Genomic DNA, 46,159 nt, shown 5'->3' with positions numbered 1-46,159 from the left:
GGTACACTTAAATGAATATAATTGTTTGTTTAAAACAAGTTCCAGATACAAATGAAGTTAAAATAGATCCAGTTACAGGAACTCTTATAAGAGAAGGTGTTCCATCAATCATAAACCCAGATGACAAGAATGCTTTAGAAGAAGCGTTAGCACTAAAAGATAAATATGGTGCAAATGTTGCTGTATTAAGCATGGGACCTCCACAGGCAGAAGTTGCTTTAAGAGAAGCTTTTGCTATGGGAGCAGACAGAGCAGTATTAATCTCTGACAGAGCTTTTGCTGGTGCAGATACTCTTGCAACTTCAAGAGCACTTGCAGGAGCAATAGAAAAAATGGGAGACTATGACATAATATTTGCTGGAAGACAGGCTATAGATGGAGATACAGCTCAGGTTGGACCAGAAATAGCTGAACACTTAAACTTACCACAAATAACTTATGTAGAAGCAGTAGAAAAAGCAGAAGGCGGCTTAAGAGTTAAGAGAGCTTGGGAAGATGGATATGAAAACATAAAAGTTCAGACACCAGTTCTTCTAACAGCTATAAAAGAATTAAACGTACCAAGATACATGAGCGTAGGACATATCTTCGGAGCTTTTGATAAAGAAGTAGAAGTATGGAATGCAGAGTATATAGGAGTAGATAAATCCTTCCTTGGACTTCCAGGATCACCAACAAAGGTTAAGAAGTCAGCTACTAAAGAAGCTAAGGGCAAGGGAGCAATAGTTAACTTACCACCTAAAGAAGCAGCAGCACAGGCAGTTGCAAAATTAAAGGAAAAACACTATATCTAATTTAGGAGGGATTTTTAAATGAATATAGCAGATTACAAAGGCGTATGGGTATTTGCTGAACAAAGAGATGGACAGTTACAAAAAGTTGCTCTAGAACTTTTAGGAAAAGGTAGAGCAATTGCTGATAAATTAGGAGTAAAATTAACTGCATTATTAGTTGGCGGAGAAGGAATGGAAGACGCAACTCGCGAATTAATAGCTTTTGGTGCGGATGAAGTTATATATGCTCACAATCCATTATTAAAGCACTTCACAACTGATGGATACACAAAGGTTATATGTGAACTTGCAAATGAAAAGAAACCAGAAATAATTCTTGTAGGTGCTTCTTTCATAGGAAGAGACTTAGGACCAAGAGTTGCTGCAAGATTATCAACTGGACTTACAGCTGACTGTACAGGACTTGAAACAGAAGATGGAACAAACCACTTACTAATGACAAGACCTGCTTTCGGAGGAAACTTAATGGCTACTATCATCTGTGCTGATCACAGACCACAGATGGCAACAGTTAGACCAGGAGTGTTTGCAAAACTTGCAAAAGATGAAAACAGAACTGGTGAAGTTGAAACAATAGCTGTAGATGTAAAAGAATCTGACATCAGAACTAAGACTGAAGAAGTTGTTAAATTAGCTAAGACTGTAGCTGATATAACTGAAGCTGAATTCATCGTATCTGGTGGTAGAGGAGTAGGTGCAAAAGAAAACTTTGCATTACTTGAAGAATTAGCTGATGTATTAGAAGGAAGCATAGGAGGATCCCGTGCTGCTATAGATAATGCTTGGATAGATAAAGCTTACCAAGTAGGCCAGACTGGTAAAACAGTTAGACCTAAGATATACATTGCAGTAGGTATTTCTGGAGCTATACAGCATTTAGCTGGTATGCAGGATTCTGACTTTATAATAGCTATAAACAAAGATGAAAGCGCTCCAATCATGCAGATAGCTGATGTAGCATTAGTAGGAGACTTCAAGAAAGTTGTTCCTGAACTAATAGCTCAAATAAAAGAAGCTAAAAACTAGCATTTAAATACATGTTTGCACTTTTACTAGTGCAAACATGTATATTTTCATATGTTTTGTTAAACTATAAAATATATTTGTTTAGGGAGGATATATACTATGAAAAAGATTTGTGTTCTTGGTGCAGGAACTATGGGAGCAGGAATTGCTCAGGCCTTCGCAGTAAAGGGTTATGAAGTAGTATTAAGAGATATAAAGGATGAGTTCGTAGAAAGAGGACTTAACGGAATAAACAAAGGTCTTTCTAAGTTAGTTGCTAAGGGAAAAATGGCTCAGGAAGATATGGATGCTATACTTGCAAGATTAACTGGAACAGTTGACCTAAACATGGCAGCTGATTGTGATTTAATTATAGAAGCAGCAGTAGAAAACATGAAAATAAAAAGAGAAATATTTGCTGAATTAGATAAGATTTGTAAGCCAGAAACTATTCTTGCTTCAAATACTTCATCTTTATCTATAACTGAAGTAGCTACAGCTACAACAAGACCAGACAAGGTTATAGGAATGCATTTCTTTAACCCAGCTCCAGTTATGAAGCTTGTAGAAATAATCAGAGGAATGGCTACATCACAGGAAACTTTTGATGCTGTTAAAGAAGTATCTGTAGCAATTGGTAAGGATCCAGTAGAAGTTGCTGAAGCTCCAGGATTTGTTGTAAATAGAATATTAATTCCAATGATCAATGAAGCAGTTGGAATTTACGCTGAAGGAATAGCATCAGCTGAAGATATAGATAAGGCTATGATGCTTGGAGCAAATCATCCAATGGGACCTCTTGCATTAGGAGACTTAGTAGGACTTGATATATGTCTTGCTATAATGGATGTATTATATACAGAAACAGGAGATACAAAATACAGAGCTCACTCCTTACTTAGAAAATATGTAAGAGCTGGATGGCTTGGAAGAAAATCAGGAAGAGGATTCCACAACTACGCAAAATAATTTTAAATATATAAGGCTAGAGTCTTTAATAAGGCTCTAGTTTTTTTATTGACTAAATTTAGTGGTATAAATCTTTATATTAGTTTTAATATTGTCAATTTTGATGTTATTAATTTCGTTTTTTAAATTTAAGAATATCTTAAATTATCTTGCTTTTTTAGTTGATTATTAGACTATTATTTATATATAATAGTCTATAAGAAAAGAAACACTTTATTTAGCTAAAATGTGCTAATTTGTGAGGAGTACATAGTTTTATAATTGTGTAAATGGAGATTAATTGAGGGAGGGAAAACAATGTATAAAATTTTAAATAAAAGACTTTTAGCACCAAATATTTATCTTATGGATATAGAAGCACCAAGAGTTGCAAAATCAGCAAAGCCAGGACAATTTGTAATAGTAAGAATGGATGAGAGAGGGGAAAGAATCCCTTTAACCATTTGTGACTATGATAAAGATAAAAGATCTGTAACAATAGTATTCCAGGTAGTTGGAAGTTCAACAAAAAGGATGGCAGCATTAGAAGTGGGAGAACATTTTATGGATTTTGTAGGACCACTGGGACAGCCTTCTGAATTAGTCAACGAAGACTTAGAAGAGCTAAGGAAAAAGAAAATAATATTTATAGCAGGTGGTGTTGGAGCTGCTCCGGTATATCCACAGGTTAAGTGGTTAAATTCTGTAGGTGTGAAGGCAGATGTAATAGTTGGAACTAAATCAAGAGAAACTTTAATACTTGAAGAAGAGATGAAAGAAGTAGCTGGAAACATGTATGTGGCCACTGATGATGGTTCGTATGGGTTTAAAGGATTAGTTACAGATTTTCTTAAAAAGTTAATTGACGAAGAAAAGAAGGAATACGACTTAGTTGTGGCTATAGGACCTATGATAATGATGAAATTTGTTACAAAACTTACTAAAGAGTATGGTTTAAAAACTATAGTAAGTTTAAATACTTTAATGGTAGATGGTACAGGTATGTGTGGAGCTTGTAGAGTTACAGTAGCTGGGAAAACACGATTTGCCTGCGTAGAAGGTCCAGAATTTGATGGACATGAAGTGGACTTTGAGGAAGCTATGAGAAGACAAGGTATGTATAAGACAGAGGAAGGTAAAAAAATACTTGAAGACCAGGAAAAAGCAGAAGGTCATAAATGCTTTGTAGGATTGGACGGTGAGGAATAATGGATAAATTTAAAAGAACTTTATCTAAAGAACAGAACCCGGAGGAAAGAGTTAAAAATTTTAAGGAAGTATCTTTAGGTTATACTGAAGAAGAAGCCATAAAGGAAGCAGAAAGATGTTTGAATTGTAAAAATCCAATGTGCGTTCCTAAATGTCCTGTAGCTATAAATATACCTGAATTTATACAACACTTGAAAGAAGGTAACTTCGAGGAAGCGGCAAGGGTGATAAATAGAGATAGTTCGCTTCCAGCAGTATGTGGAAGAGTATGCCCACAGGAAAGCCAATGTGAAGGCAAATGTATACTTGGAATTAAGGGTGAACCAGTAGCAATTGGTAAGCTTGAAAGATTTATCGGAGACTGGTCAAGAGAAAATAACCTAGATTTAACTGTAAAGAGTGATAAAAAGAATAAAAAGGTTGCAGTTATAGGAAGCGGACCAGCTGGTCTTACTTGTGCAGGAGACCTAGCTAAAATGGGTTATGATGTTACTATATTTGAAGCTTTACATGAAGCAGGTGGGGTTTTGGTATATGGAATACCTGAGTTTAGGCTTCCGAAAGAAACTGTTGTAAAGCATGAAATAGAAAATGTAAAGAAATTAGGCGTAAAAATTGAAACAGATGTTATAGTAGGTAGAACTGTCACCATAGAGGAACTTATGGAAGAAGAAGGTTTTGGTGCTGTATTTGTAGGGTCAGGGGCAGGACTTCCTAAGTTTATGGGAATACCTGGAGAAAACCTTAATGGAGTATTTTCTGCTAATGAGTTTTTAACTAGAAATAATCTTATGAAGGCATTTAGAAATGATTATGATACTCCTGTAAAGGTAGGAACAAAGCTTGCTGTAGTTGGTGGTGGTAACGTAGCTATGGATGCTGCTAGAACTGCAAGAAGACTTGGAGCAGAAGTTCATATAGTTTATAGAAGATCAGAAGAAGAACTTCCAGCAAGAAGAGAAGAAATTCACCATGCTAAGGAAGAAGGAATAATATTTGATTTGCTTACAAACCCAATAGAAATACTTAGTGATGAAAATGGGTGGGTAAAGGGTATGAAGTGCATTAAGATGGAACTTGGTGCCCCTGATGAGTCTGGAAGAAGAAGACCTGTAGAAATAAAGGATTCAGAGTATGAAATAGAATTAGATACAGTCATAATGGCTCTTGGAACTTCTCCAAATCCTCTTATAACCTCAACAACTAAGGGGTTAGATACAAACAAATGGGGATGTATCATTGCAGAAGATGAAACGGGTGAAACTACTAAAAAGGGAATATTTGCTGGTGGAGATGCTGTAACAGGTGCAGCTACAGTAATACTTGCAATGGGAGCAGGTAAAAAAGCAGCAAAAGCTATTGATGAATTCTTAAGCAAGTAATTAGATGTTAGGTGCTAGTAGTTAGGAAATGTAGAAATTTTGGCATACAAGGTTTCTTGTAACCCTAGCATCTAGCACCTTTGTTTTAGGTATGAATGAAAACTGTGTTATAGAGGAATAATAAAATGCCGTAATATTTCTAAAAGGAGAGATAAAAGATGGATTTTAATTATATAGAAAATTATATAGAGGATGATATAAATGTGGTAGTTGTAAAGGATGTCTTAAACTTTGAACTACCACATATTTTTGAATGTGGGCAGTGTTTTAGGTGGAATAAACAAGAGGATGGCAGGTATATTGGGGTAGCATTTGGACGTGTGATAGAAGTAGAAAAAAGAAATAATGATGTCTTAATTTACAATGCCACAGAAGAAGAATTTAAAAATATTTGGATGGAATATTTTGATTTAACTAGAGATTATGCAGAGGTGAAAAGTATATTAAGTGAAGATGAGCTTTTAAAAAAAGCAGTGGAGTTTGGTCATGGAATAAGACTTTTAAAACAGGAGCCTTTTGAACTTATTATTTCCTTTATTATATCTGCAAATAATAGAATACCAATGATAAAAAGAGCTATAGAAAAGATAAGTAAAAGTTTTGGGGAACCTCTTTATTATAAGAAAAAGGTCTATTATACCTTCCCAACTGTAGAGAAATTACATGCAGCTACAGAAGAGGAGTTAGAAAGTCTAGGAACGGGTTTTAGAGCTAAATATATAAGAGATACAGTTGAAAAAATATATAGCAATTTAAATTCATCAAGTGAAACTTATAATGAAAGCTTTGATATAAATTTAATAATAAGCAAAAATGATGATGAGTGTCACAAGGAACTTCAAAATTTTATGGGAATAGGCCCTAAGGTGGCGGACTGTATAATGTTGTTTTCTATGGGAAAATATTCTGCATTTCCAGTAGACGTATGGGTGAAAAGAGCTATGCAGCATTTCTATGTAGCTCCAGATGTATCCTTAAAGAAAATAAGAGAATTCGGACGTGAGAAGTTTGGAAAACTTTCTGGTTTTGCTCAACAATATTTGTTTTATTATGCTAGAGAAAATAACATAATTGGATAAATTAAGTGTACATATCAAAGGGTGACAATAAAGGTAAAAAAAATTGTTAAAAAAATCGCAAATATGTATTAATTTTTTTTGAGTTTCTGTTATAATATAATTATCAAGAAAAATCAACAGTTATAAAACTGTAGTAACGATTTTAGTAATTTATTTACACAATTAAATTACTTTTGTGAAAATTAGGAGGATCTAAAATTATGGAATTTGAAACTCAATTAAAAAAATTAAAGTATTTAGTGCTTAGAGAAGTAGCTAAGATGACTTTGGAAGATAGAGTGAACAAAGAGGAATTGGAAAAGGTTCCATTTACTATAATAGAAGGTGATACAGCAGAATACAGATGCTGTGTATATAGAGAAAGAGCAATAGTTTATGAAAGAGCAAAACTTGCAATAGGATGTCTTCCAAATGGTCAAGAAGCTGAAAAGTTTGTACATGTAGAAGATAATGATCAAATAGTATATGTAATTGATGCGGCTTGTGACAAGTGTCCTATAAATAGATTTATTGTAACAGAAGCATGTAGGGGATGTATACAGCATAATTGTATGGAAGTATGCCCAGCAGGTTCTATTACTAGAGCAGGGGGAAGGGCTTATATAAATCATGAAACATGTAAAGAGTGTGGATTATGTAAACAAGCTTGCCCTTATGGAGCGGTAGCAGAGGTAATGAGACCTTGTAAGAGAGCGTGTCCTACAGGAGCTCTCCAAATGAATTTAGATAACAATAGAGCAACAATAGATAAAAAGGATTGTGTAAATTGTGGTGCTTGTATGGGTGCGTGCCCATTTGGAGCTATATCTGATAAGAGTTATATAGTAGATGTAACTCGTTCGTTAATGAACAAGAAAAAGGTATATGCAGTGGTTGCACCAGCAATTACAGGACAATTTGGTAATAAAGTAAAGGTTGGACAAATAAAAGCAGCCTTTAAGAAAATGGGATTTGTAGATATGATAGAGGCAGCTTGTGGTGCTGATGCAGTAGTTGTACATGAAGGTAATGAGTTTGTAGAAAGAATGGAAAAGGGAGATAAGTATATGACTAACTCCTGTTGCCCAGGTTTCTTAAACTACATTGAAAAGAAATTCCCAGATCAAATTGATAAGGTGTCAGGCACAGTATCTCCAATGGTAGCTACGGGAAGAATGATAAAGAAGATGGATCCAGAAGCACTAGTTGTATTTGTAGGACCATGTACTGCTAAGAAAAGTGAAATTAAGAGACCAAGTGTTAAAGATTCAGTGGATTATGTTATGACTTTTGAAGAAATTACAGCCTTAATGGGAGCATATGATATAGAGCCTCAAAAACTAGAAAACGAAGATATCAATGATGCATCATCCTTTGGGAGAGGATTTGCTCAAGGTGGAGGATTAACAGCCGCTATTGAAAACTATATAGAGAAAAAGGAAGTAAAGATAGATTTTGAACCTGTTAAAGTTAGTGGGCCATTTGATATAAAGAGAGCTATGATGATGGCCAAAGCTGGCAAATTACAAGGAAACTTTATTGAAGGGATGATGTGCGAAGGCGGATGTATAGGTGGACCAGCAACTATGGTTTCTATGATGAAGTCTAGACCACAGCTTGCAAAGTTTAGTAAAGAGGCTCAAATAAAACATGTTATAGATAATGAAAATTTAAAGCGTTATGAAGAAATTAATATGGAGAGATAGTGAAAAGAGGTTGCGAGAGCAACTTCTTTTTTAGTGCCCATTTTCTAGATAATAATGAAAGTTACAAGAATGTAAAGGGTTATATAGTTGTATTAAATTATTAACTAGTAAGATAGATTAACAAGAAAATGTATATAATTACTTTTAGTATAAAACAATATTTAGTATATCTAATTAAATGAAGTTTTAAATTTTGATATAATAGATAAAAATAAGATAATTTTCTAGATATAGATGACGATTAGAAATTAGGGATTAGAGATTTATAACCAAAGAGGGTGAAGTATATGGATGATGGAGAGCATGGAATATTAAGAAAAGTAGTTGAATATATAAAGGAAAATATAGGCGGTATCATATTTGCTGGCTTATTTGTATTGTTTTTATTTGTTGGTTATAAGTATTTCCATGATTACTTTTACATATTAAAAGATCCAGATGAAGTCAGAAATATTATTAATTCCTATGGACAGTATAGTATACTAGCCTTTATCCTTCTTCAAATGTTACAGGTAGTAGTATTCTTTATTCCTGGAGAGATTGTTCAAGTTGCAGGTGGATATATTTTTGGAACTATATCTGGCAGCATAATTTCACTTGTAGGTATTTGTTTAGGCAGCATTATAATATTTGTAATATGTAATATATATGGTAAACCTTTTGTAGAAAGAATTATATCTAAAAGACATTTGACTTTTTTTAAAAAAGTACTAAAGCTTGGAAGTGTAAATTACATAGTATTTTTACTTTATTTAGTACCCGGTATTCCCAAAGATGCATTAGCTTATATATGTGGAATTTCAGATATTAGTCTGAAAAATTTTATTATATATTCTACTTTAGGAAGATTTCCTGGAATATTTTTATCTGCCTATTTTGGAGCTAAAATAGGTACTGATAATAAGCTCATATTAATTGGGATAGCTGTAGTTGCAACGGTACTTTTTATACTAGGTGTAATAAAGGGAGAAAAAATAATAAAAAACATGATAAAAAATGAAGAAAAAGAAAAGCCCTAAATCTAGGGCTTTTCCACACGATAGTTACTTTTATAGAATATTATGTAGATTATTGAAAATATAAGTATTAGTGCAGCTATGAGTATAGCGCAGTGCATAAAGAATGCTTCAGGAAGTATATTTATAACGGGGTCTTTATCTATATCAAATATCCAGTAATCATTATTGAAGAATATAGCATGAAACGTATTAAAAACCTTGTTAAAGTTAATTGAAAATACTGTAAGTAAAAATATAGGTAAGGAAACTAAAAGCCAAGAACTATATTTAAAAATTGAAAAGTCTTTATATTTATAGCATAGATATACAGCAATTAAATTTAAAAACAGTGATATGTAAAATATTTTATCAACTAAAGAAAATATTTTCTTCACTTCATAAAAGTGTATAATGCCTTCAGGGGAAGCCTTAAAGGAAGGCAGTTTAAACTGTGTATTAGAAGGAGAATATAAAAAGTTTATAAGATAATCATAATTTGTTTTGATTTCGCTCACGCTCATATGTACAAATTTTTCTATACCTAGATGTTTTATATCAAAATAATATAATTGTCTGAAGTTCACAGTGATTTTTACGGACAGGGTTATGGCAAATAGTGCTAGTGAAAACATAAAAATAAATTTAAAGAAAACATGAAAATTTTTCATAAAAATGTCACCCCTTGGAAATATTAATTATGTTGTAATAATATTATATAGTTTGAACTGTTTTATTTAAATATAGTATTAGAAAATAAAAGAAAAAGTAAGTAAAATGCCAAAATATATAGATAAATTATAATAATGGGGTATAATTTAACAAAAAGAATAAATAAGGGTAACATTTACATTTGATATTATATATGCTATTCTTTATTATAATAATTGTATTAGCACTCATTGATAGTGAGTGCTAATGATAAAAAATTAATTAATACATCTCAATTTATTTGAGATGATTCATTCTTATAAACATAAATATTTTAAGGAGGGTTTAAAATGAGAATTAGACCACTTGGAGACAGAGTTGTTATCAAAAGAATCGAAGTAGAAGAAACTACAAAGAGCGGAATAGTTTTACCAGGAACCGCTAAGGAAAAGCCACAAGAAGCTGAGGTAGTAGCAGTAGGACCTGGTGGAATGGTTAATGGAAAAGAAGTTGTAATGGAATTAAAAGTAGGAGATAAAATATTATTTTCTAAGTATGCAGGAAATGAAGTTAAAATTGATGGCATAGAATATACAATATTAAAACAGGATGATATATTAGCTGTTTTAGAATAATTTGAAAATATAAATTAACTATTTAGGAGGTAAGTGTAATATGGCAAAGAGCTTATTATTTGGAGAAGAAGCTAGAAGAGCTATGCAGGCAGGTGTAGATAAGCTTGCAAATACAGTTAAGGTTACTTTAGGACCAAAGGGAAGAAACGTTGTTTTAGATAAAAAATTCGGATCACCACTTATAACTAATGATGGTGTTACTATAGCAAGAGAAATCGAACTTGAAGATGCATATGAAAATATGGGAGCACAGCTTGTAAAAGAAGTTGCAACTAAGACAAATGATGTAGCAGGAGATGGTACTACAACAGCTACGTTACTTGCTCAGGCTATAATTAGAGAAGGGTTAAGAAACGTTACAGCAGGATCTAATCCGATGCTAATTAGACGTGGAATACAGATGGCAGTAGAAAAAGCTGTACAAGAAATTAAAAATATTTCAAAGCAGGTAAACGGAAAAGAAGACATAGCAAGTGTTGCAGCAAACTCAGCAGCTGATGAAGAAATAGGAAAGCTTATAGCAGATGCTATGGAGAGAGTTGGAAACGAAGGCGTTATAACTGTTGAAGAATCAAAATCTATGGGAACTGAATTAGATGTTGTTGAAGGAATGCAGTTTGATAGAGGATACTTAAGTGCATACATGGTAACTGATTCTGAAAAGATGGAAGCAGTACTTGAAGAGCCATATATATTAATAACAGATAAGAAGATAACTAGCATACAGGATATACTTCCAGTACTTGAAAAAATAGTTCAACAGGGAAGAAAGCTATTAATAATAGCTGAAGATATAGAAGGAGAAGCATTAGCAACACTTGTTCTTAATAAATTAAGAGGAACATTTACTTGTGTAGCAGTTAAAGCTCCTGGATTTGGCGATAGAAGAAAAGATATGCTTCAAGATATAGCAGTATTAACTGGTGGAGAAGTTATCGCTGAAGAATTAGGAAGAGATTTAAAAGACGTTACATTAGATATGCTTGGAATGGCTGAATCCGTTAAGATTACTAAAGAAAATACTACAATTGTTAACGGAAAAGGAAATAAAGAAGCTATACATGATAGAGTTCATCAGATAAAAGTTCAGATAGATGAATCTTCATCTGACTTTGATAGAGAAAAATTACAGGAAAGACTTGCAAAACTTGCTGGTGGAGTAGCTGTAATCAAAGTTGGTGCTGCAACAGAAACTGAATTAAAAGAAAGAAAGCTAAGAATAGAAGATGCTTTAGCAGCTACTAAAGCCGCTGTTGAAGAAGGTATTGTTCCAGGTGGTGGAACTGCATATGTAACTGCTCTTAAAGAAATGCAGGAATTAACTTCTGATGTAGTAGACATCAAAGTTGGTATTGACATTATAAGAAAAGCCCTTGAAGAACCAGTAAGACAAATAGCTACTAACGCTGGAGTTGAAGGTTCTGTAGTAATAGAAAAAGTTAAAAATTCTGAAGTTGGAATGGGTTATGATGCTTTAAATGATAAATATATAAACATGATAGAAGCTGGAATAATCGACCCAACTAAGGTTACAAGATCAGCACTTCAAAATGCTGCATCTGTAGCAGCTACTTTCTTAACAACAGAAGCTGCTGTAGCTGATATGCCAGAAAAGAATCCTGCTCCAATGCCAGGACCAGGAATGGATGGAATGTATTAATATAAAATATAAGCTGTGGATTAAATCCACAGCTTTATTTTTTATGAGCTTATTTTTACATTATACAAATCTTAAGATGTTATAAAAAATGCAGTATATACTTATAGAACTTTACCTTAGATGTTATATGAAATATGTTGTAACAAGTGATTTTTGGTGATAAAATTTGTTTATAGATAAACTTTAGGGAAGCTTTGAAGTACATGCTATATCTGGGCATCTAGGCATGTATGGAGTTAATGATGCAACAGACCCTATACTTATGAAAGATTATTTTGTAAGTATAGGGATTTATCATATTAAAGTGCTTTAGTTGTCTGTAATAAAATCAGTATTTTTGCAAATCATTTTATAAGAGGGTTTAGTAGTATGGATTATTTAATTATTTTTATTTTTGGGACTATAATTGGAAGTTTTTTAAATGTATGCATTTATAGAATGCCTAAAAATCAGTCTATTGCATATCCACCATCTCATTGCACTAATTGTAATAACAATTTAAAGCCCTATGATTTGATTCCTATTTTAAGTTACATTTTGTTAAAGGGAAGATGCAGGTATTGCAGAGAAAAAGTATCTGAAAGATATCCAATAATTGAATTTTTAACAGGTATATTATATGTGTTAGTTTATGTAAAATATGGTATTGCCATAGATGCCATAAAGTATATTATAATGGTAAGTATCCTAATTGTTATAGGAATGATTGATTTGGATACTACAAATATTTATTTTAAAACTACCTTGGTAGGATTTATCGTAGCGGTAACTTTTTTAGCTATTCATGCTTATAGGGGACTACCTGTAATGAATTACATATATGGAGGCATCATAGGTGGAGGAACCTTAGCGTTAATAATACTTATAACTAAAGGTGGCATGGGCTGGGGAGATGCAGAGATTTGTTTTGTATGTGGATTATTTTTAGGACTTGAACTAACGTTATTAATGCTATTTTTATCCTTTGTTATTGGTTCTGTAATAGGACTAGCACTTATAGCTTTAAAGAAAAAGACTAGAAAAGATTATGTACCATTTGGACCATTTATAGTACTAGCTTCTATTATAACTATACTTTGGGGACAAGGCATTATAACATGGTACTTATTATAAAATAGAGTAACCAGAGATTGATAGAAAGTTATATTATTAAACATTTACATTGTATTTTTAGATTTAATAATGTGAAATAAAATAATTGACAAATAACGAAAAATTCAATAGAATAATGTCAATAGTTAAAATTAATGAAGGAAACATATCAAATATAAACATAACTCATATATCCCCTGAATATGGCAGGGAGTATCTACCGGGAGCCGCAAATTCCTGACTATGAGTGAGAATAGACGTGTATTTATTTGTACATGCTAATTTCACTTATAGAGAATAAGTAAAATTAGCATGTTTTTTTGTCTATAAATTAAACATTTAGGGAAAATAATAAAAGTAAATACTCTAAAAACTTTAGATGTGATGAGCTGTAATAAAATTAAATTAGAAAATATAAAGGAGAGTGGATTAAATGGCAATCATTTTAAAACAAGGATATACTTTTGACGATGTACTTTTAGTTCCAAATAAATCAGAAATATTACCTAATGGTGTTACTCTTAAAACAAATTTGACTAAGACTATTAGCTTAAATATACCACTTATGAGCGCAGGGATGGATACTGTTACAGAATCCAAAATGGCAATAGCTATGTCTCGTGAAGGTGGTATTGGGATAATACACAAAAACATGACAATTGAACAACAAGCTATGGAAGTGGACAGAGTTAAAAGGCAAGAAAACGGAGTTATAACTGATCCATTTTTCTTATCTCCAGAAAATACTCTTCAAGATGCATTAGAACTTATGAGTAAGTATAGAATATCTGGTATTCCTGTAACAGTGGGCGGAAAATTAGTAGGAATTATAACAAATAGAGATATAGTATTTGAACAAGATTATTCAAAGAAAATATCAGATGTAATGACAAAAGAAAATTTAATTACAGCGCCAGAAAATACAACTATAGAAGAAGCTAAAGCAATACTTAAAGAGCATAGAATAGAAAAACTTCCATTAGTTGATAAGGATAATAATTTAAAAGGACTTATAACTATAAAGGATATAGAAAAGGTAAGAAAGTTCCCTAACAGTGCAAAGGACAGTAAAGGCAGACTTTTATGTGGTGCAGCGGTAGGTGTAACTAAGGATATGATGGAAAGAGTTAAAGCATTAGTTGATGCACATGTAGATGTTATAACTGTAGATACTGCTCATGGACATTCAAAAGGTGTTATAGAAGCTGTAAGAACTATAAAGAGCGTATATCCAGAGCTTCAAGTTATTGCAGGTAATGTAGCTACTGCAGAAGCAACTAAGGACCTTATAGAAGCTGGTGCAGACTGTATAAAAGTTGGTATAGGGCCAGGATCTATCTGTACTACAAGAGTTGTAGCAGGAGTTGGTGTGCCACAACTTACAGCTGTAATGGATTGTGTTGAAGAAGCTAATAAATATGGAGTACCTGTTATAGCAGATGGTGGATTAAAGTATTCAGGAGATATAGTTAAGGCACTAGCTGCTGGAGCTAAGGTGTGTATGATGGGATCTATGTTTGCAGGATGCGAAGAATCTCCAGGAGAAACTGAAATATATCAAGGAAGAAGTTATAAAGTTTATAGAGGTATGGGCTCTCTTGCAGCTATGGCTTGTGGAAGTAAGGATAGGTATTTCCAAGAAGATAATAAGAAGCTTGTTCCAGAAGGTGTAGAAGGAAGATTACCATATAAAGGACTTGTATCAGATACAATATTCCAGTTACTTGGTGGAATTCGTTCAGGTATGGGATATTTAGGTTCTAAGACTTTAGTTGACCTATATGAAACAGCTAGATTTGTAGTTCAAACATCAGCAGGTCTTAGAGAAAGTCATCCGCATGATATAGTAATGACAAAAGAGGCTCCAAACTACAGTGTATCACAGTAATTAAAGATAAATTAGAATTAGAATTACTAATATATAATTAATAACCCCTGAGGAGGTAACTATGGAAAAGGAATTAGTTTTAGTAGTTGATTTCGGTGGACAGTACAACCAGCTTATTGCTAGAAGAGTAAGAGAAAATAATGTATATTGCGAAATAATTCCATACACATATTCAATAGATAAAATAAAGGAAAAAAACCCTAAAGGGATAATTTTCACTGGAGGACCTAACAGTGTTTATGGTGAAGGAGCTCCAAAAATAGATAAAGAAATATTCGAATTAGGTGTTCCAGTACTTGGAATATGCTATGGGGAACAGCTTATCGCTCATACCCTTGGAGGAAATGTTAAAAGCCCTGATGTAAGAGAGTATGGTAAGACAGATGTAAAGTTAGATAACTCATGCTTATTATTTCAAGGAATAGAAGAAAATGAAAGCTGCTGGATGAGCCACACGGACTATGTAGAAAATGCACCAGTAGGATTTAGAATAGTTGGAACAACTAGCCAAACTCCAGTAGCAGCTATGGAAAATGTAGAAAGAAAGATATATGGTGTTCAGTTCCATCCAGAAGTAGAGCATACTCCTTTTGGAAAGAAAATGCTATCAAATTTCCTATATAACATCTGTGGATTAAGTGGCGATTGGTCAATGTCTTCTTTTGCGGAAGAACAGATTAAAGCTATAAAAGAAAAAGTAGGAGATAAAAAAGTAATTTGTGCACTATCAGGTGGAGTTGATTCATCTGTAGCTGCAGTGCTTGTTCATAAAGCTATAGGAAAGCAATTAACATGTATATTCGTAGATCATGGTTTACTTAGAAAAGATGAAGGAGACCAGGTTGAAGAAATATTTAAAAAGCAGTTTGATATGAATTTAATAAGAGTAAATGCTCAGGATAGATTTTTAGGAAAACTTAAAGGTGTAAGTGATCCAGAGAAAAAGAGAAAAATAATAGGTGAAGAATTTATAAGAGTATTTGAAGAAGAAGCAAATAAGCTAGGGGAAATAAGCTTCCTTGTTCAAGGTACTATATATGCAGATGTAGTTGAAAGTGGAACAGGAACTTCTGCTACAATAAAGAGTCACCATAATGTAGGAGGACTTCCAGAAGATATTCAATTTAGTCTTATAGAGCCTTTAAGAGAGTTATTTAAAGATGAAGTAAGAGCTGTTGGAGAAGAACTTGGAATACCTCATAATTTAGTATGGAGACAGCCTTTCCCAGGACCAGGTCTTGCAATAAGAGTACTTGGAGAAGTTACAGAAGAAAAGCTAGCTGTAGTTAGAGAAGCAGATGCTATATTTAGAGAAGAAATAGCTAATGCTGGACTCGAAGGAAAGGTATGGCAGTACTTTGCTTGTCTTCCAAATATACAATCAGTAGGAGTTATGGGAGATGAAAGAACTTACTGCCACACAATAGCATTAAGAGGAGTAACTTCATCAGATGGGATGACTTCAGATTGGGCTAGAATACCTTATGAAGTTTTAGATAAAGTTTCAAGAAGAATAGTTAATGAAGTTCACGGAGTAAACAGAATTGTTTATGATATAACTTCAAAACCACCTTCAACTATTGAGTGGGAATAAAGTTCATTTAATAGTTAATATTGAATAGTTAATGATTAAAGGGTTTAATCACCTTGGACGGTGCTCAGGTTTGAAGCATATCCAAGGTGATTTTTTTATAAGTTTTCCACAGGGAAACTGGTACATTAATCTAGAGTACTTGATTTATTTTGTATAATATACTAAAATTTTACTATGATAATTTCATGAGATTTGTAAAAGTTATGATTTCGTTACAAATCAGCACATCTTAAATTAATTAGTATTTTACTAAAATAAATCATGGGTATTAAGGGAGAGTTATATTATGAAAACAGGAGTAAATGTAGATCTAACTAAATTAAAAGCACATTTAGCAGAAGAAGAAATAAGTCATTTTAGCCAACATATTAAAGAAGCTCATAAAATGCTTCATAAAAAAATAGGGGCAGGAAATGATTTTTTAGGATGGTTGGACTTGCCTAAGGATTATGATAAGGGAGAATTTCAAAGGATACAAAGGGCTGCTGAAAAGGTAAAAAATAATTCAGATGCTCTTATAGTGATTGGAATAGGTGGATCATATTTAGGTGCAAGAGCAGCTATAGAAATGCTCACTCAAACCTTTTATAATAGCTTAAGTAAAGACAAAAGGAAGACTCCAGCTATATATTTTGTAGGAAATAATATAAGCTCTACATACATGGCAGATTTATTAGAGCTAGTAGAAAATATGGATATATCCGTTAATGTAATATCAAAATCAGGAACTACTACAGAACCTGCTATAGCATTTAGAATATTTAAGGAATTATTAGAAAAGAAGTATGGCAAGGAAGAGGCAAAAGAAAGAATATATGCTACCACAGATAAGTCAAAGGGTGCATTGAAATCTTTAGCAGACACAGAAGGATATGAAACCTTTGTAATACCAGATGATGTAGGTGGAAGATATTCAGTGCTCACGGCTGTAGGATTATTGCCTATTGCCGTATCAGGTGCTAACATAGAGGAAATAATGGCAGGGGCGAGAGATGCAAGAGAAGCTTTTATGGAAGCTGATTTAGAAAAAAATCAATGCTATAAATATGCAGCAGCAAGAAATGCTCTTTATAGAAAAGGAAAAACTATAGAAATATTAGCAAACTTTGAGCCTTGCCTCCATTATTTCGGAGAATGGTGGAAGCAGCTTTATGGAGAAAGTGAAGGAAAGGATCAAAAGGGAATTTATCCAGCATCAGTAGATTTTTCAACAGATTTACATTCTATGGGTCAATATATACAAGATGGATCAAGAATATTATTTGAGACATTTATAAATATAGAAGATCCGAGAAAGACTATAATTGTAAAAGAAGATGTGGAAAATGTAGATGGTTTAAATTTTTTATCTGGAAAAACCATGGATTTTGTAAACAAGCAAGCTTTTAGAGGGACAGTACTTGCGCATAGTGATGGAAACGTACCAAGCATAATTATAAATGTTCCACAATTAACTCCATATTATTTTGGATATATGGTATACTTTTTTGAGAAAGCTTGTGCTATAAGTGGGTATCTTTTAGGAGTAAATCCTTTTGATCAGCCAGGAGTTGAAGCATATAAGAAAAATATGTTTGCACTTTTAGGGAAACCAGGCTATGAACAAGTGAAAATGGAGTTAGAATCTAGACTAAAATAGTTAATATAGGTAAAATAAATATAAGCTTTGGTTTAAAGATAAAGTTCTTAAGCCAAAGCTTTAAAATCATACATAAGGAGAATTTTATGAGAATATTAGTTGACGCAGATGCCTGTCCAGGTAAGCATATGATTGAAAAGGCTGCAAAGGAAAATGATATAGAAGTTATAATGTATTGTGATATTAATCATGTAATTAATAGTGATTACAGCATCGTTAAGTATTTAGACAGCGGATTTCAAAGTGTAGATATGTATCTTATAAATGAAGCTAAGGCAGGAGATGTAATAATTACACAAGACTATGGGGTGGCAGCTCTGGCTTTAGGGAAAAAAGCTTATGCTATAAATCCTAAGGGGTATATTTATAATGATAAGAATATGGATAGACTACTTTTTGAAAGACACCTTTCAGCTAAGGTCAGAAGGGGAGGCGGAAAAACTGCAAGCCATAAGAAAAGAACAGAAGAAGATGATTTAAGATTATATGAGAGTATTATAAAAATAATAAAAAGTTGCGAAACAACTTTTTAGGTGCTAGTTTAGAGGTCCTAGGAGATAGGTAACGTAGAAATTTTGTTCTTTAAAATTTCATCAATTCCTAGCACCTAGTACCTAACTACTAGTCTTTATATAACACTGTAGTGCTTATAGGCTCTACAAGTAAACTATTTCCTGATATAATGCTCAAAACATCCGTTCCAGCAATATCTCTATTTACAACCATTTTCCAGGTACCTTCGGGAATATTAACTGTAATCATATTTTTATTTGGATTATAGATTACAAGTATGTCCGACCAAATATCACCTCGTGCATAATCCTTTAAAACAAAGGCTACAACGTTTTGAGGAGTGTTTTCTAAAAAAAACAGATGCCTTCTGATTTCATCTGCATTATTCATTTTAAATGCAGGATGTTCCTTTCTAAGTTTAATCAGTCCCTTGTAATAGTTATTCACATCAATGAACTTTCTTTTTCTATCCCAATCCATCCAATTTATTATATCTGATGATTTATAGCTGTTTTCATCCATATTTTTTGTTCTACAGAATTCTACGCCACTATGAAGAAAAGAAATACCTTGAGAGGTTAAAATTATGGCGTTGCATAATTTATGTATATACTTTTTTTCTTCAAAGTTTTTATCTATACAACTTATTTCTATTTTGTCCCATAAGGTATGATTATCGTGAGCAGATACATAATTTATGGTATTTATTGGGCTTTGAAACATTCCTTTTATATGTCCGTTATAATTTATAGAACCAGAAACACAAACTTTTATATTATTTTCTATGTTTTCTTTTCCAGAAGCATAGCCAATATCCGCAGGTATAAAGGTAGAACCTTTAATGATATCTCTTACAAAATCATTAAAATGACCAATGGAAGGCATTTTATAATGATTTTTTTGAGTTGCTTTGTTTTCTTCAGGCAAGGAAGTATTTAAGTTCCAGCCCTCTCCATACGTGATAATGTAAGGATTTATCTTGTATAACTCCTCTCTTATAATATTCATGGTATTTACATCATGAATGCCCATTAAGTCAAATCTAAATCCATCTAGATGATATTCCTTAGCCCAAAATTTTACCGAATCAACTATAAATTTTCTTACCATAGGATTTTCCGATGCTATATCATTGCCACATCCACTTCCGTTGCTTAAGGAGCCATCTTCGTTATACCTAAAATAGTATTTAGGAAATATATTTTCAAAGTTACTTTTAGGAGCACTAAAAACATGGTTATATACCACATCCATAATTACACCTATATTGTCTGCGTGTAAGGTATATATTAATGTCTTAAGCTCTTGTATTCTGCAATAAGGATTATAGGGATTTATAGCATATATACCTTCAACCGAGTTGTAATTTTCAGGATTATATCCCCAATTATAAAGCAGTGGGTTTTTTTCGCTAGAATTTATGTGATTAAAATCAAAAATTGGCATAAGTTGTACATGGGTAATTCCAAGTTCTTTAATATGAGCAAGACCTGTGCTTATATTACTATCAGAATAAGTATTATCTTCTGACAGTCCTAAAAATTTAGCTCTATTTATTACTCCACTATTAGGGTGAGTAGAAATATCTCTTATACTTAGCTCATAAATTATGGCATCTGTAGGAGAGCTTAGTTTCAAAGGGCAATCTTTTTCAAAGTTTTTAGGATTAGATTTATTTAAATCTATTATAGCACCTCTCAAACCGTTTATACCAACTGCTGGAGTATAAGGATCTATAACTTCTCTTACTATTCCTTCTATATTTATTTCATAAGTGTAAAAATATCCATCTAAGTTTTCATGAATTCTGCATTTCCAAACTCCATTTTCACACTCTTTCATTTGTATTCTTCGAGGTTTTTCTTCTAAGTTAGGTTCTCCAGAATCGTAAATTAAAATGTTTATACTTAAAGCAACGGGAGACCACAAGGAAAATGAAGTTTCTTCTGGGGTATAAGTATATCCAAGCTTACCGTCATAATAGTATAATTTATTAAATTCATCTGATTTATATAGAGGATAATAATTTATAGGAACTTTATTTTTACCTAATATTAGCTCACTTTTTTCTTTTATATTAATAAATTCATTTAAAGTTATTTGTAACATATTCTTATTTAAATAATACGCGTTTACACGTAAAGTTGTAAGGCCATTACGTATTTTTAGCTTAGGTAACTTATCTATGGAGCAATTGTCGGCCTTAAGTTTTATAGTATCAAATGATACTAGTTCAGCGTCATATAATCTCATAAAATACACCCCCTAATTTACAAGAAAGTATCTTCAGTCATTCAGATGTACTAATTTAGGATAAAGTTAAATATTTTTCCAAATTATCCATATGTAAATAAAAACCACATTACAGAATATGGTACTTATAGTATAATATAAAATAGGAAGAGTTTAAATGGGGGTTGTGAATTATGAATGAGATTTCCATCACCTTTAGTGTAGAAAGTCCCCGAGAGAGGGAAGAAGAAATAATTATAAAGGCGGAAGTATCTGATAACGATAATTTATTATATAAATTTTTTGTGGGATGTAATGGAATATGGGAAGTATTAAGAGATTTTGATTATAAAAATAATATAAAATGGGTACCAAAAGAAGATGGAAAGTACACGATAATGGTACAAGCTAAAGTGAAAGATAGTACAAAGCCTTTTGAATACCTGTCAAGAAGTGACTTTATAATAGGTAAATCACAAGAAAAAATAATAGATTCTCTTAAAATAAACAAAAAGGAAATAAAAGTTGGGGAAAAAATAAAAATAGATGCTACGTCAAATAAAGATAATATTATGTACAGATACTGGCTAAAGGAAGAATTTAATTGGCAAATTATAAAGGATTACACTTTAGATAACTTTTTAGAGTGCACCATAAAAAATCCTGGTAAGCATGAAATATTAGTGGAATGTAAAGAAATTAATTCCCTTAAGCAATATAATGATTTTGCAAGGGTAGATTTCAACGTGCTTCCATTAAAAAAAATAGAAATAAGAAATTTCAGATGTATAACTGGAGAGAGGATATGCAATGAAGAGTTATTATTTGAAGTAGATACCGATGGAGATAAGGATAGAGTAATACTTTATAAGTTTATAAAGATATCTAAAGATAGAGAGTTTAAGTGTATACAAGATTATTCTACTAAAAAAGTGGTAGCATACGTTGAGGAAGTTCCAGGAGATTACAGGCTAATATGTATGGTGAAGGATATGTATTCCCCCAAGGAATATGATGACAGAGCTATAATAAACTTTAGCATACATCCCTATAAGAATATTGAAATAAATAGCTTTACTGCAAATAAAATGAGTCCACAACGAGTTGAAACAGAAATTGAGCTTCAAGCAATAGTTACTGGAGGGCGTGAACTCCTTTATAGGTACATTATAGAGGGAAATTCTAGTGTTGATTCAGGTTACATAAGACTAAATAATTATACTTGGAAGCCAGAAAAGCCAGGGGAATATAAGGTTATATTATGGGTAAAGGATTCATCTTTTGATGGTGAGTATGAACAAAAAGAGGAGGTTTACTTTACAGTTGATGAAAAAGTTAAGCTTCCTATAAAGATAGAGAATGTTATTATAGACAAGGGAAATGAGATATTAAAGCATGAAGAAGTTATAATAGAGGTAAATGCTTCTGGTAGTTCTACTTTAAGATATAGCTTTATAATAAGAAAAGAAGGACAAGAAAGAGGACGAATAGATTATGGAAGCTGTAACTTTATAAAGTTCACACCACAAGAAGAAGGTAAGTTTGAAATAGAAGTAATGGTAAAAGATAAATATTCATTGAAGGAATATGATAGTCATAAAATTATATATATAAATTCCTATAATTTTTTTCCAGCAAACATAGATTATATTTTGATGCCATTAAATGAGTATTATGTTGCTGGTGATACTATAAAACTTAATATAATATCAATAAATACAAAAGACTTATTATTTAAGTATGTTTTGAAAATAAATGGACGTAAAATTGAAGAAACAGATTATGTAGAAAGTATAGAATATTACTTTATGGCCCCACACAGCGGCGTGTATGTGGTGGAAATATACGTTAAAAATAAGTTAAGTAATAAGGAATTTGATAATAAAAAAGAAGCTAGAATACCAGTTCATCAGGCTTTGCCAATTACTAATACAACTATAAAATGTAGTGATAGTCAAATAGAAATTAATAAGCCTATTATAGTTACTGTAGAGAATGAGGGTGGCAAGGATGTTATATATGAATTTTATTTGATGGAAGAAGATGAATGGTTTAAGGTTCAAAATTATAGTAAAAAGAATTATTATAGCTTTGTTCCTTTTAAAAAGGGAAAATATAGGATACTTGCTTTGTGTAAAAGCAGCTATAGGAAGTGTGCTTATGAAGATTATGATATTTTAGAATTTATTATTTAGAGGTGATATAAATATGAAGATAGATGACAATAAAAGAATAGAGCAATTTTATCAAATGCAGCTTATGACACAAATGTTCAAAGAGACCATGGGAGATTCTCCAGCTTTTGAAATGGTAATGCAAAGTTTAACTGAGGCTATGATGGATTCAAATGGCAATATGGATTTTTCTAGTCTAGGACTTACAGAAGATCAAACACAAAGTCTTGGATATGGGGGACAAGAAAGAGTTACAGCTGCCATAAAAGACATAAGTTCTAGTATGGAAAGTAACGATACAAGAATAGAAGAAGCTGTAGAAAAGGCTTCTAAAAAATATGGTATAGATAAGGAACTTATAAATACAATCATCTATCATGAATCAAGATTTAAACCCAATGTAACATCTTCGGCGGGCGCAATGGGTTTAATGCAGCTGATGCCAAGAACAGCTAAAGCTATGGGGGTTGAGAATCCTTATGATATAGAAGACAATGTTATGGGTGGGACAAAACTTCTCAAGAACCTTTTAGATACCTATGGGAATAGTAAAGAATTAGCTTTAGCAGGATATAGTGCTGGAACAGGTACTGTAGAAAAGTTAGGGGTAAAGAGCAAAGAAGATATACATAAGTTACCTTATGAGTCTAGAGAGTTTATACAATATGTTATGAAAAACTACGGAAAGTAATTACTAGGGTTTAAGTTGTAATTTAAAGTTTATAATATAGGAAGAAGTTTACATAAGGTAAACTTCTTTTTGTTTTAAAGAATTGTAAAAGAAAGTAGTGGTAAAATATATATAAGAAATGGTATATTAATTTTGTATTTAAAAACAAGGGAGGAAAAATAGTGGAAAGATTAGATAAAGTACTTGCTAACTTAGGATTTGGAAGTAGAAAAGAAGTAAAAGCATTAGTAAAAAGCGGGAGAGTAGAAGTAGACGGAGAAGTAGTTAAAGACTCCTCAATTAGTATAGATCCAGAAAAAAGCATTGTAAAGGTAAATGGAGAGGAACTTTTGTATAGAAAGTACATATATCTTATGATGAATAAGCCTGATGGAGTTATTTCGGCTACCTTTGACAACCGTGATGAAACGGTAATAGATTTATTAGATATAGATTATCAGGTATTTAAGCCATTCCCAGTAGGAAGGCTGGATAAAGATACCGTAGGATTACTGCTTATTACAAATGATGGAGATTTAAATCACAAGTTAATTTCTCCTAAATGGCATGTAGATAAGGTGTATTATGCTGAAATAGATAAAGAAGTAAATGAGGCGGATATTGAGGCTTTTAAAAAGGGTGTAGTTTTGGATGATGATTATAAATGTCTTCCTGCAAAACTTGAAATAGTAGAGGCAGATGAAAATGGCTCTAAAGTGTATATAACCATACAAGAAGGAAAATTCCATCAAGTAAAAAGGATGTTTCAGGCTAGGGAAAAGGAAGTAGTTTATTTGCAGAGAGTTAAGTTTGGTAGTTTATCTTTAGATGATGAACTTATGGAAGGAGAATATAGAGAACTTACAGAAGAAGAATTAGAAACACTCAAAGATATATAAAAATTGAAGGTTTTTATTTCATTTAATAAAAATTTTAAAATGAAATTTTCAAATATCACTTGAATTTAAATTAGTATTCTTATATAATTAGTTATGCAAGAATAAATAAAAGAATGAATAGCCCCCTTTTATTTATTAAAAAACAACCCATGCCCCAATGGGTTGTTTTATTTTTTTGTAAAATAATAAACTGCATCAAAGATTTTTACAAATTATACAATGTAAACGATAAAAATTATAATATATGTGCTATAATAGAGAAAACGCATTAAATAAAACGGGGTATGTTAATTTATATCGAAATTACAGGTTTTTATAAATTACATAAGAAAATATCTTAATTATGAATAAGGAGCTGAAAATCATGGGAAATTTTAGTTCAAAGGTTGAAAGTAAAGAAATGGATTTTTTATGTGATGCAATTTTGACTTTAGAGACTAGGGAAGAGTGTTATAGATTGTTCGATGATATTTGCACTATAAATGAAATACAAGTTCTTAGTCAAAGATTACAAGTGGCAAAGATGTTAAAAGAAAAGAGAACTTATCAAGATATATCAGCGTCAACAGGAGCAAGTACTGCAACTATAAGTAGAGTAAATAGATGTTTAAATTATGGAAGCGAAGGATATAGAATAGTATTAAAAAGACTTGAAGAAAAAGAAGAAGCTTAAAATTAAAATGCGAAGCAGTATTTAGAGTTAAGAAGTTAGGTGCTAGGAGCTAAGAATTATAAAAATTTCACGTATGGAAATTTTCTATAATTCTTAGCATCTAGCACCTTATTTTTATTTCTAAAAACTGTTTTACGTTTTATTTAAATTTACAAAAGTATTAAGAAATTGTAAAAGTTATTAGAAAAACATGAAAATATAAAATTATGATAAAATTTGAAAAAAATGGGAGGAATTAATGAAGTATAGCAGAATATATATATGTATTAAAGTGCTAAAAGGGGTTGATAAAATGAAGGACTTGAAAAATGATTTATTCAAAAATATAGATTTATCTTTAGATGAATTGATAAGTTTAAGAAGAGATTTTCATAAGTATGCAGAAAGTGGATGGACTGAGTTTAGAACTGGATCGAAAATAGCAGAGTACTTAGAAGCGATTGGATTAGAAGTGAAGGTTGGCGAAGAAGTTATAGATATAGACTCTATGATGGGAGTTCCAGGTAGAGAAGTCTTAGAAGAATACAAGAAGAGAGCACTTTCACAAGGAGCAAAAGAGAAGTATTTAAATCTAATGAAAAACGGAGCAACTGGAGTAGTTGGAATATTAGATACAGAAAAAGAGGGGGCAACTATTGCATTTAGATTTGATATAGACTCTTTAGAGGGGATAGAAAGTGAGGATATAACTCATAGACCTATAAATGAAGGATTTGTTTCAATAAACAAAGGTAATATGCATGCTTGCGGTCATGATGGACATGCAGCTATAGGATTAGTGCTGGCAAAAGCAATGAATAATATAAAGGAACAATTAAAGGGAAAAATTTTATTTGTATTTCAACCAGCAGAAGAGGGCACTAGAGGAGCTTATTCTATGGTTAATAAAGGAGTTTTTAATGATGTTAATTATTTATTTACTGGACATATAGGATTTAAGTCTGGAAAATTAGGAGAACTTGTTGTAAATACAGGGGGATTTTTATCCACAACAAAGCTTGATGTACATTATAAAGGAAGATCAAGTCATGCGGGAGCTACCCCTGAAAAGGGAAAAAATGCACTACTTGCAGCAGCCACAGCGGCATTGAATTTGCATACTTTATGTCAGCATGGAGATGGCACAGCGAGAATCAATGTAGGTGTTTTAAAAGCAGGAACAGGAAGAAATGTAGTACCAGATAGAGCAGAAATGAAAATAGAAACTAGAGGGGAAACAACTGAAATCAATGACTATATTACACAAAGAGCAATAAAAATACTTGAAGGTGCAGCAAATATGTATGATGTAACCTATGAGATTACTTTAGCAGGAAAAGCAGAAAGTGGATATAGCGACAAGGAATTATCTTTATTAGTGAAAGAAGCATCAAGTGAAGTTCCGGATATAACTAATACAGTAGAATATACAAGTTTATCTGGCTCAGAAGATGCAACTTACATGATGAATAAGGTTCAACAAAATAAGGGGAAAGCAGTTTATTTAATGTTTGGTACTGAAAGGACAGCAGATCATCATAATAATGGATTTGATTTTAATGAAGAGGTTTTAAAAGTAGCTGTAAAAGTTTATATGATGACTGTCCTAAAGCTTTATGAAAAGGAGGGGAATTAGCTGTTTATTAATGTTGTTTGTTGAATCTTAATTAATAAACTTTAATTATGTTAGGAGGGGGACTATGGAAACTAATAAAAATGTAAAAACCGTTCAAAAGACAGGGGGATTTCTAGGTTGGGTGGAAAGAGTAGGGAATAAAATACCTCACCCATTTATGCTATTCATAGGTCTTATTGTATTGATATGGGTGATATCTGTAGTTTGTGGAATGACTGGTGTTCAAGTAACAGATCCTGTAACTAACAAACCTGTTATTGCCAAAAATCTTTTATCAAGAGAAGGTATAGTATTTATGCTGGAAAGCATGATTAAAAACTTCACAGGTTTTGCACCACTTGGTCTTGTTCTTACCATGACACTTGGTATTGGAATGGCAGAACATGTAGGCTTTATGGGAACTTTCATGAAAGAAACTATAATGGGAGCTTCTCCTAAAGTAATAACATTTGCAGTTGCAGTAATTGGTATATGTGGAAATATAGCATCAGATGCAGCCATTGTAATAATTCCACCTATAGCGGCAGTTATATTTGCGTCCATGGGAAGGCATCCAATAGCAGGTATTGCTCTTGGGTATGCTGCCACTACAGCGGGATTTAGTGCAAACTTAATTGTAGCTGGTACAGATGCTCTACTTGCAGGGATTTCTACAGAAGCAGTTCATTTAGTAAATAAAAACATATCTGTAACGCCTGTAGATAACTGGTATTTCATGTTTGTATCAACTTTCTTACTGGCAATTATATGTACTATAGTTACAGAAAAGATTGTAGAACCAAGACTTGGGAAGTATACAGGAAAGAAACAAGTTGAAAATAAACCTTCAACACCTGAAGAAAAGAGAGGTCTTAAAAAAGCTGGAGTTGCTGCGCTTATATATATAGCTATAGTAGTTATTGCAGTAGTTCCCAAAAACGGATTGTTAAGAAATCCTAAAACTCATGGAATTATTCCATCACCATTTTTAAATTCAATCATTCCATTACTATTATTCTTATTTGTCATAGTATCTGTAATATATGGAAGAGAAGTAGGGAAAATAAAGACTTCTGGAGATATTCCTAAATTTATGTCTGTAGCTATAAAAGACATGGCATCTTATATTGTACTTGTATTTGTTATAGGACAATTTATAGCGTACTTTAACTGGAGTAACTTGGGATATATTTTAGCTGTAAATGGAGCCAATGCATTAAAGGCAGCCAATTTAACAGGTGTTCCATTATTTGTATTATTTATTCTACTTACTGCATTTATAAATCTATTTATAGGCAGTGGTTCAGCAAAATGGGCATTACTTGCACCGATATTTGTGCCAATGTTTTATATGCTTGGTTACCATCCAGCATTAACACAGCTATTTTATAGAATAGGTGATTCAACTACTAATATAATATCGCCATTATTCCCATACTTCCCAATCGTATTAGGCTTTGTAAACGAATATGATGAGGAAGCAGGGGTAGGAACAGTTCTATCAACCAGTATACCGTACAGTTTAGTAATGCTCGTTGCATGGATTATATTTGTAATGATATGGTATGCACTTGGATTGCCAATAGGACCTGGAGTAAGTGTTAAGTAATAAGATTTTCAATATAAGTTTTATCAAATTTAGTCGATAATAATAACTATCAAGAATGTTAAAAGTTTTTAAATCCTCAAGTACTGATTCGATTATCAGCACTTGAGGATTTAAGACTAGAGATTGAAAATTGGAAATAGGGATTGTTATAATGGGGGGATTATATATGATAAATTTAGATACAAGTTCTAGAGTCAGTGTACAGCTTGATTCTATGATAGAGGATATTACTGAAGGGATAATTAACATAAGAAGAGAAATTCATAGGCATCCTGAACTTGGTATGAATGAGCATAAGACGGCTAAGATAGTTGAGGAAAGTCTGAAGGGATTAGGGCTTGAAGTTGAAACTGGAGTGGGAAAAACTGGAGTGGTGGCGCTTTTAAGAGGGAAAGAAAATGGAAAGACAATTCTTTTAAGAGCTGATATGGATGCACTTCCTATAGATGAACAGGCAGATGTTTTATTTAAATCACAGGTTCCAGGAGTGATGCATGCTTGTGGGCACGATGTTCATACTTCAATTTTGATAGGAACAGCCAAGGTGTTATCTCAAATGAAAGATGAAATAAGAGGGAATATAAAATTTGTATTTCAGCCTGCGGAGGAGTGCAATCCAACAGGTGGTGCAAATTACATGATAGAGGATGGCGTGCTTGAAAATCCTAAAGTAGATGCGGCAGTAGCACTTCATGTATGGGATATTCCAGTGGGTAAGGTGGCACTGAAAACTGGAGTTATGATGGCTCAATCTGATAGAATATTTATAAAGGTTAAGGGGAAAAGTGCTCATGGATCGGCACCACATCAAGGAGCAGATGCGATAGTTGCGGCTGGACATGTAATTACTGCTCTTCAAACCATAGTAAGCAGAAATGTAAATCCACTAGACAGTGCAGTGGTGACACTTGGAGTTATAAGAGGTGGGTACAGATATAATGTAATACCAGATGGAGTAGAAATGGAGGGAACCGTAAGGACCTTTGCACCAGAAGTGGCAAACATGATGCCTGGTAGAATTGAAAACATAATAAAGAATATATGTGGGGCTTTAGGATGTGATTATGAATTCAAATATGTACTAGGATATCCGCTCACTTATAATGATAAGGAACTTACTAATGAAGTTATTGAAGGACTTAGAGAGTATATTGGAGAAGAAAATGTATTGATACCTGAAAGGCCAGCTACAGGGGCGGAAGACTTTGCTTTCTTTAATAATCATATTCCTTGTACATTTATGTGGGCAGGATGCAAGTCGGAGATAAATGAAAATTTTTGTGTATTACACAATCCTAATTTTGTTTGCGATGAAAGGGTTATACCAGTTGGAATTAAGGCAATGTGTGCTGCAGGGCTTAAATTAGTAGGAGGGAGTAGCCAGTGATCAGCAACTAGGAGTCAGTCCTAGGGTAAAGGTGTCAGGTCTTGGGAGAAAAGCGCTAGTTGCTAATGATTAGTCTAGATTTCAAAATAATTAAGGAGCAATAAATCTAAATCATCAGATGGTTAAAAAACTAAAAGTTTAAATATCACATAAAAGCGGAATTGTAAATAGTTATGACATGAACGGTAATAAAATGAGCATGAACGGAATTTTTATATGTATAAATTCCGTTCATGCTCATTTTTGACGTTTCATGCCATTAAGCTTGTATTTATTTTTTTAGTATGTAAAATAGATATTGTAAAGTTAATTTAACTTAATTTTTAATTAAAGTAAATAATTTCTATAAATAGAGCTAAATAGTTATGCATAATATTAAGGGAAAAATATCTAAAAATTAAAATATAAGGGATATATTACAAATGAACAAACGATTAAGAATGATATCATCATTATTATCTGGGGTATTAATTTCATCTATGATTTCAGCAACAACCGTACTTGCTAAACCAATTAATAAAGTGAATATAGCCAGAGAAAATAGTATCAATGATAAAAAAGGTACAAGTATTGAAGAGTTAACAACTATTCTTGAAAATTATATTATTTTTAAAGATAATAAGGTTCAATTATCGACATTACATTATAATAAAATTGGTATATCTAAAAGTGATTTACTAGATATTGAAAAAATAATAAATGATATAAACAAATGTATTGAAAATAATATATTAACTATTAATCCTACAACGTTAGAGTTTTCATTTAAAAATAATATTAAATTAAATAAAAACATAATAAGTCCCCTCGATATTCCAGACGATTCCAAATTTGAATTAGTTTTAGATTTGAATGATACTGAAACTCATGACTTAATTTCAGATCTTCAAAGTAATTCTACGTTAACTGGTTTTATTGCTGCTATTAAATATCTCAATGTTTCATTAGGGTTTGCTATATACTTTTATGGAAAATCAGAGATAATTAGAAGAGTAGATATGGAAGGAGGGCATCGTGGAGTAAAAATATATGAAATAGTAGGAACTCCTTATTTTCATGTTGTACCTAGATAAGTGGACGGGAGGAGGTAGTAGGTATAAATATTAAGGAATTTGTATTTTATAGAACATTACCAGCATTACTAATTTTGTTAATTAACATTAGAGCTACGATTAATGGTAATAATAGTAATTATAGTAATTATCTTTCTAAGGTTATTATTACTAAATATATTATAGCTTTAATTGTGATAATTTATTGTATATATAATACTATATATGCAATAAAAAAGAGGAAATTTCATAAAGATACTATGGCTTCTCTTACATCCTTAATATCTATGTCAATATCATGTTTTGCAACATCAAATTTAATTTTTAGCTTATCTTTTATACTTATAGTTATATCAATCTTTATAAGAACTACCTACAAATATTATGAATAATAAAAAGGGACTGACTCAAAATAAAATTTTGAGTCAGTCTTTTTTAGGCGCACCCAGCATGGGTGGCAGCTTGATGGTGAAAGTCCACTATGGAGGTTTTTATATTTATAGCTAAAAGTGTTATTATAAATTAAAAATACATATGATTAAATGGCGAGTAAAATGTTATAATATAAAACGAACTAGAAATTAATAAAGCAAATTTTGGGAGTGAGTTATATGGATTTGAGAAAGTTACTTAATAAGGAACAGTATGAGGCAGCATCAACTGTAGATGGGCCACTACTTATCTTAGCAGGGGCAGGTTCTGGGAAAACAAGAGTACTTACATATAGAATTGCAAATTTAATAAAAAACTTAGATGTCTATCCTTCACAAATTCTCGCTATTACATTTACAAATAAAGCGGCTAAGGAAATGAAGGAAAGAGTAAAAAATATAGTTGGAAATGAAGCAGAAAATATGTGGATATCCACTTTTCACTCTACATGTGTAAAAATACTTAGAAGAGAAATAGAGAAGCTTGGATACAATAAAAACTTTGCTATATACGATAGCTACGATCAAAAGACGCTTATGAAAGAATGTATTAAGGAACTAAATATAAATGATAAGGATATAGATGAGAAACAAATTATAAATAAAATAGGAGAACAAAAGGATAATCTTATATCTCCAGAGCAATTTAAAAGGGAAAATGAAGGTAATTATAGAACTAATAAAATAGCAGATGTATACCTTTTATATCAAAAGAAGTTAAAGAGTAATAATGCATTAGATTTTGATGATTTGATATACAAAACTGTTGAGTTATTTAGAAAGAATTCAGATGTTTTAGAGTTTTATCAAAGAAAATTTAAATACATAATGGTAGACGAGTATCAAGATACCAATAAATGTCAGTACGAGTTTACAAAACTACTGGCAGCAGCTCATAGAAATATATGTGTTGTGGGTGACGATGATCAATGTATATATGCTTGGAGAGGTGCCGACATAAGAAATATACTAGATTTTGAAAAGGACTATCCTGAGGCAAAGGTTGTAAAATTAGAACAAAATTACAGATCAACTCCAAATATTTTATATGCAGCTAATGGAGTTATAAAAAATAATAGCGAAAGAAAAAATAAAGCGCTTAGGCCCTATAATGAAAATATAATGGGAGAAAGTATAAAGGTGTATAGAGCAGGTTCTGACATAGATGAGGCTCAATTCATATGCAGCGAAATAAAGAAAATAAGGGATGCTGAAAACAAAAGCTATAATCAAATGTCTATTCTTTATAGAACCAACGCTCAATCTCGTATATTTGAAGAAGTTTTTATGAGAAACCAAATACCTTATAAAATAGTAGGTGGACTTAGATTTTATGATAGAAAAGAAATTAAAGATATAATGGGATACTTAAGGCTTATAAATAATCCACTGGATGATATAAGTTTGAAGAGAATAATAAATGTACCTAAAAGAGGTATAGGCGATAGTACCGTTGATAAACTTCAAGAGTTTGCAGTTGATATGGACGAATGTATGTATAGTGTACTTTTAGATGCAGAGAATATTGGACTTTCAGCTAGAGCAGTATCTTCTATAAATAAATTTGTAGGACTTATAAATAGCTTTATAAGAAAAAAGGATGAAGTATCTGTATCAAAGCTTATTCAAGAAATTTTACAAACTACAGGATATATTGATGAACTTCAAAAATCTAAGGATATAGAAGATTTAACTAGACTTGAAAATTTAAAGGAATTAGTTTCTGCTGCAGTAGACTTTGAAAGTGGATCAGATGACAAGAGTTTATCCGCTTTTTTAGAGCAAGTGACACTAGTATCTGATGTGGATAACTATAGTGAAGATGTAGATGCTATAGTACTTATGACAGTGCATAGCGCTAAGGGATTAGAATTCGATGTAGTATTTATGGCAGGGATGGAAAATGGGATATTTCCAGGAGCTCAATCCATAAGTAATCCAGCAGAAATGGAGGAATCCAGAAGACTTTGCTATGTAGGAATTACAAGAGCTAAGGAAAGGCTTTATATGACTTCAGCATCTTCAAGAAGGGTATTTGGAAGATTTGTAAACTATCCAGAGTCGGATTTTATAAGGGAAATACCTGTGAATTTAAAAGAGGATATAGGCCCACGTAATTCATTTAATAGATATATGAACGAAAATAATAATTATATAAATAGAAATAACAGTCAGGTAAATACTAATATAACTAGACAAAATGTTCAAAAGGAAGCTGCTGCTGAAAGTAATAGTAATAAGTTAACTCAATTTGATGCAACTCCTGGGAAAAAGGTAAGGCATGGTAAGTTCGGAATAGGAACTATAGTAAGTGCAGTTAAAAGCGGAGAAGATGTAAAACTAACAATTGCATTTGATAGGATGGGAGTTAAAATATTGATGTTAAGTGTAGCTCCTTTAGAGGCGGTTTAGAGGAGGGTTAAGGCATGGAAAGTCTTGAACTAAAGAAAAGAGAAATAGAAGAACTTATAGAGGAACTTAATAGATATGCTTATGAATATTATGTATTAGATAATCCTTCTATATCCGATAAAGAATATGATAAAAAGTATGATAAGCTAAAGTTATTAGAAAAAGAAATAGGACACATATTGCCGTATTCTCCAACTCAAAGGGTTGGAGATGTGGTGCTGACCCAATTTCAAAAATATACTCATAAGGCAAGACTTTGGAGCCTTGATAAAGCTCAAAGCATTCAAGAATTAAAGGATTGGCACAATAAAAATATTAAGGCCGTAAATGATTATAATTCAATCCATGAGGAAAAGCTTCCAGAGATTACTTATATAATCACAAAAAAGTTTGATGGACTCAGTATAAATTGTACTTATGATGAGTCTGGAGTGTTATCTAAAGCTGCAACTAGAGGTACTGGTGAAGTTGGGGAAGACATAACAATGCAGGCTAAGACTATCAAAACATTACCATTAAAAATAGATAATTATAGCTTGATTGAAGTTCATGGAGAAGCTATAATGACTAAGGATGCTTTTGATGAATATAATAAAGAAGCCTTAGCTCCATTAAAAAATTTAAGAAATGGGGCAGCGGGAGCATTGAGAAATTTAGACGTAAGGGAAACTGCTAGAAGGAACCTTTCAGCTTTTTTCTATGATGTAGGATATAATGAGGGCAAACCTTTTGAAAGCTATACTGAAATGATGAATTTTATTAAAAACATGGGACTTCCTATTGATAATTATATAAAGGCTTGTAAAAATGTAGATGAAATTCAAGAAGAAATAGCTTACATAGAAAGTGTTAGAAATGATTTGAATTATGACATAGATGGAATAGTTATTGCAATTGATGATGTTAAAACAAGAGAAGTTTTAGGATACACTATTAAATTTCCTAAATGGTCAATAGCTTATAAATTTGAAGCAGAAGAAGCTTCAACTACATTATTAGATGTGGAGTGGAACGTAGGCAGAAGTGGAAGAGTAACTCCTACAGCATTGCTAAAACCTGTAGAACTTGCAGGAGCCACTATAAAAAGAGCCACATTAAATAATATGGATGATATAAAAAGAAAAGGTGTAAAAATAGGCTGTGATGTATTTATTAGAAGATCCAATGACGTAATACCTGAAATAATGGGAGTTGTAGAAGAAACTTTATCTAATGGGAAAGAGATAGAGACACCAAGCGAGTGTCCATATTGCGGCAGTGAGCTTATACAAGAAGGTGTGCATTATTTTTGCGAGAATACATTATCTTGTAAACCTCAAATGGTAAAAAGTATAGTTCATTTCGCAAATCGTGAGGGAATGAACATAGAAGGTTTTAGTGAAAAAACTGCAGAGCAATTTTTTGAAAAACTTAATATAAAATCAATTGCTGATTTATATAGAATAACTAAAGAGGAATTGCTTACTTTAGATAAGTTTGGAGAAAAGAAGGCTCAAAATATACTAAATGCATTGGAAAAAAGCAAAAGACCAGAATTATCTTCATTCATATATGCATTAGGTATTCCAAATGTAGGGAAAAAGACTGCAAAGGATTTAGTAAAAAGATTTAAAAGTTTAAGAAACATAATTGATGCAAACTTTGAGGAACTTATATCCGTAGAAGATATAGGGGACATAGTTGCAAAAAGTGTAATAGATTTTTTTAATCAAGAGAAAATAATAAAAAGCATTGAAGAATTATTAAGTCTTGGCATAGAACCTATATCAGATGATTTGGAAGTAATGGAACATAGTGTGTTTTCAAATAAGACAGTGGTAGTTACAGGAGCTTTACAAAAATATAGTAGAAACGAAATAAAAGAAAAACTAGAAGCTTTAGGAGCAAAGGTATCTGGCAGTGTTAGTAAAAAAACAGATTATGTACTTGCAGGTGAAGATGCAGGATCAAAGTACGACAAAGCTGTGGAACTTGGAATAAAAATACTTAACGAAGAAGAATTTGAAAAACTTATGGAAGATCAGGTATAAAAGAAAAGGTATATGAGAGAAACTGGAGGAGAATAAAATGAGGAAAACAGTAGATGTGCTAGGATGGGGGTTTGTTTTAATAACTACGTTAGCATTAATACTTACAATATTAACAACTTATCAATTTGTTTATATAAAGTATTTTTATGGTTATTATGCTTTACAATGGTGTATTTTCTTTACAATGTTGGTGTGGAGCATAAAACTTATAGATTTTAAGGGTGGACTAACAAATAAAGTATATCCTTTAATATGTATATTTTTTGCTGCAGGAAGTATATTTTTTATATTTATGAATGTACAATAATTCAAGCCAACCTTGTATATAATGTATGAGGTTGGCTTAAAATGTTATATGGTATATAATTTGTATTTTTTATGATACAATATAAGAGTTTAAAAAAATTTAATGTAGAAAGAGAGGGAATGTAAATGGCTGTTTCTAAAAAAGATGTGGAATATGTAGCTGAACTCGCTAGAATAGAGCTTACAGAAGAGGAAAAAGAAGGTCTTCTTGTGGATTTGAATAATGTTCTAAATTATATGGAAAAGTTAAATGAGCTTAATACAGATGACACTGATATAATAGTTAATCCATACTATATCGAAAACAAATTTAGAGAAGACGAAGTAGAGGAATCTATGAATATAGAAGATGTAATGAACAATGCTCCAGAAAGATTAGAGGAGTATATAAAGGTTCCAAATGTAATAGAAAACTAAAAATTGCATTTTAAAAGGAGGGAACAGATATAATGGAATTATATAATCTTACAGCCCATGAGCTGAAAGATAAAATTAAAGCTAAAGAAGTAAAAGTTGAAGAAGTAGTACATAGTTATTTAAATAGAATAGAAAAAGTTGATTCTACTTTAGGCTCATATCTATATGTGGCAGGAGAAGAAGCTTTAAATAAGGCAAAAGAATTAGACAGTAAAATAGCTAGTGGGGAAGAACTTAAAAGCCTTACAGGAATTCCTGTAGCTATAAAAGATAACATAAGTGTAAGAGGTATGCAAAATACTTGTGCATCTAAAATACTTGAAGGGTATAAGGCTCCTTATGATGCTCATGTCATAGAGAAAATAAAAGAGCAAGATGGAATAATACTTGGAAAATTAAATATGGATGAGTTTGCAATGGGATCGTCAAGTGAAAATAGTGCATATAAGTTAGTGAGAAATCCTTGGGATACAGATAGAGTACCAGGAGGTTCTTCAGGAGGGAGTGCCGCTTGTGTTTCAGGACTCGAGGCGCCATTAGCTCTTGGAACAGATACTGGTGGTTCAGTTAGACAGCCAGCAGCTCTATGTGGAGTAGTTGGACTAAAACCTACCTATGGAAGAATCTCTAGGTATGGGGCAGTGGCCTTTGGATCTACATTAGATCAAGTAGGAATAATTTCAAGAGATGTAGAGGATTCTGCATTGTTAGCTCAAAATATTTCAGGATTAGATAAGAGAGACTTTACAACAGCTCCTATAGAAGTTATTGATTATTCTAAAGCTTTATCTAAGGATTTAAGAGGTAAAAAAATAGGTATCCCAAAAGAGTTCTTTGGAGAGGGACTTAGTGATGAAGTTAGAAAAACCGTGGAAGAAGCTATAAAGGTATTAAAGGAAAATGGAGCGGATGTAAAAGAATGTTCACTTCCTTTAACTGATTATGCTCTTGCGGCTTATTATATAATTTCTAGTGCTGAAGCTTCATCAAACCTTGCAAGATTTGATGGAATAAGATATGGATACAGAACAGAAAACTCAAAAAATGCTGTAGATATCTATTTCAAATCCAGAGATGAAGGATTTGGATCAGAGGTAAAGAGAAGAATAATGCTTGGAACTTATGTTTTATCGGCAGGGTACTATGATGCTTATTATAAAAAGGCACTAAAAGTTAGAAACTTGATAAAGCAAGATTATGAAAGAATATTTAAAGAGTTTGATGCAATAGTATGTCCAACTTCTCCAACACCTGCATTTAAGATAGGAGAAAAATCAGATAATGTTATGGAGATGTATTTATCTGATGTATATACTGTGCCAGTAAGTGTAGCAGGGCTTCCAGCTATCTCAGTACCATGTGGAATAGTAAATGGATTACCAGTAGGACTTCAAATAATAAGTAACTACTACAGAGAAGATATATTATTTAATTTAGCATATAGTTTTGAACAATCAACTAATTGGCACACCATGAAGCCAAGTATTTAGTTAATAGTTGGTATTTAGGGCTTTTAAGAATTGAAAAAAGGAGTGGAAAAGATAGATGGAATTTGAAGCGGTAATAGGTCTTGAAGTTCATGCAGAACTTTCTACAAAGACTAAAATATATTGCGGATGTACAACTGAGTTTGGTGGGAAACCAAATACTCACGTATGTCCAGTATGCTTAGGCCTTCCAGGCTCACTACCACAGTTAAATAAAAGAGTAGTGGATTATGCTATAAAGGCAGGATTAGCTCTTAATTGTTCTATAAATCAGGTAAGCAGAATGGATAGAAAAAATTACTTTTATCCAGATTGTCCTAAGAACTATCAGATAACTCAAGATGAAATTCCAATATGCAGAGATGGCTATATAGAAATAGAGCTTGAAAGTGGAGAAAAGAAAAAGATAGGTATTCAAAGAATACATATGGAGGAAGATGCAGGTAAGTTACTTCATACAGGTAATGGAACATTAGTAGATTATAATAGAGCAGGAGTGCCTCTTATAGAAATAGTATCAAACCCTGATATTAGGACACCAGAAGAAGCAACCTTATATCTTCAAAAGCTTAGAAGTATATTATCTTCTATTGAAGTATCTGATTGTAAGATGGAAGAGGGTTCTTTAAGATGTGATGGTAACATATCTGTTATGCCAAAGGGCAGCGATGTATTTGGAACTAGGGTTGAGATAAAAAACATGAATTCATTTAAAGCTCTTGAAAAAGCTTTAAGATATGAATATGATAGACAAATTGAGGCTAATAAAAATGGAGAAAAGATTGAACCAGAAACAAGAAGATGGGATGAATCAAATAATGTAACTATAGTTATGAGAAATAAAGAGCAAGCAAATGACTATAGATATTTCCCTGAAGGAGATTTGGTAACTCTTAATATATCTGATGAGTGGATAGAAGAGGTTAGAAAAACGATACCTGAGCTTCCACATGAGAAGCAAGAGAGATTTGCTCGCGAATATGGTATTCCTAAATATGATGCATCAGTTCTTACGCTAACTACAGCTATGGCAGAGTTCTTTGAAAGTACTGCGAAGCTATCTAATGACGCTAAGGCAACGTCTAACTGGCTTATGGGGGATATTTCAAGAATAATAAATGAAAAGGCTATAACTATAGCAGAAGTTAAATTTACTCCAGAACATTTATCAGAACTTATAAAGCTTATAGGCGCAGGGACTATTTCAAATAATATAGGTAAAAAAGTTATAGAAGAAATGTTTGAAACAGGAAAGTCTCCAAAGGTCATAGTAGAAGAAAAGGGACTAGTACAAAATAATGATGAGGGAGCTATACTTGAAGTGGTTAGAAAGATAATAGCAAATAATCCTCAATCTATAGAAGATTTTAAAAATGGTAAAACAAGAGCTATAGGCTTCTTAGTAGGGCTCGTAATGAAAGAAACTAAAGGTAAAGCAAACCCTCAAATAGTAAATAAACTTGTAAGTGAAGAAGTAAGTAAAGCTTAATAAAAATTCCCCATATAGGTTATGGGGAATTTTTTTATTTAGTAACTTCTTCTTGAGTTTGTAAGTCTTTAGATGAATCAGGAACATTAAACTTTTCACATAAGTTGTGCATATGCACGTTTAACTTTTCTAGCAAATAATTTTTATATTTCAATTGATTATATACCTGCTGTAATGTTACAAATCCCCATACAACTACAAATATTAATATGCACATAGATATTATAGCAAGTATTTCTAATGCTAAAATCATATAAATTTCCCTCCAGTAGATGAAAACTTGTAATAAAATTATACCATAGAAATAAATTGTAACCTATAGTAAGTTATTTTGGAAATTAATATTCCTCTAGTTCATATAATATTAATAATCAATATTTGGGGGGAATTAATGAGGGATAAATTTTACAAAGTTTATTTTAAGTTAATACAAGCAGACGAAAATAAAGCTATTTCAATTCTAAATAGGATAAGTACGGATAAAATATTTCATAATTTAATTAAGGTATGTTGGAAGAATAATATACAATATCGTGTTGTTTTAAAAAATAATGAAATGCTTATGATGTATTTAGAGGGAAAAGAAGATAGTGTTTTTTTTAACTTTTCTAAAGAAAAGATGATATTTGAGGAAACATTTGAATGTTTTTTAACACAGGCACTAAAATATAATGCTAAAAAATCTATATTTATAACTATCGGTATATTTGAAAATAAAATAATAAAAAGTCCCACTTTAGTTATCCATAGAAATATAAAACTTATAGATAGATATACATTTATAAGACATCAAGTAGGATTGTCAGGAGATATTTGCAGCAATTTAAAGGAGAATAATTTTAAGTTTTATAGATATTTACCGATTTATTAAAATAAACAAAATATATATTTTGTTTATTTTTTTTTGCTTGGGTAATAATTATTAATAAGTAAAGGAGAGAGTAAAATGAAAAAAATTATAGCAATAGCTATAACAATATGTATTTTATTAAGTGGATGTATAGAAAAAAAACAAAGTTTTAATGAAAATGTATTAAATAAAGAGTACATAACCTATGCTGTGATAAATATGCCTAAGTACTTAAATATGAAAGCTGCTTATGATGATAATTCACTGGAAATATTAAATTCTACATTTGAAGGGCTTGTAAAAAAGGATGATGAGGGAAATATAGTTCCAGGTATTGCAGAGAAGTGGGAAATAAGCAAAGATAAAACTACTTATAAATTTTATATAAGAGACGATGCATATTTTAGCAATGGAGAACCTATAACCGCAGAAACCTTTAAGGTGTTCTTTTCTGAACTTTTAAATAAAGAAACTGATAATCCTTTAGAATATGAATTGTTCTGCATATTCGGTGCAGAAACTTATAAAAATGGCAAGGTTGATTTTAGCAATGTAGCTATAAATAGTATAGAAAATAATATTCTTCAAATAAAACTTAATAGTCCTTGTAGCTTTTTTCTGGAGTTACTTGCTAACCCTATATATGGGATAAGGGAATTGGATGATAAAATTAATAATTGGGGAATTAACTATTCTACTTTAAAGTATTCAGGACAATATATAATAAAAGACATAAATGGTGATGAGATAAATCTAGTGCCTAATGAAAAGTATTGGGGAATTACGCCAAGTAATAAGATAAAAATTGTTAAGGTTGAAAGTGATGAAGATGCACTTGTAAATCTTCAATTAGGAAAAGTTGATTTATTTAAAAGTGAGCATTTGAGTAGTATAGGAAATATACTAGAAGACCCATTAAAGAATGAATCTTATAAGTTTCAATATTTAGTATTTAACTTAAAGGAAAATAAGGTCCCATATAACGTAAGAAAGGTTATAAAAGAAGTCTTAAACAAAGAAAAAATTTATAATGAATTATTGAAAGATGAAGCTGCACCTATAAATGGATTTATGAATTTACAGCAGAAGGGTAAAAATGGCACTAAAAACAATGCAAGCAATATTGAGTTAGATATCAAACCTACGTTGAAGTTTATATTTAAGGATACAGTAGAAGATAAAAAGGTAGCGAGTTATTTAAAGTCTAATATAGAGAAAAAATCAAATATAACTATAGAATTAAAGGAATATAGCGAGGATGACTTTTTTAAACATATAAATAATGGTGAGTATGATATGGCCCTTATGAAATATGGTAAAGAGTATGATAATGTTATGAGTATATTTGAAAAGTTCACTTATAATAATCCTTTTAATTATTCAAGATATAATAATTCTTTATATAATGGATATGTGAATTTACTTAGAACAAATAAAGATACTAATAAAAAAGGTGAGCTACAAAATAAGTGTTTTGAAATATTAGAAGAAGATATTCCTGCAATCCCCTTATATTCAAATAATATATATGTTTATAAAAATAAATATATTGAAGGATTAAGGTTGAACTATAAATTCTATATAAATTTCGAGTCACTTTTAATAAATAAAAGTATAATTTAAAAAAGTTCCTCCTAATTTATGGGAGGAACTTTTTTTGTAGATTCCTTTTCAATGTAATAACCACATTTTTCATTGGTAATTACACAATTGGAGGCACTAAGTATAGTATTAAAAGTACATATTCCGTCTCTTTCATACATACAGTTTTCAGAACAATTTATGTTCATCATAGTTATTACCTCCTATACAAAGGGTGGTTAATAAGAGGAAAATTAGTTGTACTGTAGGGTGATTTTAGTATGTGTATTTATATATAAAATATTTTATAAAAATAATTACTTAATTACCATAAAATTTAAAATGCCTCATGATTATTTAAAAATATATATAAGAAAAATATAAACATATTTTTTTCGCTATAAAATGAATCCTTAGGAGTTTTAAATATACCTTTTCGTTCACTAAATTTTATTTCCTTTAAGAATACAGGTGATATTTCTATGCCATCTGGCGTTGGTATTGAATGCATTTTAAAGTTATCTTCATCAAGCAAGTCTTCGCTATTTAGTGAAAAGTTAATATACCTTTCTCTATCATCTAATGAAGGCGCTTCAGGCCAACTTAATATTATGCCTGATTCAACTAACTGCTTTTTAAATACATTCAATAAAATGCGATTTCCGCTGGATTCTGAATTAGAATTTCCCTCGCTAAAAAACTTGTTATAAGCAAGTAAGGACATTATATATAAGTTAATTTCTTCTGCAGAGTAAACCATTTTATCCTTATCTGTATCCTTTATAAACAAACTTAAATCCTCATTGTAGAGACTCAAAATGCTCTCGTATATACTACTATACAAGTCTTTGAATTTTAATATGCCTGTATTTTTATAGAACATTATATAGTTAAGAGAACATAGACATTGATTTTCAAAATTACGTTTCTTTTGTAATATTGTGTATTCTTCATAGTTTTCTTGGATAAGTTCTAATAAATCCAATAGTATGCATTTTATATCTTCGTCTTTATAATATTCATACATTATATTGAATCCCAAGGCTAATTTTATTATTTCATCCATGTCTAAGTTGTATAATTCATCTTTATAGTTCTTAAACATATTTAGAATATCTAGTGAAAAGTTTTTAAATTCTTCACTATCTTTATCTTCATAAAGAGAAGCTTTGTAAAAAGCAGCCATTAAAAAGCTTTGGTCAGAAAATTTAAATTCAGCGTATTTGTTTTCAAATTTTAATTCATTTTCATCTTCAGGCGTTATATTAATTTTATCTACGAATACCCCATTCTCATCTCTTAAGTAAGAAAAGTAAAATTGGAGTTGTCTTTTAGTGAGTTTTGCATACAAACCACAATGGGAATATTTGGATTCGTCTAGGTCTTTAAATTTGGAATAATAATCTGATAGTTCTAAAAGTGCTAAAGACATAAATGCATTAGAGCTTATTAATACATCCTTTTTTAATTTTTTAATATCCCAAAGTAGTTTGCTATCTGTGCTTATTTTAGGATCAGCTTTTTTATATATACATATAAGTGGGTATGAACCTTTAATTAAACTCAGTTCGCTCTGATGAAGGTTCTTTATTTTAAAGTCCTTGCGTGAAGTTGTAAGCCCTCCTCCAGTGTGTAACACGATATGTTTCATAGCTTCTTTTGATAAATGAAATAGTTGATTCTTAATATTTTGTTCGGTCAAACTATTAATTCTAAGGAATGGTCCCATATACCTCAATTTAACACCTACTCTAAAATTAATCCTTATATAAATAATATGAGTGAAAGTGCAAAAAGTTGATTATTTATTTTAAACTGTGGACATTTAATTTATATGTAGGTAAAATGAAGAATATAATGACAATTATGTAATGTAAATAGGTGGTGGAATTTATTAAAATGAATAAAAAATTAGTTGTTGCAAGTAATAATACACATAAAATAAGTGAAATAAAAGCTATATTATCAAAATTAAATATAGAAGTAATTTCGCTAAGGGAAGCAAATATTGATATTGATGTAGAAGAAGATGGTATAACTTTCATAGATAATGCACGAAAAAAGGCACAGGTAATATTTGATATGCTAAAAGGGGAGGCTATGGTACTGGCAGATGATTCAGGTATAGCTGTAGAGGCCTTAGATGGAGCTCCTGGGGTGTTTTCAGCTAGATTTGCGGGAGAACATGGCAATGATAAAAGAAATAATCAGAAGCTGTTAAAACTAATGGAAGGAAAGCAAAACAGAAAAGCTAAATTTGTATGTGCCATGGTACTCTTTATAAATGGAGATAATGTGATTGAAGTACAAGGGGAAGTTCATGGTGTGGTTGCTGAGGAAGTTAAGGGGAATGAGGGATTTGGATATGATCCGATATTTTATATACCTCAATATGCAAAAACCTTTGGAGAACTTAGTTCAACCATAAAAAATACTATGAGTCATAGAGCGCAGGCCTTAAATAAACTAGAAGATGCCTTTAAGGAATATTTACAGGGGGAATAAAAAAATTGCTAATAGGGGTTGTAAGTGATACACATAGGCATACATGGATTATAGAAAGAGTTATGGAGAAGCTTCAAAATATAGATATACTTATTCATTTAGGGGACAATATTCAAGATGTGAAAGATTTTAAGAAGTATTATAATGGAGAAATCATAAATGTAAAGGGAAATTGTGACTATTCTACAAGTGTACCTGCAGATATAGTAACCGATATAGCAGGCCATAAGTTCTTAATAACTCATGGACATTACTATGATGTAAAACATAGTCTAACTAGATTGAAGTTCAAAGCATTAGAACTTGGAGTAGAAGTAGTTTTATTTGGGCATACTCATATATCTCAAATAATATACGAAGAGGGTATATGGTTTGTGAATCCTGGAAGTCCCGTTATCGCCAGAGATGGATTTAATAGTGTGGCAGTAATAGAATTAGAAGATAATAAAATAAATGCTAGTATAAGAGCTATAAAATAAGACTTGATTTTCTTAAAAACGAGTATTTTTTCAATGAAAATTGAATTTATTTAAAGCCCATAGGCATTGATATAACTAGCATGAAGTGTGATTTTAATAAAAAAACGTGAAAAAATATAAAAAAACTTGAAAAAAGGTGTTGACGGATTTAAGATTATCATGTAAAATAATTTATGTCGTCAGGAGCGAGCGAAACAAGCAAAAGCTTCTGAAGAATAACGGGGTGTAGCGCAGATGGGAGCGCGCGTGGTTTGGGACCATGAGGTCGCAGGTTCAATCCCTGTCACCCCGACCATAAAACCTGCGGGTGTAACTCAATGGTAGAGTGCTAGCCTTCCAAGCTAGTTACGAGGGTTCGATTCCCTTCACCCGCTCCAAATATGCGTCTTTAGCTCAGCTGGATAGAGCAACGCCCTTCTAAGGCGTGGGCCAGGGGTTCGAATCCCTTAAGACGCACCATATGGTGGATGTAGTTCAGTTGGTAGAGCGCCAGATTGTGATTCTGGTTGTCGAGGGTTCGAGTCCCTTCATTCACCCCATACTGGGATGTCGCCAAGCGGTAAGGCACGGCACTTTGACTGCCGCATTCGTAGGTTCGAATCCTGCTATCCCAGCCATGGTTCACTAGCTCAGTTGGTAGAGCACATGACTTTTAATCATGTTGTCCGGGGTTCGATTCCCCGGTGAGCCACCAATAAATTTAATATGCAGGTGTGGCGGAATTGGCAGACGCACTAGACTTAGGATCTAGCGCCTATGGCTTGCAGGTTCAACTCCTGTCACCTGCACCAATTAAATTATATTTAATATACAAGACAAGCTTATTTGCGGGAGTGGCTCAGTGGTAGAGCGTCACCTTGCCAAGGTGAACGTCGCGAGTTCGAATCTCGTCTTCCGCTCCAAATATGCGGGTGTAACTCAATGGTAGAGTGCTAGCCTTCCAAGCTAGTTACGAGGGTTCGATTCCCTTCACCCGCTCCAATTTGCGTCTTTAGCTCAGCTGGATAGAGCAACGCCCTTCTAAGGCGTGGGCCAGGAGTTCGAATCTCTTAAGACGCACCAAATATGCGCCATTAGCTCAGTTGGTAGAGCACCTGACTCTTAATCAGGGTG

The 46,159-nt window shown here is 31.9% G+C and carries 38 protein-coding genes, 10 tRNA genes and 2 riboswitches; of the genes, 43 read left to right on the top strand and 5 right to left on the bottom strand.

Going from position 1 to position 46,159, the window contains the following annotated elements; translation table 11 throughout:
- Nucleotides 1-11: 11 nt before the first annotated feature.
- The 8 genes from BSD9I1_RS05075 to BSD9I1_RS05040 all read left to right on the top strand — a co-directional run bounded on the left by BSD9I1_RS05075 (nt 12) and on the right by BSD9I1_RS05040 (nt 9,121).
- Nucleotides 12-794 (top strand): electron transfer flavoprotein subunit beta/FixA family protein, encoded by a 783-nt coding sequence (locus tag BSD9I1_RS05075; protein WP_186429423.1) that lies wholly within the window; start codon nt 12-14, stop codon nt 792-794.
- 18 nt (nt 795-812) lie between these two features.
- Nucleotides 813-1,820 (top strand): electron transfer flavoprotein subunit alpha/FixB family protein, encoded by a 1,008-nt coding sequence (locus BSD9I1_RS05070; RefSeq protein WP_186429422.1) that lies wholly within the window; start codon nt 813-815, stop codon nt 1,818-1,820.
- A 99-nt stretch (nt 1,821-1,919) separates the two neighbouring features.
- Nucleotides 1,920-2,768, top strand: coding sequence for a 3-hydroxybutyryl-CoA dehydrogenase (locus BSD9I1_RS05065; protein WP_186429421.1), 849 nt, complete (start codon nt 1,920-1,922; stop codon nt 2,766-2,768).
- Between the two features lie 297 nt (nt 2,769-3,065).
- Entirely contained in the window at nt 3,066-3,956 is an 891-nt protein-coding gene (locus BSD9I1_RS05060; RefSeq protein ID WP_186429420.1) for a sulfide/dihydroorotate dehydrogenase-like FAD/NAD-binding protein, read from the top strand.
- Complete coding sequence (gltA, locus tag BSD9I1_RS05055; protein ID WP_186429419.1) at nt 3,956-5,338, top strand: NADPH-dependent glutamate synthase; 1,383 nt, start codon at nt 3,956-3,958, stop codon at nt 5,336-5,338. The genes BSD9I1_RS05060 and gltA overlap by 1 nt, the downstream gene beginning before the upstream one ends.
- 158 nt (nt 5,339-5,496) lie before the next feature.
- A complete protein-coding gene (locus BSD9I1_RS05050) occupies nt 5,497-6,417 on the top strand; it encodes a DNA-3-methyladenine glycosylase (RefSeq protein WP_186429418.1) in 921 nt (306 codons plus the stop codon).
- 197 nt (nt 6,418-6,614) lie between these two features.
- A complete protein-coding gene (locus tag BSD9I1_RS05045; RefSeq protein ID WP_186429425.1) occupies nt 6,615-8,102 on the top strand; it encodes a 4Fe-4S dicluster domain-containing protein in 1,488 nt (495 codons plus the stop codon).
- Nucleotides 8,103-8,410: 308 nt separating this feature from the next.
- Complete coding sequence (locus BSD9I1_RS05040) at nt 8,411-9,121, top strand: TVP38/TMEM64 family protein (protein ID WP_373419341.1); 711 nt, start codon at nt 8,411-8,413, stop codon at nt 9,119-9,121.
- 2 nt (nt 9,122-9,123) lie between these two features.
- Here the strand turns inward: BSD9I1_RS05040 and BSD9I1_RS05035 are convergent, their stop codons facing one another.
- Nucleotides 9,124-9,768 (bottom strand): TIGR01906 family membrane protein, encoded by a 645-nt coding sequence (locus tag BSD9I1_RS05035; protein WP_186429416.1) that lies wholly within the window; start codon nt 9,766-9,768, stop codon nt 9,124-9,126.
- 330 nt (nt 9,769-10,098) lie between these two features.
- Here BSD9I1_RS05035 and groES point away from each other — a divergent pair, with 330 nt between their 5' ends.
- The 7 genes from groES to BSD9I1_RS05000 all read left to right on the top strand — a co-directional run bounded on the left by groES (nt 10,099) and on the right by BSD9I1_RS05000 (nt 18,789).
- Nucleotides 10,099-10,383: a co-chaperone GroES gene (groES, locus tag BSD9I1_RS05030; RefSeq protein WP_035309699.1), complete on the top strand. Its 285-nt coding sequence runs from the start codon at nt 10,099-10,101 to the stop codon at nt 10,381-10,383.
- Nucleotides 10,384-10,423: 40 nt separating this feature from the next.
- Nucleotides 10,424-12,043: a chaperonin GroEL gene (groL, locus tag BSD9I1_RS05025; protein ID WP_186429415.1), complete on the top strand. Its 1,620-nt coding sequence runs from the start codon at nt 10,424-10,426 to the stop codon at nt 12,041-12,043.
- A gap of 178 nt (nt 12,044-12,221) precedes the next feature.
- Nucleotides 12,222-12,306: riboswitch (cyclic di-GMP riboswitch) on the top strand.
- Between the two features lie 106 nt (nt 12,307-12,412).
- Nucleotides 12,413-13,156 (top strand): A24 family peptidase, encoded by a 744-nt coding sequence (locus BSD9I1_RS05020; RefSeq protein WP_186429414.1) that lies wholly within the window; start codon nt 12,413-12,415, stop codon nt 13,154-13,156.
- A gap of 145 nt (nt 13,157-13,301) precedes the next feature.
- A riboswitch (purine riboswitch) is annotated at nt 13,302-13,399 on the top strand.
- Between the two features lie 169 nt (nt 13,400-13,568).
- Complete coding sequence (gene guaB, locus BSD9I1_RS05015) at nt 13,569-15,023, top strand: IMP dehydrogenase (protein WP_035309705.1); 1,455 nt, start codon at nt 13,569-13,571, stop codon at nt 15,021-15,023.
- Between the two features lie 61 nt (nt 15,024-15,084).
- Nucleotides 15,085-16,617, top strand: a complete 1,533-nt coding sequence (guaA, locus tag BSD9I1_RS05010) for a glutamine-hydrolyzing GMP synthase (RefSeq protein WP_186429413.1) — start codon at nt 15,085-15,087, stop codon at nt 16,615-16,617.
- Between the two features lie 286 nt (nt 16,618-16,903).
- The gene (locus tag BSD9I1_RS05005) at nt 16,904-18,256 is read left to right on the top strand and encodes a glucose-6-phosphate isomerase (protein ID WP_186429412.1); all 1,353 of its coding nucleotides are present in this window, start codon (nt 16,904-16,906) and stop codon (nt 18,254-18,256) included.
- Nucleotides 18,257-18,342: 86 nt separating this feature from the next.
- On the top strand, nt 18,343-18,789 hold the full coding sequence (locus tag BSD9I1_RS05000; protein ID WP_186429411.1) for a YaiI/YqxD family protein: 447 nt from the start codon (nt 18,343-18,345) through the stop codon (nt 18,787-18,789).
- Nucleotides 18,790-18,877: 88 nt separating this feature from the next.
- Here the strand turns inward: BSD9I1_RS05000 and pulA are convergent, their stop codons facing one another.
- A complete protein-coding gene (gene pulA, locus BSD9I1_RS04995; protein WP_186429410.1) occupies nt 18,878-21,022 on the bottom strand; it encodes a type I pullulanase in 2,145 nt (714 codons plus the stop codon).
- 173 nt (nt 21,023-21,195) lie between these two features.
- Between pulA and BSD9I1_RS04990 the strand changes: the two genes are divergently transcribed.
- From BSD9I1_RS04990 to gatB, 14 genes are all read left to right on the top strand, one after another.
- On the top strand, nt 21,196-23,196 hold the full coding sequence (locus tag BSD9I1_RS04990; RefSeq protein WP_186429409.1) for a triple tyrosine motif-containing protein: 2,001 nt from the start codon (nt 21,196-21,198) through the stop codon (nt 23,194-23,196).
- A 13-nt stretch (nt 23,197-23,209) separates the two neighbouring features.
- The gene (locus BSD9I1_RS04985) at nt 23,210-23,866 is read left to right on the top strand and encodes a lytic transglycosylase domain-containing protein (RefSeq protein ID WP_186429408.1); all 657 of its coding nucleotides are present in this window, start codon (nt 23,210-23,212) and stop codon (nt 23,864-23,866) included.
- Between the two features lie 161 nt (nt 23,867-24,027).
- Nucleotides 24,028-24,744, top strand: coding sequence for a pseudouridine synthase (locus BSD9I1_RS04980; RefSeq protein ID WP_035309721.1), 717 nt, complete (start codon nt 24,028-24,030; stop codon nt 24,742-24,744).
- A 364-nt stretch (nt 24,745-25,108) separates the two neighbouring features.
- Nucleotides 25,109-25,417: a YerC/YecD family TrpR-related protein gene (locus BSD9I1_RS04975; protein WP_035309724.1), complete on the top strand. Its 309-nt coding sequence runs from the start codon at nt 25,109-25,111 to the stop codon at nt 25,415-25,417.
- 238 nt (nt 25,418-25,655) lie between these two features.
- Nucleotides 25,656-27,032, top strand: coding sequence for an amidohydrolase (locus tag BSD9I1_RS04970; protein WP_242966418.1), 1,377 nt, complete (start codon nt 25,656-25,658; stop codon nt 27,030-27,032).
- Between the two features lie 64 nt (nt 27,033-27,096).
- The gene (locus BSD9I1_RS04965) at nt 27,097-28,620 is read left to right on the top strand and encodes an AbgT family transporter (protein WP_186429407.1); all 1,524 of its coding nucleotides are present in this window, start codon (nt 27,097-27,099) and stop codon (nt 28,618-28,620) included.
- A 166-nt stretch (nt 28,621-28,786) separates the two neighbouring features.
- Entirely contained in the window at nt 28,787-30,007 is a 1,221-nt protein-coding gene (locus BSD9I1_RS04960; RefSeq protein ID WP_186429406.1) for a M20 family metallopeptidase, read from the top strand.
- A gap of 422 nt (nt 30,008-30,429) precedes the next feature.
- Nucleotides 30,430-31,080: a hypothetical protein gene (locus tag BSD9I1_RS04955; RefSeq protein ID WP_186429405.1), complete on the top strand. Its 651-nt coding sequence runs from the start codon at nt 30,430-30,432 to the stop codon at nt 31,078-31,080.
- A gap of 590 nt (nt 31,081-31,670) precedes the next feature.
- Nucleotides 31,671-33,902 carry a DNA helicase PcrA gene (gene pcrA, locus BSD9I1_RS04950; protein WP_186429404.1) on the top strand — a complete coding sequence of 744 codons (2,232 nt, stop codon included), beginning with the start codon at nt 31,671-31,673 and terminating at the stop codon, nt 33,900-33,902.
- Between the two features lie 14 nt (nt 33,903-33,916).
- Entirely contained in the window at nt 33,917-35,932 is a 2,016-nt protein-coding gene (gene ligA / locus BSD9I1_RS04945; protein WP_186429403.1) for an NAD-dependent DNA ligase LigA, read from the top strand.
- 37 nt (nt 35,933-35,969) lie between these two features.
- The gene (locus tag BSD9I1_RS04940; RefSeq protein WP_035309732.1) at nt 35,970-36,239 is read left to right on the top strand and encodes a hypothetical protein; all 270 of its coding nucleotides are present in this window, start codon (nt 35,970-35,972) and stop codon (nt 36,237-36,239) included.
- Between the two features lie 125 nt (nt 36,240-36,364).
- Nucleotides 36,365-36,655 carry an Asp-tRNA(Asn)/Glu-tRNA(Gln) amidotransferase subunit GatC gene (gatC, locus tag BSD9I1_RS04935; RefSeq protein ID WP_035309733.1) on the top strand — a complete coding sequence of 97 codons (291 nt, stop codon included), beginning with the start codon at nt 36,365-36,367 and terminating at the stop codon, nt 36,653-36,655.
- Between the two features lie 32 nt (nt 36,656-36,687).
- A complete protein-coding gene (gene gatA / locus BSD9I1_RS04930) occupies nt 36,688-38,145 on the top strand; it encodes an Asp-tRNA(Asn)/Glu-tRNA(Gln) amidotransferase subunit GatA (protein WP_186429402.1) in 1,458 nt (485 codons plus the stop codon).
- Nucleotides 38,146-38,200: 55 nt separating this feature from the next.
- A complete protein-coding gene (gatB, locus tag BSD9I1_RS04925) occupies nt 38,201-39,631 on the top strand; it encodes an Asp-tRNA(Asn)/Glu-tRNA(Gln) amidotransferase subunit GatB (protein ID WP_186429401.1) in 1,431 nt (476 codons plus the stop codon).
- 34 nt (nt 39,632-39,665) lie between these two features.
- On the opposite strand, the gene BSD9I1_RS04920 is transcribed toward gatB, so the two are convergent.
- Nucleotides 39,666-39,884, bottom strand: coding sequence for a hypothetical protein (locus BSD9I1_RS04920; RefSeq protein ID WP_035309739.1), 219 nt, complete (start codon nt 39,882-39,884; stop codon nt 39,666-39,668).
- Between the two features lie 138 nt (nt 39,885-40,022).
- On the opposite strand from BSD9I1_RS04920, the gene BSD9I1_RS04915 reads away from it, so the two are divergent.
- Together BSD9I1_RS04915 and BSD9I1_RS04910 are read left to right on the top strand one after the other, a co-directional pair.
- Nucleotides 40,023-40,502, top strand: a complete 480-nt coding sequence (locus BSD9I1_RS04915) for a hypothetical protein (RefSeq protein ID WP_035309741.1) — start codon at nt 40,023-40,025, stop codon at nt 40,500-40,502.
- 75 nt (nt 40,503-40,577) lie between these two features.
- Nucleotides 40,578-42,104: an ABC transporter substrate-binding protein gene (locus BSD9I1_RS04910; RefSeq protein ID WP_186429400.1), complete on the top strand. Its 1,527-nt coding sequence runs from the start codon at nt 40,578-40,580 to the stop codon at nt 42,102-42,104.
- 11 nt (nt 42,105-42,115) lie between these two features.
- Here the strand turns inward: BSD9I1_RS04910 and BSD9I1_RS04905 are convergent, their stop codons facing one another.
- Together BSD9I1_RS04905 and BSD9I1_RS04900 are read right to left on the bottom strand one after the other, a co-directional pair.
- Nucleotides 42,116-42,274: a hypothetical protein gene (locus tag BSD9I1_RS04905; RefSeq protein ID WP_186429399.1), complete on the bottom strand. Its 159-nt coding sequence runs from the start codon at nt 42,272-42,274 to the stop codon at nt 42,116-42,118.
- Nucleotides 42,275-42,399: 125 nt separating this feature from the next.
- Nucleotides 42,400-43,800, bottom strand: a complete 1,401-nt coding sequence (locus BSD9I1_RS04900) for a hypothetical protein (RefSeq protein ID WP_186429398.1) — start codon at nt 43,798-43,800, stop codon at nt 42,400-42,402.
- A 161-nt stretch (nt 43,801-43,961) separates the two neighbouring features.
- Here BSD9I1_RS04900 and rdgB point away from each other — a divergent pair, with 161 nt between their 5' ends.
- The 12 genes from rdgB (at nt 43,962) to BSD9I1_RS04840 (ending at nt 46,108) form a co-directional block, all read left to right on the top strand.
- Nucleotides 43,962-44,567 carry an RdgB/HAM1 family non-canonical purine NTP pyrophosphatase gene (rdgB, locus tag BSD9I1_RS04895; RefSeq protein WP_035309747.1) on the top strand — a complete coding sequence of 202 codons (606 nt, stop codon included), beginning with the start codon at nt 43,962-43,964 and terminating at the stop codon, nt 44,565-44,567.
- A gap of 5 nt (nt 44,568-44,572) precedes the next feature.
- The gene (locus BSD9I1_RS04890; RefSeq protein WP_035309748.1) at nt 44,573-45,046 is read left to right on the top strand and encodes a metallophosphoesterase family protein; all 474 of its coding nucleotides are present in this window, start codon (nt 44,573-44,575) and stop codon (nt 45,044-45,046) included.
- Between the two features lie 219 nt (nt 45,047-45,265).
- Nucleotides 45,266-45,341: transfer RNA gene (locus BSD9I1_RS04885), tRNA-Pro, on the top strand.
- An 8-nt stretch (nt 45,342-45,349) separates the two neighbouring features.
- Nucleotides 45,350-45,423 (top strand) — tRNA-Gly (locus BSD9I1_RS04880).
- A 5-nt stretch (nt 45,424-45,428) separates the two neighbouring features.
- Nucleotides 45,429-45,505 (top strand) — tRNA-Arg (locus tag BSD9I1_RS04875).
- 4 nt (nt 45,506-45,509) lie between these two features.
- Nucleotides 45,510-45,585, top strand: a tRNA-His gene (locus BSD9I1_RS04870).
- A gap of 3 nt (nt 45,586-45,588) precedes the next feature.
- Nucleotides 45,589-45,663, top strand: a tRNA-Gln gene (locus tag BSD9I1_RS04865).
- A 1-nt stretch (nt 45,664) separates the two neighbouring features.
- Nucleotides 45,665-45,740, top strand: a tRNA-Lys gene (locus BSD9I1_RS04860).
- Between the two features lie 13 nt (nt 45,741-45,753).
- Nucleotides 45,754-45,837: transfer RNA gene (locus tag BSD9I1_RS04855), tRNA-Leu, on the top strand.
- A gap of 36 nt (nt 45,838-45,873) precedes the next feature.
- A tRNA-Gly gene (locus BSD9I1_RS04850) sits at nt 45,874-45,948 on the top strand.
- A gap of 5 nt (nt 45,949-45,953) precedes the next feature.
- A tRNA-Gly gene (locus BSD9I1_RS04845) sits at nt 45,954-46,027 on the top strand.
- A 4-nt stretch (nt 46,028-46,031) separates the two neighbouring features.
- A tRNA-Arg gene (locus tag BSD9I1_RS04840) sits at nt 46,032-46,108 on the top strand.
- Nucleotides 46,109-46,159 lie beyond the last annotated feature (51 nt).

The organism is Clostridium sp. BSD9I1, assembly GCF_900185645.1.
Taxonomy (GTDB): Bacteria; Bacillota; Clostridia; order Clostridiales; family Clostridiaceae; genus Clostridium_AK.
Note: the sequence above shows the minus strand (reverse complement) of the source record. Positions and strands in the feature narration are given on the sequence as shown.

What these genes read in the sequence shown, in the direction of transcription:
- BSD9I1_RS05050 (WP_186429418.1), top strand. Translation starts at nt 5,497, where the DNA reads ATGGATTTTAATTATATAGAAAATTATATAGAGGATGATATAAATGTG.
- BSD9I1_RS05035 (WP_186429416.1), bottom strand. Translation starts at nt 9,768, where the DNA reads ATGAAAAATTTTCATGTTTTCTTTAAATTTATTTTTATGTTTTCACTA.
- BSD9I1_RS05060 (WP_186429420.1), top strand. Translation starts at nt 3,066, where the DNA reads ATGTATAAAATTTTAAATAAAAGACTTTTAGCACCAAATATTTATCTT.
- BSD9I1_RS04970 (WP_242966418.1), top strand. Translation starts at nt 25,656, where the DNA reads ATGAAGTATAGCAGAATATATATATGTATTAAAGTGCTAAAAGGGGTT.
- BSD9I1_RS05020 (WP_186429414.1), top strand. Translation starts at nt 12,413, where the DNA reads ATGGATTATTTAATTATTTTTATTTTTGGGACTATAATTGGAAGTTTT.
- BSD9I1_RS04915 (WP_035309741.1), top strand. Translation starts at nt 40,023, where the DNA reads ATGAGGGATAAATTTTACAAAGTTTATTTTAAGTTAATACAAGCAGAC.
- BSD9I1_RS05005 (WP_186429412.1), top strand. Translation starts at nt 16,904, where the DNA reads ATGAAAACAGGAGTAAATGTAGATCTAACTAAATTAAAAGCACATTTA.
- BSD9I1_RS04985 (WP_186429408.1), top strand. Translation starts at nt 23,210, where the DNA reads ATGAAGATAGATGACAATAAAAGAATAGAGCAATTTTATCAAATGCAG.
- pcrA (WP_186429404.1), top strand. Translation starts at nt 31,671, where the DNA reads ATGGATTTGAGAAAGTTACTTAATAAGGAACAGTATGAGGCAGCATCA.
- groL (WP_186429415.1), top strand. Translation starts at nt 10,424, where the DNA reads ATGGCAAAGAGCTTATTATTTGGAGAAGAAGCTAGAAGAGCTATGCAG.
- BSD9I1_RS04910 (WP_186429400.1), top strand. Translation starts at nt 40,578, where the DNA reads ATGAAAAAAATTATAGCAATAGCTATAACAATATGTATTTTATTAAGT.
- guaB (WP_035309705.1), top strand. Translation starts at nt 13,569, where the DNA reads ATGGCAATCATTTTAAAACAAGGATATACTTTTGACGATGTACTTTTA.
- guaA (WP_186429413.1), top strand. Translation starts at nt 15,085, where the DNA reads ATGGAAAAGGAATTAGTTTTAGTAGTTGATTTCGGTGGACAGTACAAC.
- ligA (WP_186429403.1), top strand. Translation starts at nt 33,917, where the DNA reads ATGGAAAGTCTTGAACTAAAGAAAAGAGAAATAGAAGAACTTATAGAG.
- BSD9I1_RS05070 (WP_186429422.1), top strand. Translation starts at nt 813, where the DNA reads ATGAATATAGCAGATTACAAAGGCGTATGGGTATTTGCTGAACAAAGA.
- pulA (WP_186429410.1), bottom strand. Translation starts at nt 21,022, where the DNA reads ATGAGATTATATGACGCTGAACTAGTATCATTTGATACTATAAAACTT.
- BSD9I1_RS04905 (WP_186429399.1), bottom strand. Translation starts at nt 42,274, where the DNA reads ATGATGAACATAAATTGTTCTGAAAACTGTATGTATGAAAGAGACGGA.
- BSD9I1_RS05075 (WP_186429423.1), top strand. Translation starts at nt 12, where the DNA reads ATGAATATAATTGTTTGTTTAAAACAAGTTCCAGATACAAATGAAGTT.
- groES (WP_035309699.1), top strand. Translation starts at nt 10,099, where the DNA reads ATGAGAATTAGACCACTTGGAGACAGAGTTGTTATCAAAAGAATCGAA.
- BSD9I1_RS05000 (WP_186429411.1), top strand. Translation starts at nt 18,343, where the DNA reads ATGAGAATATTAGTTGACGCAGATGCCTGTCCAGGTAAGCATATGATT.
- gatC (WP_035309733.1), top strand. Translation starts at nt 36,365, where the DNA reads ATGGCTGTTTCTAAAAAAGATGTGGAATATGTAGCTGAACTCGCTAGA.
- BSD9I1_RS04965 (WP_186429407.1), top strand. Translation starts at nt 27,097, where the DNA reads ATGGAAACTAATAAAAATGTAAAAACCGTTCAAAAGACAGGGGGATTT.
- rdgB (WP_035309747.1), top strand. Translation starts at nt 43,962, where the DNA reads ATGAATAAAAAATTAGTTGTTGCAAGTAATAATACACATAAAATAAGT.
- BSD9I1_RS04940 (WP_035309732.1), top strand. Translation starts at nt 35,970, where the DNA reads ATGAGGAAAACAGTAGATGTGCTAGGATGGGGGTTTGTTTTAATAACT.
- gatA (WP_186429402.1), top strand. Translation starts at nt 36,688, where the DNA reads ATGGAATTATATAATCTTACAGCCCATGAGCTGAAAGATAAAATTAAA.
- gltA (WP_186429419.1), top strand. Translation starts at nt 3,956, where the DNA reads ATGGATAAATTTAAAAGAACTTTATCTAAAGAACAGAACCCGGAGGAA.
- gatB (WP_186429401.1), top strand. Translation starts at nt 38,201, where the DNA reads ATGGAATTTGAAGCGGTAATAGGTCTTGAAGTTCATGCAGAACTTTCT.
- BSD9I1_RS04920 (WP_035309739.1), bottom strand. Translation starts at nt 39,884, where the DNA reads ATGATTTTAGCATTAGAAATACTTGCTATAATATCTATGTGCATATTA.
- BSD9I1_RS05065 (WP_186429421.1), top strand. Translation starts at nt 1,920, where the DNA reads ATGAAAAAGATTTGTGTTCTTGGTGCAGGAACTATGGGAGCAGGAATT.
- BSD9I1_RS04975 (WP_035309724.1), top strand. Translation starts at nt 25,109, where the DNA reads ATGGGAAATTTTAGTTCAAAGGTTGAAAGTAAAGAAATGGATTTTTTA.
- BSD9I1_RS04955 (WP_186429405.1), top strand. Translation starts at nt 30,430, where the DNA reads ATGAACAAACGATTAAGAATGATATCATCATTATTATCTGGGGTATTA.
- BSD9I1_RS04990 (WP_186429409.1), top strand. Translation starts at nt 21,196, where the DNA reads ATGAATGAGATTTCCATCACCTTTAGTGTAGAAAGTCCCCGAGAGAGG.
- BSD9I1_RS04960 (WP_186429406.1), top strand. Translation starts at nt 28,787, where the DNA reads ATGATAAATTTAGATACAAGTTCTAGAGTCAGTGTACAGCTTGATTCT.